A 57,671-nucleotide genomic window follows, 5' to 3' on the forward strand; every position below is an offset into this window, starting at 1 on the left:
CCACCGGGGCGAAGTCGTCGGGGCGGATGAACAGATCAGCAAGCCTGAAATCAGCGAGCTCATTAAAAAAGTGGATACGTACGTGATTGAATAGAAAAAAGCCGATGCATGACGCATCGGCTTTTTTGCGGCGGAATTAAAAATAACTCTCACCAAGTTTTTTAAATACGGGTTTATGATAAGCGGGCTGCTGCCTGTTGGCGGCAAGCGGTTTTTCCTTTAAGCCCACATATTTTTGCAATACGTTTTTCGCTTTTGTCAAAGACATTTGTGCTTTAGGATTGCGGTACGATTGATTTAACGTACCTAAATGCGGAAGATACTGGAAGTCTTCTTTTGTTGGAGGCATGTGAAAATAGTAGTCTCCGATAGAGATAAGTACGTCTGACTGCTGTTGGCTAAACCTGGGATTATTTGAAAAGTGAAGCCCTATTTTTTTCCCTTTGCCTTCTTTCACAAGCTTTTGTAATGCCCGTTTTTTCAGCAGATAAAGGTATTTAGGGTTGGGGGCGGTTTTTGCATGGCGGTTCACAGTATAAACAGCTTTTGAAAGATTCTCGATGGTTGGCTGCAGCTCTTTCGAATAAGCGTGGTCGTCCATTATTTCTCTCCTTTGCATTGATCAAGTTCATATATAGATTATACTTTTTTAGCGTTGAAATGCAAATATTGATTATAAAAATACGCCTTTTTCTGATGAAAAGGGCGCATCTTTTTCCTTTATTAGACAGGATTTGCATGTTTTTCGGAATCAGCCTTTAATGATTGCTGCACATCGACCTCTGCTGCCTCGGCGCTGTATTTCGGAAGAGCGATAAAATAGAACACAAATACCGCCAAAATCACGATTCCCATGCCGTAATAAAGGTAATCAATATTGGAAACGAATTTCGGAAATAACAGGGCGACAAGTCCGAGTGTAATCGATTGGGCAAACATCATAAAGGGATCCTGCCAGCCGCTGACCCGGCCCATTATTTTCGGATGAACGATTTTCGGCATCCAGCCGCCGATGGCGATATTGACAGGGCCGATGCACATGCCGAGGACAAAAGCCGCCGCATAATAAATCCACAGCTGATTCGTATAGCCGAGGACAAAAATGAGCAGTCCGGCAGCCAAAATCGGAAGCGACATCAAATGATGCGGTTTGACTTTTTTTGCGATCATCGTGCCGATCACACTTCCGGCAAGCAGGCCGAAGCCGAGTGCGACGGTGAAGATGGAAGTGTGTGATTCGTAATGATCGGGCGCAAGTCCGTATTTCATCGTAAACATCGGAAGTACGGCAAAGCCGCCGTTGACAAATCCAAAAATAAAAAATCCAAAAATAAGAGAAGCAAGCAATTTGTTTTTAATAATATATACGATCCCTTCTTTAAAATCAGCGACCGAGTCTTTCAGAAACGAATCTCCCCATTTAAAAGGGCCGTTCGGCTGACGGGCTTCTATCGGAATGCGGCAGGCGCGGATCAGAAAGCCTGACACAATAAAGCTGATAAAATCAAGGATAATGGCTCCGTGCACACCGATCGTTTTATACATAAACGCACCCATACCGACTCCGAATACCATAAAGATGCTGAACAGGATCTGGTTAAGTCCCGCTGCTTTCGCATAATGCTCCTTAGGCAGAATAGCTTGTACAAGGCTGGCTTCCGCCGGGAAAAAGAACTTGGTCACGGCGCTTCTGATGAACAAAATACAGAACACGAGAGGAATATTCCCGCTGTATAATGCCGCAAACAATACGATCGTCAGTCCCGCCCTGATCCAGTCACAATTTTCTGCGACCTTTTTCCTGTCGAGCCGGTCAGCTGCGACACCGACAATCAGAAATACGAAAACTGTCGGCAGCGAATACATCAGCTCTGCCAAAGTCGTATATGCCGGCTGGTTGGCAAAGCGATCCAGCAAGTAAAAAGCGAAAGCCATATTACCTACAGTCGTTCCCATTTGAGAAGCGAGTGCTGCGAAAAATAAACGGACAAAATTGCGATTTTTAAATATATCCATAAACACGCTCCTTACCCTAAAGGTCCCACTGTAATATATTATCATCAGCTCGTTCCATAAACAAATGAGATCTTTCTATCTTATAATCGTCACCCTTGTTCCATTAGGGACGGTAGCGGCAAGTTCAGTGACGTCCTGATTATACATGCGGATGCATCCTTTTGATACCGCTTTGCCGATGGAGGAAGGATTATTTGTCCCGTGAATGCCGTAATGGAGCTTAGAGAGGCTGAGCCAATAAGCGCCGAACGGACCTCCGGGCTTAGGCTGGCGATTCACGATGTAAAATTCCCCGGTCGGCGTGGTCGTCAATATTTTTCCGACTGCGATCGGATACGTACGGATGAGCCTGCCAAGGCGGTATAACTCCAGTTTCTTCGCTCCGATATACACGACAATGGAGTAGGGAATAGTGGATGGGTCGGGAAGATTCGGTATGATAATATGCTGTCCCGCATAAATGACCGATTGGATTGAGGGATTTGCCTGAAGGAGAGCGGCCGTGCTTATTCTGAAGTCTTGCGCAATGCTTGAGATGGTTTCTCCTTGTTTCACTTGATAGGTCAGCAGTTTCATCACCCTCCTTTTTGTTCTTTTCCATATACATATTAAGGAGGGGCTGTTTGCGCATCGGGATAAAAGTCTTATTTTTGTACAGTTTTTAATGTGAACAGCGTGATTTCCGGTCTTGCTAAAAATCGATACGGCAGTCTTGTCGTACCGAGCCCGCGATTGACATAAACGGTTGTGTCATGCAGCGTATACATGCCGTCGGTATATGTTTTTCCGTAAGGGGGCGTAATGAGAGGCCCGAAAAACGGAAGCTGCACCTGACCGCCGTGAGTATGTCCCGACAGCTGCAGGTTTACGGGATGTCCGCCGATTTTGAGTGCGGCGTCCGGCTCGTGAACGAGTAAAATGGAAAACGCATCTTCGGAAAGACGGGATAGAGTGCCTTCATAATCAGGCTTTCCGAGCATTAAATCATCCAAAGACGCAAGTTCAATCCGGCTCCCATTTGCCAGCTGCACCTGACGAAAGCCGTTTCGAAGCACTTGAAAATCAGCCGCTTCCATCAGGGTCTTGTACGTGTTCGTGCCGTAGCCTCCGTGGTCATGGTTTCCGTATACACAAAGTTTGCCGAAAGGAGCTTCAAGCCTTTCCAGCACGGCGAGCGCATGCTGATGATCATGATATAAATGCGGCTTATCAATTAAATCTCCCGTAAAGATAAGCAGATCAGGCTTCAGCTGATTGATCTTTTCAGCTGTTTTATTCAAGTCTTCGGCTGTAAACACGTCACTGAGATGCGTATCGCTGAATTGAACGATTTTAAAATTGTCAAAGCCGCGTGGAATCAGGCGGCTGGTGATTGTATGCCGGGTGATTTCAATCATGCGCGGTTCAATATACCGGGCATAGCCGTAGCCTCCGCAAGCCGTCGCAAGAGCCGCGCCAAAAATGCCGAATCCTCTTTTTAAAAATGTTCTTCTCGTCATTTTCTCCATATGTAAAACCAACCTTTGTCAGAGTTTTTCTATTATATCATCAGCTTGGCCGGAAAATCCCTTCTCAGCATGTAATGACGGGCAGAGACATCTGTGATAGAATTATGAATGATTATTCATTCAATAAAAGGGGTGGGGTTATTATGGATAAGAAAGCGGTAATCATTACAGGCGGTTCAAGCGGCATGGGAAAAGCAATGGCGAAAAAACAGGCTGAACTGGGATGGCACGTCATGGTGACGGGGAGGAACCATGAAGCACTTGAGGAAACAAGAAAAGAAATTGAGACCTTTGAGGGACAGGTCGCCTGTTTTCAAATGGATGTCCGTTCTGAATCCGCCGCTTCAGACATGATGACAGAAGCGGTAAAAGTCTTTGGCCGGCTTGATGCGCTGATTAACAATGCGGCCGGTAACTTTATTTGCCCGGCAGAAAAGCTGACGCCTAACGGATGGAAAGCGGTTATTGAGATTGTTTTAAACGGCACTTTTTTTTGCAGCCAAGCCGCGGCAAGGCATTGGATCGAGCAAAAGCAGAAGGGTGTCATATTGAATATGGCCGCCACATACGCATGGGGAGCGGGAGCAGGGGTCGTTCATTCCGCTGCAGCCAAAGCGGGGGTATTGTCACTGACAAGAACGCTGGCCGTTGAATGGGGGGGCAAATACGGCATCCGCACAAACGCGATAGCCCCAGGCCCGATTGAACGAACAGGCGGTGCGGAGAAGCTGTTCGAATCGGAAAAAGCGGTGTCCCGCACTATGAACAGTGTCCCGCTTGGTCGGCTTGGCACACCGGAAGAAATCGCCGCGTTGGCAGCGTTTTTACTTTCTGATGAAGCATCCTACATAAACGGGGATTGTATCACAATGGACGGCGGGCAGTGGCTGAATCCTTATCCGTTTTAATTTTTCGTATATTGACTATTTTGCAGAACAAGCGAACGTCAAAGCCTGCCGTTCGCTTGTTTTATTTTCTATTCGAAATTATGATATAATTTTGAAAGATTAAGGGGCGATTAATTGAAGAAATTATTTAAATGGTTCGTTGTACTATTTGTAAGCAGTTTAGTTATCATCTTTAATATTTGGTACTTTATGATTTGTGCTTTTACTCCACAGTATTATCAAAATACCAATCTTACATCTGATGAAATAATCAGATTTGAAAAACTATATCACATCGATTTTCCTGATGAAACGAAATTTATTAAAGTCAGGGAGTATTTGTCTGGGCTCGGAGGCGATACATCGGCTGTATGTTATGTGTCTCTGCCAACTAAGCTCGCGGAAACAATTTTATCTGATTATACGTATATGCCAATAAATCATACTGATCATGCCGGTTCAATGTATGGAGTTGACGTTTCCAAGAGTGTTGGCGTGTTAACAACTCTTACATTTGGCACTTTAGATAAAAAAGGAACTTTTTTTCAGTTGGAACATGAGGATGATTGGATATATAACAGAACTGATTGGAGCCATTATTTTTGGACAGCTGCCGGTTATAATGCTCTTATATTTATACTTTTATTTGTGATTGTGAAACAAATGAACAACGTCCTTAATGACCCGGTCTAAAGAGTGATCTTAAAAATGTCCCCCTTTTATTTTAAGCTGCTGCCATACTGCCTCCTTTTCCCCTAATCTAAACATTTGTGGTGCTGATATAATTGTGTATAATCAGACAAAGATAGAGAAGCAGGTGATAACATGTTGGACCCACTTGATATACTGACGAATATTGATGATGTCATTCCGTATTACCAAGCGATTTTTAACGCTGAGGAACAAAGAGTCGTAGGTTACGAAGTGCTTGGCAGGATTTTGGCAGATACGGAGATTGAGAGCCTTGGGCCGTTTTTCTTAGATTCCGGCATTCCGGAAGAATATAAGCTTGAGGTCGATGACAGAGTCATCAGGCAGGCGCTGGAGAGGTTTAAAGAAGCTGATCGTGATCTGTTGATTTTTATCAATCAGGATGCGAATGTATTAATGCTTGACCACGGCGAAAGCTTTCTTGAGCTTTTGAAAGAATACGAAGAGCAGGGCATTGAATTGAACCGTATTGTGCTTGAGATCACCGAGCACAATTTCGAAGGCGACATTGAACAGCTGTACCATATGCTTGCCTACTATCGTACATACGGCATTAAAATCGCGGTGGACAATATAGGTAAGGAGAGCAGCAACCTGGACAGAATCGCGCTCCTTTCACCAGACCTTCTGAAAATAGATTTGCAGGCGCTGAAGGTATCTCAGCCGTCACCATCCTATGAGCATGTGCTGTACAGCATTTCATTGCTGGCGAGAAAAATCGGCGCCGCGCTGCTGTATGAAGATATAGAAGCTGATTTCCAGCTCCAGTACGCATGGAGAAACGGAGGCCGATTTTTTCAAGGCTATTATCTGCAGGCGCCGAGCGGCGATTTTATAGACCGCAGCCTGTTAAAAGCACGCTTGAAAACGGAGTTTCAGCAATTTATCACGAGAGAAAAAAAGAAGCTGGAGACAGTATACGAACACTCTGAGAATTTTTATAAGCGGGTCAATCAGGCAGTTTCCGAGCTGAAGAAAACCCATCAGGCGGATGATGAGTTTATTAAGAAACTGGCGGAAAACCTGACGGACTGCTGTTTCAGAATTTATATGTGTGATGAAGAAGGCTATCAGCTGACGGGAAATGTGTTCAAGCAATCCGGCGAATGGCTTTATCAGCCTGAATACATGGAGAAAAACTGGAGCTGGCGTCCGTACTTTTTAGAAAACATCATGAAGATGCGTAATTCAAGAAAAGGCTTTTTCAGTGACCTGTACAGTGATATTGAAACGGGTGAGATGATCAGAACCTTTTCATACCCGATGGATGACAATATGTATTTATTTATCGATCTGCCTTACTCTTATTTATATGAACAGGACGGATTACTATAAAGCGGCTGCTGTAAGCCGCTTTTTTTTATAAATGTGAAAAAGTTTAAAAAAACGATTGACAATGATACTGATAATCATTATCATTTAGTTATAGAGAGAAGTTACTCTCTGTTCCCCAACCCCTCTATCAGATCAAGATCCGAAAAAGCTTGGCGCTACCCCCGCCAAGTTTTTTTATGCCTTCCTGCGCATAAAAAGGCTTCTTCTCACATACATCTGACAATGGCGGCTCAAAAAGCGAAAAATCATTTATAAAAGGTGTATGACATTCCGAAAAAAGCTTCAAACTATTCGAAAACACGGTTTTCCCGTTTATTTTCTTATTGAAAATCCAGCGGGAAAATGCCATCCCGGTCTACTTTATGGTATGATGCTCTGTAGAACTTGTATTATAATAAATACTTGTTGATTTGAAGTTGTTTTTTGAAAGGAGTCTTTTTTTAGAATGTCACAATTAATGGGTATCATCACACGGCTGCAAAGTCTGCAAGAAACAGCCGAAGCGGCTAATGAGCCGATGCAGCGTTACTTCGAAGTAAATGGTGAGAAAATATGCAGTGTTAAATATTTTGAAAAGAATCAAACGTTTGAGCTGACGGTTTTCCAAAAAGGTGAAAAACCTAACACATATCCGTTTGATAACATTGACATGATTTCTATTGAAATTTTTGAGCTCCTTCAGTAATTTGGTTTGATTTTTCAGGCTGACCAAGCTTCCCGTCTTCCGCAAGCGGAGCTTTATTAAATCATGCAAAGGAACCGTGCTCGTTCGTTTGGTTGTAGATTTTGGAAAGAGGAGTGTCCGTACATGGCTGATTCTTTTCTGTTTTATAATCTTTCTGAGGCACAGATGACCTTTCAAGACGTGATGGAGCGGCTGAAACGCTTTGTCAATAAAGACCCCCGATCAGCATACGTGCTGTCTGTGGGGACTGATTCACAAGTTTACCGCGACTTCACGAAGTTTATTACGGCTATACACTTGCACCGTACAGGCAAGGGAGCTTGGGGCTGTTTGAAAAATCACGATCTCGCCAGACCGATACATAGCCTTCGCGAAAAAATTTCGCTGGAAACCGCATTCAGCCAGGAGATGGCTGCGCATATCCTCGACGGACGTTTCATGGAAATTACCGATTTGCTCCTGCCTTTCGCTGATGAAGGAGCGGATCTTACATTTGAAGTGCACTTGGATATCGGCCAAAAAGGGCTGACAAAAGAATTGATACAAGAAATGACCGGCCGTATTACCTCGATGGGCATTGAAGCGAAAATCAAGCCCGATTCCTGCACAGCATTCAGTTATGCCAATCGTTACACAAAATAATATGTCATACAGAATCCGCAAAATGTCGAATTATGCGGTTGACGATTTTTTTCTGTTTACTTATCCTAGCGGTAGAGCTGAAAGCAAATATCATCTTGCTTTCAGAGGTATTCAGTTAAAAATAGGGGGCCTGATTACGTATGAGTCTTATCGGTGAACGATTTACGGAAGAAGAACAAAAACTTCTGCTGAATATCCTGATCAATCATGAATATGCCATTGAGCTTTTGACCAGCGAAATCAACGATATAGAAGCAGGGTCAAAAAGCGTTGATGGAACCACTTATAAAAAACTCGTAACGCTTTATGACCGTTTCCGGAACGAAAATTAATCAGCGGCTTATAAATTGATACTCGATTGCAAAGAGTATCTTTTTTATTGACGGAAACTTTTCGACAAAAAATGATAATGTTTATATTATTGCGATATAGGGAATACATGGTTTGATGAAAAATGTAAAGGGGTCGAAGTGACATGATTAGCTTACAATCAGATCAGCTTCTTGATGCAACAGTCGGACAATTTATGATCGAGGCGGATAAAGTGGCGCACGTACAAGTCGGAAACAACCTTGAGCATGCTCTTTTAGTGCTGACGAAAACCGGCTATACCGCTATTCCAGTCCTTGACGCTTCGTACCGTCTGCACGGTTTGATCGGCACAAATATGATTATGAACAGCATTTTCGGACTTGAGCGGATTGAGTTTGAGAAGCTGGATCAAATTACGGTTGAGGAGGTCATGCTGAAAGACATTCCCCGTCTTCACATCAATGATCCGATTATCAAAGGGTTCAGCATGGTCATTAACAACGGCTTTGTCTGCGTTGAAAATGATGAAGGCGTCTTTGAAGGCATCTTTACGAGAAGAGTCGTATTAAAGCAGCTGAGCAGTCATATCAGGTCATTGAATAAGTAGGCTCGCACGATCAGCCTATTTGTTCTTTGTATGTCAGAAAAAGAAAACGTATACATATTGGTCGCACTTGCTTCGGCAGCCTTTATTTTATTAGAATGGTAGATAAGAAATACGAAAAGGCATTGAAAAGGAGGACGACATGCAGCTTCAAGAGCTTCATATGCTCGTAATTTTAGCTGAGGAATTAAACATGAGGAAGGCTGCCGAACGGTTATTCGTGTCACAGCCGGCTCTGTCCCAGCGATTGCAGACCATTGAAAAAGCCTGGGGAACAAAGATCTTTCTAAGATCTCAAAAAGGACTCACGGTAACGCCGGCAGGAGAAAAAATCATACAATTTGCAAATGATGTCACGGACCGGCAAGAGAGAATAAGAGAAAATATTGATGAACTTGAAGGGGAAATTCACGGCACATTGAAGCTTGCCGTCGCCTCCATTATCGGGCAGCACTGGCTTCCGAAAGTGTTAAAAACATATGTGGAGCGTTATCCGAATGCAAAGGTTTCCCTTATTACAGGATGGAGCAGCGAAATGCTGAAAAGTCTGTATGAAGATCAGGTACATATCGGCATTATCCGGGGAAACCCGGAATGGAAAGGCCGAAAAGAATATCTAATGACCGATCATTTATATTTGGTCGATACGGAAATTTCCTGCATTGATGATATAGCCCATACCGATCGGCCGTTTATCCAGTTCAAAAGTGACAGTACATATTTTCAGGAAATTCAGCATTGGTGGCATCAAAAATTCAAAACCTCGCCGAAACAGACGATCCTCGTCGATCAGATTGAAACGTGCAAGCAGATGGCGCTGCACGGAATCGGTTATGCCATTTTGCCGTCAGTCACCTTAGATGAGGAAGACAAAGTAAATAAAATGCCCCTGCTTGATGCAAAGGATCATCCGATCGGCCGCGACACATGGCTGCTCGGTTATGAGCCGGCATTTGAATTAAAACAGGTGCAGGCTTTCGTTTCTGTCATCAAAGATATGCTGAAGCAGGAGAGCCCTTTTTAGAAAGACAGCAATTAAGCTGTCTTTTTTTATTTTTTATTGACAATGAAAATCATTATCATTTAAAGTAATGTATATGTTATTGAAAATCATTATCAATTACGAGGTGATCATATGCAGAAAGCATTAATGATATACGCAAGCATGTCGGGGAATACGGAGGATATTGCCGGCATTATAAAAGAAACACTGAGCGAGCATCAGATTGCAATTGACTGTCTTGACATGGATGAGGCAGATGCAGATTGTCTCGAAGCATATGATTATGTTTTTGTCGGCACATACACATGGGGAGATGGTGATCTTCCTTATGAAGCGGAAGATTTTTATGAAGATATTCTGCGCCGCCAGCTGAACGGACTGAAAACGGCTTGTTTCGGTTCAGGTGATCACGCCTATCCGAAGTTTTGTGAAGCGGTTACGCTGTTTTGCGATGCGTTTGAACAGGCCGGAGCCAATTTATATCCGGAAACGCTGAAAATCGAATTGGCGCCTGAGACGGCTGAGGATCAGGAATGCTGCAAAGAATTTGTCCGCGGTTTTCTTGCATGGGCCGCTCACCAAGGAGACCGGTGCCATGTTTCATAAAGGCGCGACGGCTGTCATGGCATCAGTGTCTTCAGGCTTTTTTGTCGCAGTAAAAGGCGAAGGCATTTTTCATTTTTCCGCAGAAGAAGGCTGGAAAAGGCTGTACCGGATGAAAAGCAAGATTCATGTGCTGACCTACATCGGGCCTTACATATTCGCGGCGGGGGAAAAAGGCGCCGTCCTCAGATCGGCCGATCAGGGAAAGACCTGGACGGCATCCCGATTTCCGACCAGCGCCTCCGTATGGGCCGTTGCCGGGCGGAATGACGGGTTCGTCTGTGCGCACGGCACGCACTGCCTCTACTTATCTGATGATTTCGGCGTCACTTGGCATGTGGCTAAGCCCTTTGCACATTTAAAGGAACCGCCTGTCATCCGCTCGCTTTGTTTGCACGGTCAGGCGATTTATATCGGCACCCGGATTCATATGAATTATGGCGGCATTTGGGCGTACGATCTGACAGAAGGCCGCATCCGGCGTATAAGCCGTGAAAGACAGCGCATGACGGCTTCCATGCTTATGTACAAGAAGGACTGGCTCATTGCCGCAAAGGGTGCGGCAAAGGGAGAACGGGGCGAGGTTGCCGTCCGAAACGTGCGGACGGACGAGGCGTTTGCCATTTCAGCCGCGCCTGCCGTACGGGAAAAATCATTTCTCGACGTTTCTGAGGATGCCGGTATTATTTATGTCACTTCGTCACAGGACGAAAACGGATTTTCGCGCATTTACCAAGCTGATTTCGCCGCCGGAGAATTAAAATGGTTTGATACGATCCGCGGTCACGGATGGCGGGTGGCCAATCAGAAAGAAAGCTTTTTTTGCGCGGGCCTTTACGAATGTAAGTTTGTCAGACCGTATGAGGCGGCCCGGCTCGCACATTAGTTTCTATACATAAAGGAGAGACGGAGATGGGGAAAGTATTGCTTGTTTATGCGACAATGTCAGGAAACACCGAGGCAATGGCGGATTTGATTGAAAAAGGGCTGATCGAAGCACAAGCATCTGTAGACAGATATGAAGCGATGGATATCGATGCCGAACTTTTTAATGACTATGAGTATATTTTATTAGGCACATATACGTGGGGAGACGGGGATCTTCCTGATGAAATGCTCGATATCGCTGAAGATATGGAAAACCTGGAGTTTGCAGGGAAGACATTTGCTCTGTTCGGTTCCGGAGATACGTCCTACGCGTTTTTTTGCGGAGCGGTTGACGAATTGGAAAAAGTGATCACGGCCCGGGGAGGACGGGTGGTGCTGCCACCGGTCAAAATTGAAAACAACCCTGAAGGCGGCGAGGAAGAAGAGCTCAGGGAATTCGGAAGACAGTTTGCCGCACTGTGCAGACAGCCGGCAGAATAAAGGCTTGTTCCTTTTTTTCTTGTTTTTGCATCCTTCCTTTGTTACAGTAATGAGGTAGAAAATCAGAGGAGGACAATACATATGAAAATGATGGATGCAAATGAAATTATTTCATTTATTCAAAATAGTACAAAATCAACGCCTGTAAAAGTGTATGTAAAAGGCGATCTTGAGGGAATCAGCTTTGGCGATTCCGCTAAAACATTCCTGAACGGCCAATCCGGCGTTGTTTTTGGCGAATGGGCTGACATTAAAGCGGCAATTGAAGAAAACAAAGACAAAATTGAGGATTACGTCATTGAAAATGACCGCCGCAACTCTGCGATTCCGATGCTTGACTTGAAAGATGTAAAAGCGCGCATCGAGCCTGGCGCTATTATCCGCGACCAAGTCGAAATCGGCGACAATGCCGTTATCATGATGGGGGCGTCCATTAATATCGGTTCAGTCATCGGCGAAGGCACAATGATTGATATGAACGTTGTGCTCGGAGGACGCGCGACTGTCGGAAAAAACTGTCACATCGGAGCGGGTTCTGTATTAGCGGGCGTTATTGAGCCGCCAAGCGCTAAGCCTGTTGTCGTGGAAGATGACGTTGTGATCGGAGCAAATGCGGTTGTGCTTGAAGGCGTAACAATCGGAAAAGGCGCGGTTGTCGCTGCGGGAGCTATCGTAGTAAATGACGTTGAGCCATATACCGTTGTAGCAGGAACACCAGCGAAAAAAATCAAAGATATCGATGAAAAAACAAAAGGCAAAACAGAAATCAAACAGGAATTACGCCAGCTGTAAGGAATGGTTTGATAGAATGGGCGTGGATGATAAAATCCACGCCTTATTCTTATCTTAAGGAGGAATACATATGGAAAAAGAGCGGCTCATAGCGATCCGGAGAGATCTGCACCGCATCCCGGAAATCGGCTTTCAGGAATATAAAACACAGCAGTACCTGCTGAATATATTGAAACAATATCCGGAAGAACGAATTGAAATCGAAACGTGGAGAACCGGCATCTTTGTCAAAGTCAACGGCACGGCTCCGGAAAAAATGCTCGCCTACAGAGCGGATATAGACGCTTTGTCGATTGAAGAACAGACGGGGCTTCCGTTTGCATCTGAACATCCCGGTTTTATGCACGCATGCGGCCACGATATGCACATGACCATCGCGCTCGGCATTATTGATCACTTTGTCCATCACCCGGTCAAGCATGATCTGCTCTTTTTATTCCAGCCGGCTGAAGAAGGACCGGGCGGAGCAGAACCGATGCTTGAAAGCGATGTGCTGAAAAAATGGACGCCGGATTTGATCACGGCTCTCCATATAGCACCTGAGCTGCCGGTTGGCACAATCTCTACCAAAAGCGGATTGCTGTTTGCCAATACGAGCGAGCTTGTCATCGAGCTTGAGGGGAAAGGCGGACATGCGGCATATCCGCATACAGCAGACGACATGGTCGTCGCCGCAAGCACGCTTGTCACGCAGCTGCAGACGGTCATATCCAGAAATACGGACCCGCTTGACAGCGCGGTAATTACTGTCGGAACGATTACCGGAGGCACGGCGCAAAATATCATCGCAGAGCGTGCTCATCTGGAAGGAACGATCCGGACGCTTTCTGAAGAATCAATGCGTATGGTGAAAAAGCGGATTGAAGAACTCGTCAAAGGAATTGAAATCGGCTTCCGCTGCAAAGGGAAGGTCACGTACCCGTCCGTTTATCATCAGGTTTATAATACAAGCGGCCTGACCGAAGAATTTATGCAATTTGTCAGTGAGCATCATCTTGCAGAAGTGAAAACGGCGAAAGAAGCGATGACCGGAGAAGATTTCGGGTATATGCTGAAAAAATACCCCGGCTTCATGTTCTGGCTCGGTGCCGATTCTTCCCACGGGCTTCATCACGCAAAGCTGAATCCGGATGAAGATGCGATGGAAACCGCAGTAAATGTCATGGTCGGATATTTTTCGGAGTATGCCAATTAAATCCGAAAAGAAGAATAATCTAACAAAACTTGAGCATTCTACGTAACGGAGGTGTTCAATATGACGAAAAAAATTGGAATTGAACAATCTTTATCGGATGTAGAACAGGCGTTAAAACAAAAGGGATATGACGTAGTGATGATGAAGACTCCTGAGGATGCGAAGGATTGTGACTGCTGTGTCGTAACCGGACTTGACAGCAATGTCCAAGGCATTGCCGATACGTCAACTCAGGCTCCCGTCATTACGGCTTCCGGAATGACAGCTGACGAAATCTGCAGCGAAGTAGAAAAAAAATTTCATTAAAAAGAAAAGGGGCTGGGACAAAACCCACCTCTAAGACGAAAAAAACGGTGAAATTTTACGACGAGTAAACTTTCACCGTTTTTGATTATTTTACAATAAAAAATAAGGACAACTTCTGATAAAATTAAGTTACCATACAAAATCTAATCAGAAAGAAGTGTCCTTATGTTTAAAGATTATACCATGAATCAAATCGTTTTGCCTTTAGATTTAGAAGTAAAGTTACAAAATAATGATATTGCCTACCATGTCCATCATTTAGTGGAAAGTATCCCTCAAGAAGCGTTTGAACCATTTCTTCGAAATGAAGGTTGTCCTGCCTATCATCCACGCATGATGCTTAAAATTATTCTATGTGCCTACACTCAATCTGTCTTTTCAGGGCGTAAAATAGAGGCCCTATTAAAAGACAGTATCCGTATGATGTGGTTAGCTCAAGGGTATGAACCAAGCTACCGTACAATTAACCGATTTCGTGTTCAACCAGTAGTGAAAGATTTAATCCGTCAATGTTTCATCCAATTTCGCTGCCAATTGATTGAAGAAAAACTGATCGATCAAGAAGCGATATTTATCGATGGTACAAAGATTGAAGCGAATGCGAATAAATTTACGTTTGTCTGGAAGAAAGCGATTGAGAAATTTCATCAGCGTTTAATTGATAAGTCAAACCAGTTGTACAATGAGTTGCTTGAGAACGAAATCATACCCCAAATGGAACGGGAAAGTGATGAACAGCTATCATTTGGAGAGCTCACTCAAATGGTTCAAAAAGTAGACGAAGTAGTGACCGAATATGATAAACAAATAGAAGCATCTTCAGACGTTACGGAACGAAAAGCCTTACGAAGGGAACGAAAATACCCGAAACAAGTGCGTAAACAGTTGATTGATTTTATCCTAAGAAAACGGAAGTACCAACAGGATCTTAAAATCTTTGGACCACGTAATAGCTATTCTAAAACAGATCTAGATGCGACATTTATGCGAATGAAAGATGATTATATGAAAAACGGGCAATTGAAAGCTGGTTACAATGTACAAATCGCAACGGAAGGTCAATATGCGCTTGCTTATAGTCTATTTCCAAACCCAACAGATACACGTACGTTAATTCCATTTTTAGATGAGATCGAGCAACATTATTTCGAGTTACCGAAACATATAGTTGCAGATGCAGGTTATGGTAGTGAACAAAACTTTAGTGATATTCTCTCAAACAGAAACCGAGAAGCACTGATAACATATAACATGTTTTTGAAGGAACAAAAGAAAAAGTACAAACAAAATACATTTAATCCTGATAACTGGGTATATGATCAAGAAACCGATACATATACGTGCCCTAATCAGAAACGTTTAGAATTTCAATATCATTCTGTCCGAACGGACGCTACAGGTTTCCAAAGGAGTTTCAAAGTCTACGAGTGCGAAGACTGTTCAGGATGCCCATTCCGTTCATCATGTACCAAGGCAAAAGAAGGAAACAATCGAAAACTAATGGTGAACAAAAAATGGGAACAGCAAAAAGAATATGTGAGAGCGAAGCTTTCAGAAGAGAAAACGAGTGCCATCTATCGAAAACGTAAAACCGATGTGGAACCAGTTTTTGGATTCTTGAAGGCTAATTTGCGTTTCACTCGATTTTCTGTACGAGGAAAATCGAAGGTAGCAAACGAAATGGGTCTCGCATTAATGGCAGTGAATTTAAGAAAATTCACTGCCAACTTCTAAGGTAATAGAAGAATTTATACATAAAAATAAAGAAAGATGAATTTGAGTACCCCCAAATTCACCTTTCTCATTATTTGAAGCTAGTTTTGTCCCAGCCACTTTCTATTCGGCAGAAGCGGCGTTTTTCAAACGGTCGAGCGCGATTTTCATTTCTCTCCGCAGCACGCGTTCAACCCGCCATTGCTCCATATTTTCTGTTTTGGCGATGATTCTGATGACCATTTCTGATGTGCTTAAATCCTGAACCCCGATGACGTCCGGTCCTTCCTTAATCTGCGGAAGCTCAAGGGCTGCTTTGTCACAGGCGTTTTGCAGGACTTGAATGGTTTCATCAAGATTTTTTTCAAGCGGCACCTTAATATCGACAAGCGCCTGCATCGTTCCGCGGGAATGGTTGCTCACATTCGTGATCCCCCGGTTGGGAAGGTAGTGAAGCGTGCCGTCAAAGCTCCGGATTTGCGTCGTACGGAGACCGACCTGCTCGACAATGCCGCTGTAGCCGGCAACCGTAATATAATCACCGACGTCGATCTGTTTTTCCAAAAGGATAAAAAATCCGGTGACGATGTCACTGACAAGCCCCTGAGCCCCGAAGCCGACTGCGAGACCGACCACGCCGGCGCCGGCAATGAGAGCGCTCGGATTGTAGTGAAATAAATCCAAAATCATTACGATAAAAACGAAAATCAGGATGTATCCATATACATTAAGCGCCAGGCTTCGCAAAGTATAAGCGCGGCCTGTAGAGAGGTTGTTTTGTTGCTCGAATTTCTGAAACAGATGCTTGATCAGCTTTTTTCCTGCCGTCCGGAAAATAAAATACGCTAAAATAATGAGAGCCAGCTTTATGATGAAAATCCCGGCAGATGTGAGAAGCCCGGCCCAATCAAAGTGTTTTAGATCAATCATAGTGATGTCTTCCTTTCAAGTCTATTGCGGAAAAAGCTAAAAGTGATATACCCGTTTTTAAAATAAAATAAACCTTTTAATAGAAATCAGTTATTTCATTTATGATTTGTTCATATTGCCCGGTTTCAATATCATCATTTTTGTGAAGATATGAACTAAGGAATCGCCACACTCATTTTAACATGGTGATTCAGCCAAATCATATCCTTTGGAGGGAAAACAGGAGAACGTTGCCCGGCGGACTGAAAGCCCCGGCAAAAAACCTTTTTCGTAAGGAGGGAAATAAGATGAAATTACGTCAGCAAATGCCTGAATTGACAGGCGCTAAAGCATGGATTAACAGAGAAGTCTCGAAGGAACAGCTGGTCGGCGGAAAGCCGGCACTGATTCACTTCTGGTCCGCCAGCTGCCGCATGTGTAAAGAAGCGATGCCTGAGGTGAACGGGTTTCGTGATAAATATAAAGATCAGCTGAATGTGGTGGCCGTTCACATGCCCCGTTCCGAAGACGATCTTGATCTTGAGAAAATCAAGAAAACAGCGGCTGAACATGATATCTCTCAGCCGATTTACGTCGACAGCGATCATACGCTGACTGAAGCATTTGAAAATGAATATGTGCCGGCTTATTACGTTTTTGATAAAAGCGGACAGCTCCGCCATTTTCAAGCGGGAGGAAGCGGGATGAAAATGCTTGAAAAACGCGTCAGCCGAGTACTTTCAGAAACGGAGCAGGCTTCTGAGTAATCGGGACAATCTCCGTCGGACTATTGTCTCGGTTCCGCAAACCCTTTGCCGTTTAGGTAACAGGGTTTTTTTGTGCCTATTGGATAAAAAATTCCAATATGACATGTGTGGCTTAAAAAATAAGAGAAACAGCCGTAAACACGCTGTACCGCTTGTTTTATCCGTATCATTATCTTTTACATATTATAGTCGAAAATTGTAGATATCACGCTAATTTTCATTAAACAAGTAATTTCAAGTTATATTTTGAAATGGTTGAATAAATTGGAACTTTGTCCAGAATCCCCTATATGATAAGGATTTTTGTATATAAAGTACCATTTTCAGAAAATAAGCAATTTTTCATAGAGTAAATAAAATAGTAAAATGATAAAATAATAGTTGATAAAATTACTTTTGTAATCTAATATCTTAATAAAAGCGTTTAAATTTTTGACAGGGGGTTTTACACATGTTTAATGAAAGAGAAGCGCTGCGCTTACGTTTAGAACAATTGAACGAAGCAGAGGTAAAAGTCATTCGTGAATATCAAATAGAACGTGATAAAATATATGCAAAACTGAGAGAATTAGACAATACAGGCAGCCTGTCCGATACAAAAAAAGAGTTTCGTCCGGAGAAAAAAAGTGACTCTCTCCCGGTGCTTGCAGAGCTTGCAGCACAGGAAATGAGAAGCTATCAAAAGCCGCAGACACAGCCTCAATCCTCCCAGCCGCAGATGCAGTCTATTACGTCTCTTCCCGCCGGCATTCCGGACGGTTCTACAAGAAGAAGAAGAGGGACGGCGAGACCGGGATCAAAAGCGGCAAAACTGCGCGAAGCAGCGATTAAAACGTTGAAACGCCACAATGCAGCGATCAAAAGTTCCGAACTGCAAAAGGAAATTGAAAAGGAAAGCGGCCTTGAAATTCCTAATATGACAACATTTATGCAAAGCTTAATTAAAATGTATCCGGAAGTGAAAAAACCATACCGCGGCCAATATATTCTTGAGGGAGAAATTTCTCAGGAAACAGCAGAAACGGCAAATGATACGGCTGCTGAATAAAACAGTAAAAACTGCTTGCGTTACTCAAGCAGTTTTTTTGCGTTTTCCCGCTTATTCTGCGGAAGTGACGCATCTTTTCCAGGCTTTTTTTCAAGCTTGACGACATATTTTTGGAAAGGCTTTTCGCCGTCAGCACGTTCTTTCAACGCATCCAGTTTTTCATCAAACGACTGATCGCGGGACTCTGATTGTACAAATTGTTTTTGCAGGGAGATGACTTGTTCGGTAACGGCTTTAAGCAAGTCTTCTGCCTGAACAGTCTCTTTGGAAACAGAAGGGATTTCCAGAGCTTGTTCCGCCGGTTCCGCCGTGCGGCTGTCAATATCAGCAAAATGGCCGGCAATCCAAGCATCACTTTCGTCCAGCTGCCGTTTATACGAAAGAATGGTTTCTTGAAATAACTTTTCTTTCGTTTTTTCTATTTCTACAAGCCGTTCTTTTGTTTCTAGTATTCGATCTCTCATATGATTAATTTCTATTTTAATATGTTTGAGCTGGTATTCTTTTTCTATCATTTGTGTTTGGAGCCGGGTATTTTCGTCTGCAGCGGCATGATAACGCTGTTTCATATCTTCGTGAGAAGTCCGTTCAGTTTGAATGGCGGTCTCAAGTGAGCGGATGCGGGTATGTAAGTTTTTATTTTCTTCTTCAAATTTTACATTTGTAAGATGCAGACGGTGCTTTTCTTCCATCTCATTTTTCCGCCGAAACGTTTCCTGCTGAAGCAGTTCTTGCAGAATGACGATTTTATCGAGCAGGCCGGCTCTGATTTCATGCAAAGAACGTTCCGTGTCACTTGTCTGTTTGTGTTTTTGAGCCATGGCTTCCAATTCGTCAGAAAGCTTGTGAAGCCGCTCTTTAATATTGGCGTTTTCCTCCTGAAGCTTATTATTTTTCTGATGGAAGTAGCTTGCTTCAAATTCTGAAATTAATTTTCTGCATCTGGAAAGTTCGGATTTCAAGTAAAGGTTCTCTTGAGAAGTGTCGTGGAAAAACGGACCGGATATTTTCATAAGAACCATCTCCCTCATGATGTTAACACTACAATATGGGAAAGGATCAACGGCTATTCCTCTTAATTAAACAGACAAGCACCGTAATATTGTATTTCGGCTGAGGCGTTTGCTATGCTTTTATATAGAATGGGAGAGAGATGACATGAAATGGGTGAATGTAATATTAGCGGGGGGAGCTTCCCGAAGATTCGGAGAACCGAAAGCTTTTGCAAAGTGGAAGGGCGGCATGTTTTATGAACAGGCGAAAAAAGCCTTCGGCGGCGGAGAAACGGTAATTATCAGCCGCCCTGAGCATATAAAAAAGTTCTTATCAAACAGGGAGCGGCATGTTTTTGCCGATGAGCCGCGGTTTCGGGGAATGGGCCCGCTGGCCGGCATATATACGGCAATGAAACAAACGGAAGGCGAAACATACACGGTCATATCCTGTGACACGCCGCTCGTGACAAGAAAGACGATGGCTGCACTAGAAATGAAGCTGACCGGAAACCTGGACGCTGTCATACCGGTTTGTGAAAACAGAGAGCAGCCCCTCTTGGCGGTTTACCATAAACGGGTGCAGGATGTGCTTTTTGATCAGCTGACACAAAACAAACTGAAAATGACAGACACGCTGAAACGGCTGTCTGTCTGTTATGTGCAGGCTGAAGACATCGGCGCCGGGCCGGAGGAGTTCGCTAATATCAACACACCGGACGATTACACCAGACTTTTGGCGCATGTCGAGTCTTCAAATTCAAGACTGATCGGGAAGAAACATGGTATGATGGAAATAAAAATGCAAGGGGACAACACAGATGGAAGAGCGCTATTCGCGGCAGACAAGATTTAAGCCGATAGGGGAAAAAGGGCAGCAGGCGCTGGCTGACAGCAGCGTCCTGATTGTCGGAGCCGGAGCCCTCGGAACAGCCGCGGCAGAGGGCCTGGCAAGAGCCGGAGCGGGCCGTATGACGATTATTGACCGGGATTATGTGGAATGGAGCAATTTACAAAGACAGCAGCTGTATACAGAAGAAGACGCGAGACAGCGCCTGCCGAAAGCAATGGCGGCCAAGGCGCGTCTTTTGGCGGTAAACAGTGATATACATATCGATGCTTACGCGGCGGAAGGTACGGCGGAAACGCTCGAACCGCTGATCGAACAAGCGGATTGCATCGTGGATGCGACAGATAATTTTGAAACGAGAATGGTCATCAATGATCTGGCGCTGAAAACGGAAACACCTTGGATTTATGGGGCCTGTGTCAGCAGTCAGGGAATGTGCATGACGATTATTCCGGGGGTTACGCCGTGTTTATCCTGCCTGTTTGAGCAAATGCCCGTGGGCGGAGCGACATGTGATACAGCAGGCATCATACCTCCGGCGGTTCATATCGTTTCCGCTTATCAGCAGGCTGAGGCGCTGAAATTGCTGACAGGAAATCATGCGGCGGTAAATCGGCGCTTTTTCACGTTTGACGTGTGGAATAACACCAATATGAGCATAAATGTGGATCAGATCAAACGGGATCATTGCCCTTCCTGCGGCGCGGAGCCCGTATATCCGTATCTGCAGCCTGAAAACAGGCCGAAAGCAAGCGTGCTGTGCGGAAGAGACACCGTTCAAATCAGATCGGAAGCCTTAAAGAGGCTGGATAAAGAAGAGCTTGTCAAACGTCTGAAGCAGATCGGTAAAGTGGAAGCAAATGAATTTCTGCTGCACATGGCGTATGAGCGCTTCAGAATCGTTATTTTTCAGGATGGACGGGCTCTGATTCACGGTACAAACGATATAAAAGAAGCAAATTCAGTTCTGGCCAGGGTGATCGGACTGTAGGAAGGGGAGATATTGCTATGCTTGAAAAAAGAACGCCGATTCAGGTGGACGAAGCAGTCCGCCGGGTGACCCGGTATAAAAAACAGGGGGATACTGAATGGGTGGCGCTTGAGGACAGTCTCCACCGCTATTTGGCGGAGGATGTTAAGGCGGATCATGATGTGCCGGCCTTTAACCGTTCCCCGTATGACGGGTTTGCCATCAGGGCGAGCGATTCAACAACGGCTTCCCGTGACAATGCCGTCCCCTTTGAAGTCATTGACCATATCGGAGCCGGCGCCGTGTCAGAAAAAGAACTCGGGCCTTATGAAGCGGTCCGCATTATGACGGGGGCGCAGATTCCAAAAGGCGCGGATGCCGTAGTGATGCTTGAGCTGACAAAAACGTTTTCTGAAAACGGGACGAATTACATGTCAGTGAAACGCCCTTTTCATGCGGGCGATAATATTTCATATCAAGGAGAAGATGCGAAAAAGGGCAGCTCGCTATTAAAAAAAGGGACGAAAATCACGCCGGGCGTAACCGCTCTTTTAGCAACCTTCGGCTATGCTTCCGTTCCCGTGGTCAGAAAGCCGGTTGTCGGCATTATCGCAACGGGAACCGAGCTTCTTCATGTCAGCGATCCGCTTGAGCCGGGGAAAATCCGCAACAGCAACGCTGCCATGGTGTATGCCCAGGTCATTGAAGCGGGCGCGGTACCGCTGAACTTAGGGAAAATTTCCGATGATTTTGATGACAGCTACGCTGCGGTGAAGGAAGCTATGAAAAAAGTTGATTTTCTGATCACGACCGGCGGCGTGTCAGTCGGCGATTTTGATTTTCTTCCAGACATTTATAATAAGCTCGGAGCGGAAGTTCTTTTTAACAAAGTGGCAATGCGTCCGGGAAGCGTGACAACTGTCGCCCGGGCCGATGACATGCTGCTGTTCGGCCTTTCAGGCAATCCGTCCGCATGTTATGTCGGATTCACCCTGTTTGTCAAACCGATGATTCAGACGTGGCTTCTGAATGAAAAACCTCATTCCGGATGGGCGGAAGCCGTGTTAACAAACGACTTTCCGAAGCCGAATCCGTTTACGAGATTTGTGAGGGCATTTGTTTATCATAAGGACGGAAAGATGATGGCGTCACCGGTCGGTCTCGACAAATCAAGCTCAGTCACATCTCTAGCCGAAGCAAACGCGTTTATCCTTCTGCCGGGAGGAACGAGGGGGTATGAAGCGGGACGGACGGTTCACGTGCTCCTCATCCGTGATGAGAATGGAAGTGAATGGCCGTGGTCAATTCTTTCCCGATCGTCCAGATCGTAGGTTTTCAAAACAGCGGTAAAACAACGTTTATTGAACGTGTGCTGAAAGCGGCGCCGAAAGAGTGCGATATTGGATGTTTAAAACATCACGGACATGGCGGAGAACCGGAACCTTTTTCTGACGGAAAAGACTCGGAGCGTTTTTCAAAAGCCGGAGCCGCGGTTACGGCAGTAGAAGGGGACGGCGTCCTGCAGCTTACGGCGCGAAAAAAATGGGATCTGGCGGGTTTGATCAGTCTGTATGAATGTCTGGGAATTGACGGTCTTCTCATAGAGGGATTTAAACATGCGCCGCATCCGAAAATCATTATGATCAAAGACAGCGAAGATTGGCAAAAGCTCAAACATTTGGAGCGCGTGATCGCGGTTATCAGCAGAAATACGGAGCATATGCCGGCAGATGCAGGCATGCCCGTATTCCATGCGGATGATCCGGCTGCCATTATGTTTGTGCTTTCGCAGCTGAAAGGGGAATCTGCATAAATGGAACGTTTTCAAATTACAAGGGAACCTATCATTGCGGAAAATATCGTAAAAAAAGTTGAAAAGCGTGAAGCCGGCGCCATCACAACGTTTATCGGCACGGTCAGAGAGTGGACTGCAGGACGGCGGACGGTACGGCTCGAATATGAAGCGTATGAACCGATGGCTGTTCAAATGCTTTCTCAAATCGGCGATGAAATCAGTGCGAAATGGGAAGGAGCCGAAGCTGCAATCACACACCGTGTCGGCGTCCTTGATATCGGAGAAGCAGCGGTCGTAATCGCCGTGTCTTCACCGCACAGAAAGGCGGCATATGAGGCGAATGAATATGCAATTGAACGGATAAAACAGATTGTGCCGATATGGAAAAAAGAAATCTGGGAAGACGGAGAAGAATGGATAGGCGATCAGCTGGAAACAACGCCCTATCCGAACGGAGAACCGGATTTGGATAAAGGGGAATCGCGATGATTAAAGTACTATTGTTTGCCGGGCTTGCGGAGCAGGCGGGAACACCGGTCATTGAACTTGACGAAAAAGAGACGGCGGCGTCTGCTGTAAAAACGCTGTTAAAGGAACGGTACGGCCTTCAGACGATTGACAATGCCATGATCGCAATCAATGAAACATATGTAAAAGACAACAGCAGCATCGTAACAGAAGGTGATACTATTGCCTTTATCCCTCCTGTAAGCGGAGGGTGAAAAAAGAGCCGGATGTGCATCATTGCCATCCGGCTTTTTTGTATATAGGAGCTGAATTACAGAGAATATCTAAATGGGATTTAAAGGGATTTGTGATTGAGACGGTTTTGATTACATGAATAGGCTGAAGACAGTGCCTTCACAAGGCTTTGAGCCTCCCGTCATACCGGTCTGACAATACTTTTTTTACATAATTATGGAACGTAAAGCTGAGAATTTGTGTTACAATTTAGCATAAATACGCAAACGGCAAAAAAATTGAAACTTCTCTCAGCCTAAAGCGTACGTATAAACAGAATAATACATAGGAGGCATCAGCAATATGGAACCAAACCTGGAAAAAAGCAATACGGCAGTAACGGAAAAGCCGTCAATTTTCGGCGTCATTACAAGTCCTGTTGTGCAGTTTAAAAGATTAAAAGAAAAGCCGGTCATCGGCATTCCTCTCCTGATTGTCATCATTCTCATCGCGGCCGGCAGTATTTTGCGCGGACTGGGGATGAATTATGAAGAAGTGCTGAACAGCCCATCTCTTGACGGTTTGACGGATGATCAGATTGAAATGACCAAAACCTTCGCTAAATTCGGCACGATGTTCGGAGGAATCTTCGGGGGCATTATCGCTCTGTTTATCGTTCCGCTCATTTACTGGCTGTGCGTCAAAATTTCAGGCGGCGTGACAACTTACAAAAAAATGCTCTCACTCAGCCTGTTTACGGCATTTATTACCAATATAGGCTTAGCTATTAACGGTCTTGTTACTTATTTTACCGGTGCGGGCTCACTGTACGCCGTTACATCTTTGGCGAGTGTCATACCGGCCGGAGACGGCGTCGCGGTCTTTTTAAGCGCGTTCGACATTTTCAGCATCTGGAGCTATATTCTGCTCGCTTTGGGACTTCGCTATACAGGCGGCATTTCAAAAAAAGCGGCCTGGACTTCCGCGATTGTCCTGTTTGTTATTATGCTTTTGGTTTCGGCAGTCGGAGGACTGTTAAGTTCAGTGATAGCAGGTGTATAACATGAAAAAAATTTGGATCGGAATCGGCATCGCCGTAATTGTTGCAGTATTCATCGGTATCAATATTTATAAGTCTGCCGCTCCCGCGGGCGGCAGCGCCGGGAAAAAAATCGAAACCGGAACCATGGAAAACAGAGAAATCTCCTCTACGGTTATGGTTCCGGGAACACTTAAATTCTCTAAAGAACAGTATGTTTTTTATGAAGCGGATAAAGGAACTCTTGATAAAGTGAAAGTAAAAGAAGGCGACAAAGTAAAAAAAGGGTTGTCGTTAGTCACGTATACAAATGAGCAGCTCAATCTTGATAAAGAACAAAATGAGTTGACAGAACAATCAAAACGGATGCAAATCGAACAAGTTGAAGAAAAACTCAGAGCATTAAACAGCAAGGAACAAGATCTGGCAAAACAAGTGGGAGAAGCTGAAGCCAAAAAACAAATTGAATCCGAACGGACTGATCTGCAGCTTCAGCAAAAAACGGCGGAAATCGAATTAAAGCAATCTGATTTGCAAAAGCAGTCTCTTGAAAATCAAGTGGCGAATCTCAATGTTAAGAGTGAGATGGACGGGACGGTTATCTCGGTAAATCAAGAAGCGGCTTCTAAAAAATCGGATATTCAAGAACCGGTTTTACATATAGGAGACCCGGAACACCTGATCGTTGCCGGCAATTTGTCCGAATACGACACGCTGAAAGTGAAAAAGGGCCAAAGCGTTACGATTACCTCAGACGCCATTCCCGGTAAAACGTGGAAAGGGAGAGTGGCGGCTGTCGGCCTCGTTCCTGATCAAAAGTCAAGCGCTGCTTCGGGGGAAAGCACGGAACAGGCTGTGCAGTATCCGTTTCAGGTTAAGCTGATCGGAAACCTTCCGGAGGGCAAGCCGGGGTTTAAATTAATTATGAACATTGAAACCGACAAACGGAAAGCCGATACGCTGCCGTCCTCCGCGGTCAAAAAAGACGGAGATGAGCACTGGGTCTTTACGGTAAAAGACGGGAAGGCCAAACGCGTGAAAGTTAAAGTCGGCGATACCGCAAATCAGCTTACGGAGATAAAAGAGGGGCTTTCAAAGGATGATAAAGTCATTCTGAATCCGGCTGACGATTTGACTGACGGAACGGATGTGAAAGCATAGATGATTCAGCTTTCAAAGGTGAAAAAAAGTTATCAGATCGGCAAGGAGACGTTTGATGTTCTTCGTTCAATCGACCTGACGATTGAAGAAGGAGAATATGTGTCAATTATGGGACCGTCGGGATCGGGAAAATCTACGATCATGAATATCATCGGCTGTCTGGACAGACCGACGTCCGGCAGTTACAGGCTTGCGGGCGAAGATGTTTCTTCATGTACCGAAAAAGAGCTTGCGGCGGTCCGGAACAAATCAATCGGATTTGTCTTTCAGCAATTTCAGCTGCTGCCGCGATTGAATGCAAGAAAAAATGTCGAACTCCCCATGATCTACGCCGGTATCGGCAAAAAAGAGCGTGAGGAACGGGCTGAGCATGCGCTGGAAAAAGTCGGTTTGGCGGATCGGATGCGTCACATGCCGAATGAGCTGTCAGGCGGCCAGAAGCAGCGTGTCGCGATTGCAAGAGCCATCGTGAACGAACCGAAGCTCATTTTAGCTGATGAACCGACCGGCGCGCTGGATACGAAAACAAGCATTTCTATTATGGAGCAGTTCACAGAGCTTAATGCAGAGGGCGTGACCGTGGTGCTTGTCACTCATGAGCCTGAAGTGGCGGACTGTACAAACAGAGTGATTTTCGTCCGTGACGGCATGATCGTTTCCCGCGATGCTGAGCAGAGGAGAGTGGGAGAATGAGCCTGTTAGAAAATCTCCGGATGGCCCTCAGTTCCGTAAGAGCTCACAAGCTGAGATCGATTCTGACGATGCTCGGAATCATTATCGGCGTCGGTTCAGTAATTGTTGTTGTGGCTGTCGGCCAGGGCGGAGAGCAAATGCTGAAGCAATCCATCAGCGGGCCGGGCAATACGATTGAATTGTTTTACCTTCCGAGTGATGAAGAATTAACAGCCAATCCGAACGCCTTACAGGAAGCGAGTTTTACAGAAGAAGATATTAATGGATTAAAAGGAGTGGACGGCGTAAAGCAGGTTGTCGCTTCCGCGGTAAAATCCATGACGGCCCGTTACCATGAAGAAGACACGGATATTACGCTGAACGGCATTAACAGCGGCTACATGGACGTAAAAAAGCTGGACGTTCAAGATGGACGGACATTTACGGACAATGATTTTCTTTCCGGGAAAAGAGCGGGAATCATCTCGAAAAAAATGGCTGAAAAGCTGTTCGGGAAAACGTCTCCGCTCGGAAAAATCGTCTGGGCCGGCGGACAGCCCGTTGAAGTAATCGGCGTACTGAAAGAAGAGAGCGGTTTTTTATCGTTAGGACTCAGTGAAATGTATGTGCCGTTCAACATGCTGAAAACGTCTTTCGGTACTAACGACTACAGCAACGTTTCCGTTCAGACGGAGTCCGCTGATCAAATCAAAACAACAGGAAAAGAAGCGGCCCGTCTCTTAAATGACAATCACGGTACAAAAGAGGCCTATCAAGTCATGAATATGGAAGAAATCGCGGCGGGAATCGGTCAGGTCACGACCGTCATGACGACGATCATCGGTTCGATCGCCGGTATTTCTCTCATTGTCGGCGGGATCGGGGTCATGAATATCATGCTCGTATCAGTGACGGAACGGACAAGAGAAATCGGCATCCGCAAATCGCTCGGTGCCACGAGAGGACAGATTCTGACACAATTCTTAATTGAATCTGTTGTGCTTACATTAATCGGCGGCTTAATCGGAATCGGTCTCGGCTACGGGGGAGCATCACTCGTTTCACTTATCGCAGGCTGGCCGTCGCTCGTTTCTTGGCAGGTGGTTTGTATCGGTGTGCTGTTCAGTATGCTGATCGGTGTCATTTTCGGCATGCTGCCCGCCAACAAAGCATCACGCTTAGATCCGATTGAAGCGTTACGGTATGAATAACCGGCGCCCCATGCAGTCTGCATGGGGTTTTTTGTGTTTTAATGATTGAATGAATATAATAGACTTTTTTCATTTATGATAAAAAGAAAATGTCATACAATTGTCCCCCTTTTTGTCGAATTTACAGTTTACAAACCCTATGTACATACGTTAATATGAACAAATGTGAAAGATTTTGATAGTTATTGAATGAATTTGAGTGATTTTAGTTGCTAGAAGTAAAAAAAGCGTTTACAATTATCTTGCAGCCGAAATGAATACGTTTCCAAAGGAGGCGGAATATGCTTACTCCTGAAAGGTATCAGCTGATTATGGATCAGATTGAAAAGCGAGATGTGGTGAAGATTCAAGAGCTGATAAGCATGACAAACGCTTCTGAATCAACGATCAGAAGAGATTTATCAACACTTGAAGAGCGCGGGTTTTTAAAGCGCGTTCACGGCGGGGCGTCTAAACTTTCCAACAGCAGGCAAGAACCCGATATGCTTGAAAAATCCTCCAAAAACCTTCAAGATAAACTGAAGATCGCAGAAGAAGCGGCATCTTTATTAGAAGAAGGTGACTGTATTTACCTCGATGCGGGAACAACTACATTGCACATGATTGATTTTATAGATCATACAAAGGACATTGTGGTTGTCACAAACGGAGTTATGCATATCGATGCCTTAATAAGGAAAGGGATTCCTTTTTATCTTCTCGGAGGATATGTGAAGCATAGAACAGGTGCGATGATCGGCGGCGCCTCATTAACGGCGGTCAGCCAGTACCGTTTTGACAAAAGCTTTCTCGGGGTGAACGGCGTGCACATTGAAGCCGGCTTTACAACACCCGATCCGGATGAGGCTCTTCTGAAGACAAAGGCTGTGAGACAGGCGAAAAATGCGTATGTTTTAGCCGATCCTTCTAAATTCGGCGAGATTTCTTTCGCAGCGTTCGCCGCCTTGGGCGATGCCGCTATCATTACCACTGAAGCTGAAGAACTTGCATTCGATAATTACCAAGAAAAAACTGTCGTAAAGGTAGTGAAACCATGATTTACACTGTAACCCTCAATCCGTCTGTTGACTATATCGTTCACGTTGAAGATTTTGCCGTAGGCGGTTTAAACCGTTCCAGCTATGACACGAAGTATCCCGGCGGAAAAGGCATCAACGTTTCGAGATTACTGAAAAGACACCATGTGCCGTCAAAAGCATTGGGGTTTGTCGGCGGATTTACCGGAAATTATATCACGTCATTTTTGCAGCAGGAAGGTCTGGAAACGGCTTTTTCTGAGGTAGATGAAGACACGCGTATAAATGTAAAACTGAAAACGGGCGATGAAACGGAAATTAACGGACAGGGCCCGACGATTTCAGACGAAGTGTTCAATGCCTTTTTAGAACAGTTCTCCGCTCTGGAAGAGGGAGACATCGTCGTTTTAGCGGGAAGCATTCCTTCTTCCCTGCCGCATAACACGTATGAAAAAATTGCTGAGGCATGCAGAAAGCAGAATGCCCGGGTAGTGGTGGACATCTCCGGTGAAGCGCTGATGAAAGCGACAGAAATGAAACCGTTTTTGATGAAGCCGAATCATCATGAGCTTGGGGAAATGTTTAATACGGTCATTGATTCAGCCGAAGCTGCCGTTCCTTACGGTAAAAAATTAATTGAACAAGGCGCTGAACACGCGATTGTTTCGATGGCTGGCGACGGTGCGCTTTTATTTACGAAAGAGGCGGTTTTCCTCGCCAATGTTCCTAAAGGAAAGCTTGTCAATTCCGTAGGCGCGGGTGATTCCGTCGTCGCGGGATTCCTTGCGGGAATTTCAAAACAGCTGCCTTTGGAAGATGCGTTCCGTTTAGGAGTTGCTTCCGGAAGCGCGACGGCATTTTCTGAAGAACTCGGAACTGAAGAGTTTGTACAGCAGCTTCTTCCTGAAGTTAAAGTCACACGTCTATAGAGGAGGAAAGAAAAGTGAAGATAACTGAGCTGTTAACAAGAGATACAATTCATCTCAATATAGAAAGCAAAGAGAAAGAAAACGTTATCGATGAAATGGTGACAGTGCTTGACAAAGCCGGCAGATTAAATGACAGAGAGGCTTACAAAGCAGCCATTTTAAATCGTGAAAGCCAAAGCTCAACGGGAATCGGCGAAGGCATTGCCATCCCTCATGCGAAGACGGCGAGCGTCATTAACCCGGCCATCGCATTCGGCCGTTCAAAAGATGGTGTGGATTATGAATCATTAGACGGTCAGCCGGCACACCTGGTCTTTATGATTGCGGCAACCGAAGGAGCGAATAATACGCACCTTGAGGCATTATCAAGACTTTCAACGCTTCTTATGCGTGAGGAAATCCGCAAACAGCTTCTTGAAGCTGAATCAGAAGATGCGATCATTGACATCATCAATCAGCATGACAAAGATGACGATGAGGAAGAAGAAGAGCAGGAAGAACAGGCAGCGCCGTCAGGAAAAGGCAAAATCCTTGCCGTTACGGCATGTCCGACAGGTATCGCCCATACGTTCATGGCAGCTGACGCACTGAAGGAAAAAGCGAAAGAGCTCGGCGTTGACATTAAAGTCGAGACAAACGGCTCAAGCGGTATCAAACATAAGCTGACGGCTCAAGAAATTGAAGACGCGCCTGCGATCATCGTGGCGGCTGATAAACAGGTTGAAATGGAGCGCTTTAAAGGCAAACATGTTCTTCAAGTACCTGTAACAGCTGGTATCAGACGTCCTCAGGAACTGATTGAAAAAGCCGTTAACCAAGATGCGCCGATTTACGAGGGCAGCGGCGGCGGATCTTCCGCTTCAAATGAAGACGGCCCGAAACAGAAATCAGGCACAAGTATCGGAAGCACTTTCTATAAACACTTAATGAGCGGTGTCAGCAACATGCTGCCTTTTGTCGTCGGCGGCGGAATTCTCGTTGCGATTTCATTCTTCTGGGGCATTCATTCAGCTGATCCGAAAGACCCGACATACAACACGTTTGCTGCAGCACTGAACTTTATCGGCAGCGATAATGCGTTAAAGCTGATTGTTGCAGTTCTTGCCGGATTCATCGCAATGAGTATTGCGGACCGTCCGGGATTTGCGCCGGGTATGGTCGGCGGATTTATGGCCACGCAGGCGAATGCCGGATTCTTGGGCGGACTGATTGCCGGATTCTTAGCCGGTTATGTCGTAATCCTGCTGAAAAAGCTGTTTGTCTTTATTCCTCAGACTCTTGACGGATTAAAACCTGTATTGATTTATCCGCTGCTCGGTATTTTTATCACAGGAGTTCTGATGGAATTTGTCATTAACACACCTGTAGCAGCGTTCATGAATTTCTTAACAAATTGGCTTGAAAGCCTTGGAACTGGAAACCTTGTTTTAATGGGTATTATTTTAGGCGGTATGATGGCTATCGACATGGGCGGCCCGCTCAATAAAGCGGCGTTCACATTCGGAATTGCGATGATCGATGCCGGAAACTATGCGCCGCATGCGGCCATCATGGCGGGCGGAATGGCTCCGCCGCTTGGAATCGCACTGGCGACAACATTCTTTAAACACAAATTCTCTAAACGTGACCGTGAAGCCGGTATTACGTGCTACTTTATGGGAGCAGCTTTCGTTACAGAAGGCGCCATCCCGTTTGCAGCGGCTGATCCGCTTCGCGTCATCCCTGCAGCCGTTGTCGGTTCTGCGGTAGCGGGCGGGTTGACAGAGTTTTTCCGGGTAACGCTTCCTGCACCGCACGGAGGAATATTCGTTGCATTCATTACGAACCATCCGCTGCTTTACTTAATGAGCATCGTGATCGGAGCGATTGTAACGGCGGTTATCTTGGGAATCGTCAAAAAACCGGTTGTAGAGAAATAAGCAAAAAGCGTCCTTTACGGGCGCTTTTTTCAATCATGTACGCATAGAAGCGTTATGTATTTTGTGATGAGTTATGATAAAGTAAAGATGGTACATGAACTGAAACAGTGATCGTCTAGGAGGAACCACGTTGACTGAAGAACAAAAACCTACTTCTGAAAAATCGGTAAAAAGAAAATCCAACACATATTGGGAATGGGGAAAGGCTATCATTATAGCGGTCGCACTTGCGCTGTTAATCCGCCATTTCCTGTTCGAACCGTACTTAGTGGAAGGATCATCAATGTACCCGACATTACATGACGGTGAAAGGCTGTTTGTCAACAAAAGCGTCAATTATATCGGAGAAATCGAGCGGGGGGACATCGTCATTATTAACGGCGATACATCGAAAGTCCATTATGTAAAGCGTCTCATCGGAAAACCGGGAGAAACGGTGGAAATGAAAAATGACACGCTTTATATAAACGGCAAAAAAATCGCAGAACCGTACCTCGCGAGCAATAAAAAAGAAGCGAAAAAACTGGGAGTCAACCTGACGGGAGATTTCGGCCCCGTAAAGGTTCCGAAAGGCAAATACTTCGTCATGGGCGACAATCGGCTGAACTCAATGGACAGCCGGAACGGACTCGGTTTAATTGCCGAAAACCGGATCGTCGGCACCTCGAAGTTTGTGTTCTTCCCGTTTCATGATATGCGTCAGACAAAATAAAAACGCCGCGCTGCCCGATTTGGACAGCAGGCGTTTTTTATTTGGCAAACGAGGCGGCGACGGCGATGAACAATACCGTGGCCAGCACTGATCCGACAATGGCCAGAACGCTGAAAAAAAGGTTCACCTGCTTCTTCTCTTTGCCGCGTTTTTCAAGCATCCGTTTTGAAAAGAGATGCGAAAACGTATAAATAAGGGCGATTCCGACGTACAAGCCGATGTCACGGGCCGTAAAGCCTGTGACGGCCAGAAAAACCCCGGTGAAGAAAATCATAAAACAGTATTCTGTGAGTGTTAAAAGCTTCAACTTGTTCCTCCGTGATGAATATGTATATATATCTATTGTATCACAGCGCTCCGGGTTTGACGCCTGCATCTTTCAAACCCGTATATTCGCAGGGAAACATTTCTCTTCCCCTTTATTCATGGTATACTTTTAATGATGATAGACACGATGGAGGATTCTAAATGATTGCTGTAAATAATGTGAGCTTGCGTTTTGCGGATCGCAAGTTATTTGAAGATGTCAATATTAAATTTACGCCGGGCAACTGCTACGGATTAATAGGCGCAAACGGTGCCGGAAAATCAACATTTTTGAAAATTTTATCCGGTGAGCTGGAGCCGCAGACCGGCGATGTCCATATGAGCCCGGGTGAACGTCTTGCCATTCTGAAGCAGAACCACTTTGAATATGAAGACTTCGAAGTGCTGAAAGTCGTCATTATGGGACATAAACGTTTATACGAAGTCATGCAGGAAAAAGACGCGATTTATATGAAGCCTGATTTTTCAGATGAAGACGGCATCCGCGCCGCTGAGCTTGAAGGAGAGTTTGCGGAATTAAACGGATGGGAAGCTGAAAGTGAAGCCGCTATTTTGTTAAAGGGCCTGGGCATCTCTGAAGACCTGCATACGAAGAAAATGGCGGACTTAGGCGGTTCAGAAAAGGTGAAAGTGCTTTTGGCACAGGCGCTGTTCGGCAAGCCGGACGTTCTGCTGCTTGATGAACCGACCAACCACTTGGATCTGAAAGCGATTCAGTGGCTGGAAGAGTTTTTAATCAACTTTGAGAACACAGTCATCGTCGTATCCCATGACCGTCACTTTTTAAATAAAGTGTGCACGCACATCGCCGATCTTGATTTTAATAAAATTCAAGTGTACGTCGGCAACTATGATTTCTGGTATGAATCCAGCCAGCTTGCTTTAAAGCTTTCTCAGGAAGCCAACAAGAAAAAAGAAGAGCAGATTAAACAGCTTCAGGAGTTCGTGGCCAGATTCAGCGCCAACGCTTCTAAATCAAAGCAGGCGACATCAAGAAAGAAACTCCTTGATAAAATCACGCTTGATGATATCAAACCGTCATCACGCCGTTATCCTTATGTCAATTTCACGCCGGAACGCGAGATCGGAAATGACGTGCTGCGGGTTGAAGGCTTAACAAAAACGATTGACGGGGTAAAAGTGCTTGATAACGTCAGCTTTATTATGAACAGAGAAGATAAAATCGCTTTTACGGGCCGCAACGAACTTGCCGTTACGACATTGTTTAAAATCATTTCCGGGGAAATGGAAGCAGACAGCGGCACATTTAAATGGGGCGTGACCACTTCTCAGGCGTACTTCCCTAAAGACAACAGCGAGTATTTTGACGGCAGCGATGCGAACCTTGTTGACTGGCTCCGCCAATACTCGCCGCATGACCAAAGCGAAAGCTTTCTGCGCGGTTTCTTAGGACGCATGCTGTTCTCAGGAGAAGAAGTCAACAAAAAATCAAACGTCCTTTCCGGAGGAGAGAAAGTGCGCTGCATGCTTTCAAAAGCGATGCTTTCCGGCGCGAATATTTTAATTCTGGATGAACCGACCAACCACTTAGATTTGGAATCCATTACGGCGCTTAACAACGGCTTAATCAGCTTTAAAGGCGCTATGCTGTTTTCATCTCATGACCATCAGTTTGTACAGACAATTGCCAACCGTATCATTGAATTAACGCCTAAAGGCATTGTTGACAAACAAATGTCTTATGACGAATTTCTTGAAAACGCGGATGTACAGAAAAAGCTTGAAGAGCTATACGCGTAATAAAGAAGCAGGGGAGACTCTGCTTTTTTATTTATGAAAAAAGTTTTCAATCTTCTGACTTCCCGTTACAATAAATGAATACATAACTTGAAAAGATACGGAGGAATGCATCATGAAGTTTTTAATTGTCGGAGCTGGAGGAGTGGGCGGATATATCGGCGCGCGTCTTGCAGAAAAGGGAAATGACGTTACGTTTCTCGTCCGCAAGAAACGGGCGGAACAATTACAAGAAACGGGTTTGACCGTCAAAAGTGCAAAAGGTGATGTTTCAATCAAGCCGAAATTAATGATGGCGGGCGAAGAAGGAGCATTTGACGCCGTTATTATCGCTTCAAAAGCGTATTCTTTGCAGGACGTCATGCGGGATGTCAAACCGTTTGTCAAACCTTCGTCGGTCATTATTCCTTTTTTAAACGGATACAGGCACTATAACCAGCTGTTTGAAGCTTTTTCAAAACGGCAGGTGCTGGGCGGCCTCTGCTTTATTGAGAGCGCCCTTAACGACAAAGGGGAAATTCTTCATACGAGCGCTGCCCACCGCTTTGTTTTCGGTGAATGGAACGGGGAACGCACAGAACGTATGAACGAGCTGGAAAACGCATTTGCAGGTGTGAAAGCGGATGTCATCATCAGCCGGGATATTGAAAAGGACATTTGGAAAAAATATGTGTTTATTGCCGCGCAGGCGGGAGTGACCACTCTGTTTCAACAGCCGGTCGGACCGATTTTAGAAACAGAAGGCGGCCGCAACACGGCAAAGCGCCTCTTTGCTGAAATCGGAGCCATTTTCAAGGCTGCCGGCATCCCGAAAGATCCTGGTCTGGAAGAAGAGAGTTATCGCACATTGACAAGCATGTCTTACCATATGAAATCGTCGATGCTGAGAGATATGGAAAAGGGCAGGGTGACGGAAGGTGATCATTTACACGGATTTTTGCTTGAGAAAGCGAAAGGCTTGTCAGTTGATACACCTGTTTTGGAAACCGTCTGCGCCAACTTGCAAATGTATGAAGCGAAATAAAAAGGAGGCCTGATCGCCTCCTTTTTTATTAAAATGCCCAGTTTCCGTTTCTGAAGATCGGTTCTCTTTTGCCGTCCGCCGTAATGCCGTCGATATTCATATCTTTGGAACCGACCATAAAATCTACGTGTGTAATGCTTTCATTTAAGCCCTCTTTGACAAGCTCTTCCCGTGTCATTTGTTTACCGCCCTCAATATTAAAGGCATACGCACTGCCGATCGCCAAGTGGTTAGAGGCGTTTTCATCGTACAGTGTGTTGTAAAATAAAATATTTGATTGTGAAATCGGTGAATCGTACGGCACTAAGGCCACTTCTCCGAGATAGTGTGAGCCTTCATCGGTTTCGACGATGCCTTTTAAAATCTCCTCGCCTTTTTCAGCTTTCACATCGACAATGCGGCCGTTTTCAAAGGTAAGAGTGAAGTTATCAATAATGTTGCCGCCGTAGCTCAGCGGTTTCGTGCTGGAAACCGTGCCGTTCACCCCGTCACGCTGCGGAAGGGTGAAAACCTCTTCTGTCGGCATGTTGGCCATGAATTCGTGCCCGCTCTCATTCACGCTTCCCGCGCCTGCCCATACATGTTTTTTCGGCAGTTCAATGGTTAAGTCTGTTCCTTCAGCCTGATAATGCAGGGCGCTGTAATGTTTTTTGTTTAAGTGTTCCACTTTTTCATGAAGATTTTGATCATGTTTTTTCCATGCTTCCACAGGGTTTTCTTCATTTACGCGGGTCGTTTTGAAAATTTCTTCCCATAAAAGCTGAACGGCTGTTTCTTCCGGCTGATCCGGGAACACTTTTTTCGCCCAGCCTGTTGAAGCCGCTCCGATCACCGTCCAGCTGACCTTATCTGATTGAATATATTGTCTGTATGTATGCAATGCTTTTCCGGCGGCTTTTTGGAACGCTGCAATCCGTTTGCCGTCAGTGCCTTTTAACAGGTCGGGGTCGGATGAGACGACAGAAATAAACGCAGCCCCTTTTTTCGCGAGCTCTTCTTTGCCTTTTGCTTCCCATTCAGGATACTCTTCAAACGCTTCAAAAGGTGCCATCTCGTATTTTAATCTGGACAGTTCATCGTCCTGCCAATTTACGGTGACGTTTTTTGCGCCTTTTTCATAAGAATGTTTGGCAAGCAGTCTGACAAGTTCCCTAACATCAGTTGAGGCATTGATTACGACATGCTGTCCTTTTTGGACATTGACGCCGACTTCTACCGCCAGCTGAGCATATGTATGTAACTTTTCAGTAAACGAACTCATCGTTCATTCCTCCTCATCGGTTTTTCTCATCATATCAAATATCGCCTCATAAAGGAAAGAAAGGAGCACAAACGAAAAAGACACAGCTTTTGCTGCGTCTTTACGGGTGATTCAGTTTTACGGCGCCGCCGGCCGGAGAATGGGGCATATTGGCCAGTGAAATGCTCATACCCCCCAAAATAATTCCGCTTAAAATGACGGCTACTGCTACGCGTCTTCCCACATCTCTAAGCATATGCTTCCTCCTTAATGTTTCTCCAGTTCTCACAATATGAGCCGGCCGGAGAAAAAAGAAGCACAATCTTATTATTTAATCGCTTTTTGCAGCTTGTCGATGACGTCTAATGAACGCCCCGTGCCGATAGCCACTGATTCAAGCGGATTTGCCGCCAAATGAACGGGAACGACGATTTCTTCTGTCAGCCATTCTTTCATCCCGTTTAAAAGGGAGCCTCCGCCTGTTAACACGACGCCGCGGTCAACAATATCACCGCTGAGCTCCGGCGGGCAATCTTCAAGTGTCGCTCTGATCGCTTCAAGAATATGCAGGAGCGACTCACGCATCGCGTGCTGAATTTCATTAGACTGCAGTCTGATTGTCTTCGGCAGACCGGTTACAAGGTCACGGCCGCGGATTTCCATCGTTTCCGGCACATGTTCAATCAATGCAAAACCGATTTCCATTTTCACTTGTTCTGCCGTACGTTCCCCGATCAGCAGGTTGTATTTTTTTCTGACGAACGAGGCGATATCTTCATCAAGCTGGTCGCCGCCGATTCTGATTGAATGGCAGGATACGACGCCCCCGAATGAGATGATGGCGACTTCAGTCGTACCGCCGCCGATATCTACGACGACGTTTGCGACCGGCTCGTCAACAGGGAGGTCGGCCCCGATTGCAGCGGCTACGGGTTCTTCAATCAAGTGAACGTTTTTCGCTCCGCAGTTTTTGACAGCGTCACTGATGGCGCGGCGTTCAACGGCTGTTGAGCCTGAAGGCGTGCAGACGACGACATTCGGTTTGCGGAAAGTCATTCCGATTTTTTTTCCGGCTTTTTTCATAATGTGTTTTAATAAGTCAGTTGTCATATCATAATCAGCAATGACACCGTCTTTCATCGGCCGTACGGCGACGATTTTCCCCGGCGTCTTTCCGATCATGCTTTTGGCATCCGTTCCGATGGCAAGCACCGCTTTCGTTGTTGTATCTACAGCGACAACGGAAGGTTCGTTTAAAATAATTCCTTTATTTTTACTGTAAACAAGTATATTAGCGGTTCCTAAGTCGATTCCGATCTCAGTTGATTGAAACATGTTTTCACCCAATCCCTATCCTGATTTAATTGATTCTACATTTAAAGTTTCTGAGAAAAACCACGATTTTTGGGGGTTTCCGCCGGGAATGAAATGTTTTTGTAAAAAAGGAGGGAAAGTCTGTATCCCATATTTCAAAAGGATTTTCTTCTGTAAAAAAACATTCAGTTCCGGATGCTGAGAAACTTTTGCTCCGTTCCTTTCGTCTACGTTTATGAAGGATTTTCCTTGGACATAAAGAAGAGACATTAAAGGAAGTAGGGGATTTCTATGAAATCAATTGGTGTAGTAAGAAAAGTAGACGAACTCGGGCGTATTGTCATGCCGATTGAATTGAGAAGAGCATTGGATATCGCTATTAAAGATAGTATTGAATTTTTCGTTGACGGAGACAAAATTGTCTTAAAAAAATACAAGCCGCACGGCATTTGCTTAATGACGGGGGAAATTACCTCCGAAAATCAGGAGTACGGCAACGGCAAAATTATTTTAAGTCCTGAAGGAGCGAAAATGCTGCTTGAGGAAATCGAGGAAGCGTTAAAAGATAGATCATAATCAGCAAAAAGGGCGGAGCATCATTCCGTCCTTTTATTATGAACTTGTGCAAAAACTCACGGGAAAAGTAAGTGAACCTGCTCAATTAATTGGGAATAGTTATCATTTTTTAGTCAATAATGCAGTCAACAATGTTACAATATATGTAGAAATGCTAGCGGCAGGTGGGACTATGGGAAAATATCAAGCGCGTATCATTTCCTTAATCTTGGCAATGATTTTTATTATGTTTTGGGATTATTTATTTTATATGATTGAACGGAATCCGATTAACTGGCCAGTTGACATCACCTTTACCGCCGTCACATTAATCGGCGTCTGGCTGCTGGCTTATTATGTGGACAATAAAAAGCAGCTGCTGGCGGAGCTGAAGGACAGCGAGCAGAAAGCAAAGGCGCTTTCAGATGAGAAAAACCGGATCATGGACAATCTGCAGGAAATCGTTTTTCAGACGGATGCACAAGGGAATATTACATATTTGAATCAAGCCTGGACGGCGATTACGGGCCACTCCATCAGCGAATGTATGGGCACGATGTATAATGATTATTTTATAAAAGAAAAACATATCATTGATTATATTATCTCCCAAATCAAGCAGCAGTCCCCGTCAGGAATGTTTACGGCCAAATATATTAAAAGAGACGGCTCGATCTTTTGGGGAGAAGTCCATTATAAGCTGTATTATGACCGCAGACAGAAATTTGTCGGAAGTCTGGGGACGATGTCTGATATCAGTGAACGGAAAAAAGCGGTCGACGAGCTTCTGGAAACGAACGAACGCCTTGCCATGCAATCTCAAAAGCTGGCCATTGCCGGGGAGCTTGCGGCAGGAATCGCCCATGAAGTAAGAAATCCTTTAACGTCAGTCAGCGGCTTTCTCCAGCTGATGAAAGCCCAGTATCCGGAAAGAACGGATTATTTTGATATTATTTTTTCGGAGATTAAAAGGATTGATCTCGTGCTGGGGGAGCTGCTTCTGCTCGCCAAGCCGCAGACCGTGACGTTTACCGCTCATCATCTCAACCATATTTTAAGGCAGGTGGCGACGCTTCTTGACACGAACGCGGTGCTGTCGAACACTGTGATTGAGAAGGATTTCAGGCAGACTGAGTCCTGTATGGTCAACGGTGACGAAAACCAGCTGAAACAGGTATTTATCAATATTATTAAAAATGCGATTGAAGCGATGCCTGACGGCGGGAATATTCATATTTATACAAAACGGGATGAAGAATACGCGGTGATCAGCATACAGGATGAAGGGAACGGCATGTCGAAAGAAAAGCTTGAAAACATCGGGAAACCGTTTTTCTCAACAAAAGATCAGGGAACGGGTCTCGGTCTTCCGATTTGTTTACGAATTCTGAAGGAGCATAATGGTAAACTTAACATTAAGAGCAAAAATGGAGAAGGCAGTACGTTTCAGGTGATTCTGCCGTTAGAAGCGGCTGCTGTCCAAAAGGAGGAAAAATAACTTGCTTCTTTTTGTATACGGTTTGTTACGGAAGCGTGAAGAAAACCATGAACTGCTGAAAGGCGCTCCGTGTGTGTGCGAGCAGGCCGCGATAAACGGCGTGCTGTACGAAACGGATAAAGGTCAGCCTGCGGCGTCTTTAGCAGAAACAGCTTTTGTGTACGGGGAATTGTATGAAACAGATCATCAGATGATCCGTAAGCTGGATGCGTATTATGCTGATTTTGATCGGAAAGAGGTTGCCGTGACGACGGATGCCGGGAATAAAACCGCCTTCGCATATGTCGTAAAGCCCGGCCAGTGTGCCTCATTCAGCCGTATCAAAAGCGGAGACTGGAAAGAATACCGTTTTATGAAACGGGAGGATGACAGTCCGGTTTATTATTTCGCTTACGGCTCCTGTATGGACAATGCCCGGTTTAAACAGGCGGGGGTCGACCACTTTTTTGCCGAGCCGGTCGGAGGGGCGGTTGTTGAAGGGTATTCGACGAGATTCACGTTAAGGCGTCCTGACGGTTCCAGAGCCGATCTTGTTGAAGACGGGGGACGAACTGAAGGCGTGCTGTACAAGCTCCCGTTTGAAGCGGCAACCTATCTGTACAAAAGAGAAGGTGTTGATAACCACACATACCGTCCAGCATTCATAGAAGTGTGTGCCGGCGGCCGTGTATACAGAGGCGTCCTGACGTTTCTCGTTCTTGATAAAGCTGAGGAAATTGCGCCTCCGGGTCACTATCAGGAAGAAATCGAACGCGGAGCGGACCTGTATTTATCGCCCGCCTTTTCAGAAAAGCTTAAACGCTATATGAACTCATTGCCGAAAATGTGATACTATTCCTATTAGAGATATTGTTTAAAGGAGTACTGTTATGAGAAAAGAGTTTGCCGTTATCGGTCTCGGACGCTTCGGCGGAAGTATTTGCAAAGCATTAAGTGAAGAAGGCCTTGAGGTCATGGCGATGGATATTGATGAAGATAAAGTAAATGAATACGCCAAAATCGCATCACACGCGGTCATCGGCGATTCAACCGATGAATCGGTGCTGAAAAACTTAGGGCTGCGCAACTTTGACCACGTCATTGTGGCAATCGGCGAAAATATACAGGCGAGCATTTTAACGACGCTGATCTTAAAGGAACTCGGCGTGAACACGATCACGGTTAAAGCGCAGAACGATTATCATGAGAAAGTGCTTGCGAAAATCGGGGCCGACCACATCGTCCACCCTGAACGTGACATGGCAAAACGCATCGCCCACAACATCGTATCAAATAATGTGCTTGATTATTTGGAGCTGTCCGACGAACACAGCATTGTGGAGATCGTGGCCAACAGCAGGCTTGCGGGCAACACACTGCTTGACCTGGACATCCGGGCGAAGTACGGCATTAATATCGTGGCCATCAAGAGAGAAAAAGAAGTGATCGTATCTCCGCTGGCGACTGAAATGATCCAAAAAGAAGATATTCTCATCGTTATCGGCTCTCTTACGGACATTTCCCGATTTGAAAAAAGAGTGCTTCATACAAAGTGAAAAGCCGTCCGTAAAAGGGCGGTCTTTTATTATGTCAGAATAGTAAGACATTTATCGTGTAAGCGGTATTTTCTGCGATTTTTATTGACTATGATCAAGCGATCCGATAGCATATTGTACCATATAAAGAAAAAGAGGAGGCCTCATTTTGAACAAAGAAACACTGGCTGAACGGCTGAATGCATCAGCCGGCAGACAAAAAGCCGATACCGTCATTAAAAACGGAAACATCATGGATGTATTTAACCAGGAATGGATTTCTGCAGATATCGCCATTACGGGCGGAATGATCGTCGGGCTGGGCGAATATGAAGGGGAAGAAGTCATTGATGCAGAAGGTCAAATGATCGTTCCGGGCTTTATTGACGGACATGTTCATATCGAGTCCTCTATGGTTACTCCGATTGAATTTGCTAAAGCCGTCCTCCCACACGGAGTGACTACGGTCATTACTGATCCTCACGAAATTGCGAACGTTTCCGGAGCAAAAGGCATTTCATTTATGATAGAGCAGGCGAAAAAGGCGCCGCTGAACATCCGTTTCATGCTTCCTTCCTGTGTTCCCGCCGCTAGCTTTGAACGCTCAGGAGCCGTATTAAAAGCCGAGGATTTAAAGCCTTTTTATCAGGAGAAAGAGGTGCTCGGACTTGCGGAAGTAATGGATTATGTGTCTGTTGCGGAAGGTCAAGAGGATATGCTTCAGAAACTGCTTGATGCCAAGCGTCACGGAAAACGGATCGACGGGCATTTAGCCGGACTCTCTTCAGATATCATCAATATATATAGAACCGCAATGGTGTCAAATGATCATGAAGTGACGACAAAAGAAGAAGCGCTGGACAGAATCAGACGGGGAATGTATGTCATGCTGCGCGAAGGATCGGTGGCAAAAAATACGCTCAATGTGCTGCCGGCGGTGAATGAAAAAAACGCGCGGCGCTTTTTCTTTTGCACGGATGATAAGCATGTAGATGATCTGCTTTCAGAAGGAAGTGTGAACCACCAAGTCAAAATGGCGATAAAGGCGGGACTTGATCCATTCCTTGCGTATCAGCTCGCCAGCTTAAATGCGGCTGAGTGCTACGGTCTTGAAACAAAAGGGGCGGTAGCGCCGGGTTTTGACGCAGATCTGCTGTTCATTTCAGATGTACGGGAGGCTGCCGTCACGAAGACCATGGTCGCCGGCCGGACCGTTGCCGAGAACGGACGCACGGTTTATGAACAGTCTGCCGGTTCCTATTCGCCGGACCAGGCGCTGTTGGATACAGTGCGGCTGAAAGCGCCGCTGACTGAATCGGATTTTCATATACCGATTCAAGAGGGCAAGAAAATGAACGTAATCGAAATGATACCGAATCATTTGGAGACGAGAAAAAAAGAAGTGCCTGCACCGTCTGCTGACGCGTTTCGTCCTGATACAGAAAATGATTTATTAAAAATCGCCGTCGCAGAGCGGCACAGCGGCGAAAAAATGATAGGACTCGGGATTGTACAAGGGTTCGGGTTAAAAGAAGGCGCCATCGCCACAACCATTTCTCACGATTCCCATAATATCATCGCCGTCGGTACAAACGATGCCGATTTGGCAAAAGCAATCAACAGGCTCCGTGACACCGGAGGAGGATTAACAGCCGTGAAAAACGGAGAATTGCTTCATTCCGTTCCGCTTCCGATCGCCGGGCTTTTGTCTGATAAGTCGGCGGAATGGGTCAATGACAGCTTGGGCGTGCTTCATGAAAAGCTTTCTCTGCTCGGATTCACCGGTGATTTCAATCCGTTTCTCACATTATCGTTTTTAGCGCTTCCGGTGATTCCGGATATTAAAATGACGGCGGCCGGTCTGTTTGATGTCAAAGCCTTTCAGCATATTCCGCTGCAATAAAAAAACTGCACTCGTAATGAGTGCAGTTTTTTTTAGACCTCCATAATGATCGGAAGGATCATCGGGCGGCGTTTTGTTTTTTCGTATAGGAACGGAGCAAGCGTATCGGTAATTTCGTTTTTAATTTCGGACCACTGCGTTGTTTTCCGATCCATTACTTTCTCCAGATGGTTCGAAATGAGCTGCTGCGCGTCATTGATCAAATCACCGGATTCTCTCATGTAAACAAAACCTCTTGAGATTAAATCAGGTCCCGCCGAAACCTTAAAGTCGTCCATATTGATGCTGACAACAACGATAACAAGGCCTTCTTCTGAAAGAATGCGGCGGTCGCGGAGCACGATATTGCCGATATCACCGATTCCGCTTCCGTCAATGTAAACGGAGCCGGACGGAATTTTGCCTGCCACAGCGGCTTCTTCGCCTTTGAGGGCCAGCACTTCGCCATTATCCATGATAAAGCAGTTTTCTTCAGGTATGCCGCAATCAGTCGCGAGTTTGACGTGCATTTTCTGCATTCTGTACTCACCGTGAATCGGCATAAAGAACTTCGGTTTGATCAGGCGGAGCATTAATTTCTGCTCTTCCTGTCCGCCGTGTCCGGATGTATGAATGTCATTCAATGAACCGTGAATGACTTCTGCGCCCGCACGGTACAGCTGGTTGATGGTGCGGCTTACGCTGATTGTGTTTCCGGGAATCGGAGAGGAAGAAAAGACGACCGTATCTCCGGGATTAATGGAAATCTGCCGGTGCGTCCCGTTAGCGATGCGTGATAACGCCGCCATCGGTTCACCTTGGCTTCCCGTACATAAAATCGTTACCTTATTGGCAGGCAAACGATTGATTTCGTTATGCTCAATAAACGTATTTTTAGGACAGGTAATGTAACCGAGATTTTGTCCGATTTCAATAGCCGATTCCATACTGCGTCCGAATACGGCAACTTTTCTGCCGTTTAAAACGGCTGCTTCAATCACCTGCTGAAGACGGTGTATATTCGAAGCGAATGTCGCAAATATAATTCTGCCGTCCACTTTTCGGAAAATATCGTGAATGCTTTCGCCTACGCGGCGTTCTGACATGGTGAAATCAGGAACCTCACTGTTTGTACTGTCAGAAAGCAGGCACAGAACGCCTTCTTTCCCGATTTCAGCCATCTTTGTCAAGTTTGCCGGTTCGCCTACCGGTGTGAAATCGAACTTAAAGTCCCCGGTATGTACGATATTGCCCGGCGGTGTTTTGACGACGATTCCGTATGAATCCGGAATGCTGTGTGTCGTTCTGAAGAAGGATACAGACGTCTTGCGGAACTTCACGATGTCGTCTTCACCGATGATGTTTAATTTGGTCTGTCTTAACAGCCCGTGCTCTTCAAGTTTATTCCGAAGTAAGCCGATCGCGAGTTTACCGCCGTAAACGGGAATATTTACTTGTCTGAGCAGGTACGGAATACCGCCGATATGGTCTTCGTGACCGTGGGTGATAAACAGACCTTTAATTTTATCTTCATTTTTTACTAAATACGTGTAATCGGGGATTACGTAATCAATGCCGAGAAGTTCATCTTCCGGGAACTTGATTCCCGCATCAATCAGTACAATTTCATCCTGAAACTGCACCCCGTACGTATTTTTTCCGATCTCGCCCAATCCGCCGAGGGCGAAAACGGCAGTCTGGTCATTTTTTACAAATTTCATTCCGCTCATAACTCCAATACTTTAAAATTTTCGCTCTGCTTCTCATATTCTAAAAAAGCACCGTCCACAGGCTGAACAAATTCAATGTTGTATTTCTGATCTTTCAGTTTCGTTCTGACGTCCCGTTCTGAAACGCCCTCAATGTAAAGTGAATCTGTTTTTTCCCGAACAGGTACTTCGTCAGCCTTCTCTTGATAAAATACCTTATAAATCATCCAAATCTCTCCTTAAATGCCGTATGTTAGACTCGCTTATTCTATTATATTCGAAAACGGATTATAAGGAAAGTCTCGAGCAAAAAAGGGACTTTCAAAAACCGAAAGATCCCTTCTACGCGATGACTTTTTTTCGGAGCATTCCGCCCCACTGTCTTCTGAGTTTCTTCCGTAATCGGCGCAGCATCGTATACCTCCTTTAAAGCCCTTTATAGCAGTAGTATGCGGAAAAAATGAATTTGTTTTCGTGGGTAAAACTGGAATTTCATCAAGGCGGTTTTCCGGAAGAAAAACTTTCTGTATGATGATATTGAAAAAGACACGACTGATAAACGGGAAAAAGGAGAAATTGACATGAAACCAAAATTGATCTTTTTTGATATTGACGGCACGATCTATGACCATGATAAACATATTCCCGATAGCGCAAGAAACGCCGTGAAGGCGCTTAAAGAGGCTGGCCATCACGTTTTTATCGCCAGCGGAAGGTCCCCGTTTATGGTAAAACCGATTCTGGAAGAGCTTGAGATTGAATCATTTATTTCATACAACGGCCAGTATGTCGTATTTGAAGGTGAGGTCATTTATAAAAATCCGCTTCCTGAAGATGCGGTTGCGCGTTTATTAAAGCAGGCGGCAGAAGGGGAGCACCCCGTCGTATTTATGGCGGAAGATACGATGAAAACGACCGTCCCCGGACATCCGCACGTCTCGGAAGGAATCGGCAGTCTGAAAGCGCCTTATCCCGAAGTTGATGAAACATTTTATAAAGGAAAAGAAATTTATCAGCTGCTTTTATTCTGCCGCGGACATGAAGAAAAAGCATATGCCGCTTTTCCGGAGTTTGATTACGTCCGCTGGCATGAATTGTCAACGGATGTGCTCCCGAAAGGCGGTTCAAAAGCGGAAGGCATTAAAAGAGTGCTTGAGCGGCTTCCGTACGGCGTAAGTGACACTTATGCATTCGGCGACGGACTAAATGATCTTGAGATGATCCGTTTTGTCGGCACCGGGGTGGCGATGGGAAATGCGGTTCCGGAATTAAAAGCTGCCGCTGATTTCGTCACAAAGCCGGTGGATGAGGAAGGAATCAGCTGGGCCGTCAAAGAACTGGGCCTTTTGAAATAAAGAAAACCGGCACTTTGGGAAGTGCCGGTTATTTTTAACGGTCAATGGCAATGGCGTTTTCAGGTTCTTTGAACGGATTTTCTTTATCGATATGGTCGTAAAACATCACGCCGTTCAGATGATCGATTTCGTGCTGAAACACGATGGCCGGAAAACCTTTGAGGCGGATGTCAATCTGTTCTCCTTCAAGCGTCACCGCCTTTACGCGGATGCGGGCGTAGCGCGGCACATAGCCGGGAATGGGTTCGTTTACCGACAGGCAGCCTTCTCCGCTCGTCAAGTAGCTTTTTTCCACTGAGTGGCTGACGATCTTAGGGTTAAAAAGAGCATAGCTGTATAAAGTGCCTTTCGCATCTTCTGCATGGACGGCGATCATCCGTTTTTTTACGTCTGTTTGCGGAGCGGCAAGACCGACGCCCGGACGAAGCTTGTATTTCTCGGCTAATTCAGGATTTTGGCTGTTTTTCACAAACTCAATCATATCAGCAAGATGCTGTTTTTCTTCGTCAGAAGCGGGAAGCTGAACCTCTTCAGCGATCTCTCTGAGCGCGGGATGTCCGTCGCGTACAATATTTTCCATAGTAATCAAGAAACTTCACTCCTAAAGCTTAATATGTAAATTATAGCGAATTTCTTTATCGCGGCGCAACGAAACAATTGGCCGGCCATAGCAGGCCGGCCGATGTTCATGGTGTTTAAGGTCAGCAGCCGCAGCCTAAATAAGCGGCACCGACGATGATTAATAAGATAAACAATACGACGATTAATGCGAATGTGCGGCCGTATCCGCCGCCGCCGCCGTAACCGTAACCGCCGCCATAACCATATCCGCCGCCGCAACAACCGCCGCCAAATCCGCCGCCAAATCCGCCGCCAAATCCATATCCGTACATAAAAAAACCTCCTCTTTTAATTACGCTGACCCTCTGTCAGCAGGGCCGGCGTCTACTATAAACTATGTAAAAGCCAAAAAGATGTATGGTCATCCGCCCTGTTTTCTCAATTTTTTACGCAAGTATTCTTTGAAAGCACCGTAAGCGTCTTTACCCGGTCATGCCAATTACAGCTCAGCTATTGTCAAAAAGCGTTCGGGCTTCTATAGTGGAAATTGTCAAGATTGGGGGATTTTAAGTGAATATGATTCAAAAAAAGGTATTAGCAGGAATCGGAGCGCTCGGCGCCGCAAGTATGCTGCTTGCCGGCTGCGGGGGAAAAGATCCGGTTGAATCGCTTCATGACTCGATGGAAAAAGCCGTTCAAGCGGAAAAACCGTTTCAAAAAGAGCAGAAAACATTAGAAAAATTGGAGAAAAAAGAGCATAAGCTATACGACAGCGCGGTTAAACTGAATATGGATGATTACCAGAAAATTGTCACACTGTCTGATCAGGCTCTGAGCAATGCAAATCAGCGAAAAAAACATCTGAAAGCAGAAAAAGACAGTATTGATGATTCAAAAAAAGCGTTTGAATCCGCAAAAAAAACTTCTCAAGAAATAAAGGATAAGAAAGTAAAAGAAAAAGCCGGGCATGCTGTCGCTTTAATGGAGAAAAGGTATGCATCTTATGATCTTTTGTACAAAAAGTACGAAAAAGCCATTTCACTTGATAAGGACCTTTATAAACTGATTAAAGATAAAAAGCTCACATTAGCGCAGCTGGAAGAGCAAATCAGCAAAGTAAACTCAGTTTACGAAAAGGTGCATAAACAAGCAGATGAGTTCAATCAATTTACTAAAGACTACAACAAAGAGAAAGAACTATTATTCCGCAAATAGTATAGTGAAGGCATATCGGCATGGGCTGATGAACTGATAACAACCGAGTTCAGCCGCCTGTAAAAAGGCGGCTGAAGAATTGGTATATACGTGTGTTTCCCATTGACAACAAGTAAATCATGGTATAGTATTTATTTAGGGAAATATTCACATAAAACCAATCGTTGTTTCGGCACGTTGGAATGTTTTTATTATATTGATATATATAAAACAGAATGAAAATGTGATTTTAATTATCAGAAAATTCTATCTATTTATATTTACGGCGATATGATATTTGTACATGCTTTTTGCTTTTAAACCTTTATCCGGCATAAAGGTTTTTTTATTTTGCTTAGTAATGCTTATTAAGTAAGGGTGCTGAAAGTAAACGACAATTTTAAAATTGAAGTGAAAAACGTTTATCAAAATCGTAACGAAAAGAAACGGCAGAAATACGGAACAGGAGGAAAACAAATGCTTGCTTACGTCTTTCCCGGACAGGGAGCGCAGTTTAAAGGAATGGGCAGAGACTTATTCGATGAATTCGGTGAGCTCATTAAAAAGGCAGATCATATTTTAGGATACTCCATAAAGGATTTATGCCTTTCAGACGAAAAAGAGAGGCTGACTGATACGAAGTATACACAACCTGCAATTTATACAGTGAGCGCACTGCAATATTTAAAGGGTTTAAAAGAAGGTCATACACGTCCTGATGCTGTTGCAGGACATAGTCTGGGTGAATATACTGCGCTTTTTGCGGCCGGTGTTTTTAATTTTGAAACAGGTCTCCGGCTGGTTGCTAAAAGAGGCGAGTTAATGAGTGAGGCTTCCGAGGGCGGAATGGCTGCCGTGATCGGACTGGATGAGCATCACATAAAAAAAATACTTCAAAAGTATGAACTCGGCCAAATAGATATCGCCAATTACAATACATCTTCACAAATTGTGATAGCAGGGGCTGCAGAAGAGATAAAGCGGGCAGCCTCTTTTTTTGAAAAAGAAGGGGCGAAAGCTTATATCGTATTGCAAGTCGGCGGAGCTTTTCATTCTCGTTTCATGGAAAGTGCACAGCGCGAATTTGCGGAATTTATCGAGGAGTTTCATTTTTCTGAATTGAATTTCCCGGTCATTTCTAACTATACGGCAAGACCTTATAAACAAGAAGATATCAAACGGAATTTAATTGAACAAATAACAAACTCGGTAAAATGGACTGAAAGCATCAGGTATTTAATGGGACAAGGCATCACTCTGTTTGAAGAGATCGGTCCCGGAAACATTCTGACTAAATTAATTCAAACCATACAAAGAGATGAAGAACCGCTTACTATCAGCGCGCCGGAAGACAGTCTCTTTTTTTCTGAAGGGAACACGGACAATTCGGAAAGCGGGAAAGAGCATAGCCTCTTGGCCGAAAATATAGAGAGCGGTGCAGCTTCACCGGTGTCCCGATTGGGTGATCAATCTTTCAAAGAAGATTACGGTTTGACATACGCGTATTTGGCAGGTGCGATGCATAGGGGGATCTCTTCCGCTGAAATGCTGATCCGCCTCGGGAAGAAAGGAATGCTGGGGTTCTTTGGCACAGCGGGTTTACCTATAAGGGAAATTGAACAGGCCCTTATTTCTATTAAGAAGACACTCAAAAATGGCCAGCCCTACGGAATGAATCTGCGATTTGAGCCGGATCATCAAGATAGAGAAAAGGAATTGATAGATTTATATATCAAGCATGACGTACGAGTAATAGAAGCGTCTTCGTATCTTTCTGTCAGCGCACCATTAATTTATTACAAAGCGCATCAGTTGAAGATAGACAAAAGCGGCAGGGTCATACCTCATAATCGGATCATTGCCAAAGTTTCACGGCCGGAAGTTGCGGCCGCATTTCTGAGTCCGCCTCCTCAAAGTATCGTAAAGAGAATGTGTCAGCACGGTATGCTGACGGAAGAGCAGGCGGAGTGGCTCAGCCGTATTCCGGCAGCAGACGATATCATTATTGAAGCAGATTGCGGAAGTAATACTGAGCAGGGCTCATTGACAGCGATGCTGCCGTTTTTTGTTAACCTGCGGGATGAAATGATGGAAACACACAAATACGCAAGGAAGATAAGGATCGGGGCTGCGGGAGGAATCGGGACTCCCGAGTCTGCCGCGTCTGCTTTTTTAATGGGCGCTGATTTTATTATGACGGGATCCATTAATCAATGTACAGTTGAAGCCGAAACAAGCGGTTTTGTTAAAGAAATGCTGAGTGAGACAGGAATATGCGATACTGCTTATGCGCCTTCGGAGACTCTGTTTGAGTTCGGAACAAAGGTTCAGGTGCTGAAAAAGGGCACGCTGTTTCCGGTCAGGGCAAATAAATTATTTCAAATCTACCAACAATATGAGTCTTTGAGTGAGATAGATGAAAAGACAAAAATTCAGCTCGAAAATGATTATTTTAACAAGACTTTTGATGAAATCTACGAAAGCATAATAGAAAAACAGCCGAACCTCGCCCAAAAAGCTGAGCGCAATCAAAAATATAAGATGCTGTTACTATTTAAGTGGTATTTGCAGAGAGGATGTCTGCTTGCTTTGGAAGGGCAGGAAGAACAAAAGGTGAATTTCCAAGTTCATTGCGGCCCGTCTTTAGGCGCTTTTAATCATTGGGTAAAGGGCACGGATTTGGAATCATGGAGAAACAGACATGTCGATGACATTGGTGAAAAATTGATGAATGAGACCGAAAGTCTGCTGAGGCGCAGATTGGATACGTTATTTCTACACTAAAGAAGGAGCGGGTGGAGGCCAATGGTTCATTTGAATAAACAGAATGCGGATATCGCGATAATCGGGGTTGCTTGCAGATTCCCCGATGCAGATCATTATCATGAATTCTGGGAAAACATAAATAGCGGCAAAGATTCCATCCGGGAAGTGCCGATTGAACGGTGGGATCCCGAACTTTATTATTCAGCTGATATCAGTATACCGAACAAAACAATCAGCAAGTGGGGAGGTTTTATTCATAAAGCAGACCATTTCGACCATAAGTTTTTTAATATCTCTCCCCGGGAAGCGAAAAACATGGATCCTGAGCAAAGAATCCTTTTAGAAGAAACCTGGCGGTGCATCGAAGATTCCGGGGTTTCTTTGCAGGATCTCCAGCGTAAAACCACTTCTGTTTTTGCGGGTATTATGAATTCTGACTACCGGCAGACAGGTCATGCTGAATCGGAAATCGACAGTTACGCCTGTTTAGGAAGTTTCGAAGCTATGCTTTCCAACCGGCTTTCATACACATTCGGTTTGACCGGAAAAAGCATGTCTGTAAATGCCGCTTGTGCATCATCGCTTGTTGCTTTACATGAAGCGGTTAAGTCATTGCGGACAAAAGAAAGCGATTATGCAATCGCATCGGGAGTAAACTTGAATTTCCAACCCGGAAAATATATTTCTTTTTCTAAAGCCAGAATGCTGAGTCCTGACGGCAAATGTAAAACCTTTGACGCAGCGGCGAACGGGTACGTTCCCGGAGAAGGGGCAGGCGTTGTATTGCTGCAGCGCCTTGGTGATGCAGTAAAAGCCGGTCACCATATATACGGGATCATAAAAGGGACAGCTGTTAATCATGGCGGTAAATCCCGTTCCATAACCGCTCCCAGAGCAGAAGCGCAGAGCCGGGTCATCTCAGAAGCTTTACACAACGCTGCTGTCGATGCTGCGACGGTTTCTTATGTAGAAGCACATGGCACAGGTACATCTCTGGGCGATCCGATAGAAATAGAAGCATTGACAAAAGCGTATCGGCAATATACTGAGGATACTCAATATTGCAGGATCGGAAGTGTGAAAACAAATATCGGTCATACAGAAGCAGCGGCGGGAATGGCCGGAATGATAAAAGTTCTAATGATGATGAAACACCGGAGGGTGCCGAAAAGCCTGAATGTACATACGGTAAATCCAATTATACAGTTTGAAAAAACACCGTTTAGGCCGGCACTTGATTCAAGTGATTGGAAGGCGGCAGACGGGGCTCCGCTCAGGGCGGGAATCAGCTCCTTCGGTTTTGGGGGTGTCAACTCTCACGTCATCATCGAAGAATTTATACATACAAAAGACGAATCTGACAGAAAAGGAAGGGTACCCTTCCTTTTTTCCGCTAAAAGTGAAGAAAGCATGAAACAAATGATACATCATTGGAGAACCTTTGCTGACGATTCAGAGGAATTTTGCAAAATATCAAATGAAGTGATCAGCAGCACCCTTTTAACAGGGAGGACATCGTTTGATTACAGGGCTGGTTTATTGGCAGGCAGCAAGGAGGAATTTAAAAATCAGCTTAAAGAGGGATTGAGTTTTCGGAGGAAACAAGATTCTGAATGGGCGCTTGCCATCGGTGACTTCAAATGGGAAAGTTATAAACAATTTGCCGTTTTGAAACGGGTGTTCCCTGATTTAGAAAAGAACGTAAGGCCGGTGCTGAAGGGTATACCAACATTGCACAGTTCATTTAAAAGAAAATGGACGCCTGAGAAAATCCGCTTGTATTCTTTAGTTATCAATACGGAAATCATAAAAAGTATCCTGGCATCCGGTTTTAAGCCAAGCCTCATTACAGGCGCCGGAGACGGATATTACGTTGCTCTTGCAGCAGCGGGTATCATCAAAATTGAAAAGGCCATTTCTGTCATCACAGGCGCTGAAAAACCTTCGCACTTATCCTGTGAGCCGCCGTCCATTCCATTTGTCAATCCGTACACTTCAAAAACGTACCCGCCGGTTCGATTAAATGAAGAATATGTAAGGATGCTGCTGAACGGTCTGAGCTTCCCGGCTGATTTTGCAGACCGCCTGTACGGGAAAACACGGCTGCTTCTTGAGCACCAATATACGTTTAAAGGGTTTTTAGAAGAGTGGGATAAAGCGGGAAAGACTCAGGAAATCGAGATTTTATCTTATATTGTGAATCGCACGGCGGATAAAAGAAACGCATTGCCGGCTGATGAGGAAGCGGCGATCATGGCTATCCTTGCCTCTATGAGGAGACTGTATAAGAGATGGGATTTAACAGATTATGATGGATTCTTTAATAATGATTATGTTCTGGAAATATTAAATTTACTAGACGAAGGAATTTTGTCTAAAGAACTTTTTCTGAGCATGTTATTGAAAAAGCAAGACGGAATTAAACAGGCTGTTGCTTGTATGAATGAGCAGCCGGCAGATTTTTATGATAAGGCTCGTTTTCCGTTGATGACAGAATACAATCAAATGGATGCCGTGTCTCAGGAGATAGCTGACCATATGCCGCATCACACGGAAGAAAAGGGAACGGAGACGGATATGGATATTTCTGAGTTTTCAGTTTTCCAATTCGGATCGCTCCCTCCATCAGCAAAACTAAACAAAGCGGCTGCTTTTGAAGCGGACAAAGCAGCTGATGACGCTCTTTATCATTCATTTATGCAAATGTGGCTTTCAGGAGAAGAGATTGAATGGGCGAAACTAGGTGACTATCATAAAAGAAAAGCCCCGCTTCCGCCTTATCCGTTTGAGCGCTGTCAATTTTCTTTAAACCCTCAGCAGGTAAAATCAGACGCGGCTTTTTCAGCAAAGAAGAATCAGGCACTTTATACGCCGATATGGAAAGAAACCGCACTTGAGAATGAAGCGGACAGCGGACAAGCCTGTACTATTTTGCTGTTCTCCGAGAATAAAGACTATTTTGAAGAGATGAAAAAAAGAGAGAATACGTCCGCATATCTTATTATGCCCGGTGACCGTTTAGAGCAGATAAGCGATAGTGTTTTCACGATCAACAGGCAGCGTCCCGATGATTATCAAAGTGTCATTCGTCTGTTAAAAGAAAAAGGCGCAGCGCCTGATGCAATTTTGCATACGTGGTCTGAAAAACAGCCTGAACTGGAAGAAACACTCGAATCAGGAATTTATTCCGTGTTTTATCTGACTAAGGCTTTAATCAGCGAGAACCTTATAAACAAAGTAACGTTCATTTATACATTCAGCGCAGATCAAAAAGAAAAATTGCCGTATTTTGAAGGTGTGAACGGTTTTTTTAAATCGGTAAAACAAGAATATCCGCAGCTGCATTGTAAGACGGTTTGCTTTGAACATGATTCTGCAGCCGTTTCATTTTCAGAGAAGGCTGCCATTCTTTATAAAGAAATAAACACAGCACCTGATCGGCATATTCATATCACTTACAGAGGCTGCGTAAGATATGCACGGATGTTAGAAAAGCAGGGAGAAACAAACAGAAAGGCCATTCAATACCCTGAAAAAGATAAAGTATATTTAATTACAGGGGGATTTGGGGGGATTGGCAGTAAAGTCGCTGAATATTGCGCGAAAACTGAAAGATGCACCATTATTCTATCGGGGCGATCTGCTTTAACCGGAGATAAGCAGAAACATTTAGAATACCTGAACAGCTTTAAAGCAAAGGTTTATTATATACAGGCGAATATATCCGATAAAGAAGCGGTAAAAACAATGATTGACGGTATTACCGATCAGCATGCAGGTCTTCATGGCGTCATTCATTGCGCAGGAGTTATCAGAGACTCGCTGCTTTTTCAAAAAACAAAGCAGGAACTTTCAGAGGTGATTGCTCCGAAAGTTCATGGTGCATTGAATCTTGATCATGCAACGAAGTCGCTGGAATTGGATTTTTTCGCCGTTTTTTCTTCAGTCGTCTCTATTGCAGGGAACGAAGGCCAGTGTGATTATGCATATGCAAACGGCTTTTTAGATCATTTTGCAGAATATCGGGAATGGAAACGGCAAAATTCTCTGCGCAGCGGCCGCACGCTGACAATCAATTGGCCTTTATGGAAAGACATCGGAATGGGAGCGAACCTGTCAGGTCAAGGGCGGACGTCTCTTTTTCATGGTTCCGGGCTCGAAGAACTTCCTGCTGAAGACGGAACGCAATGGTTTTCGCGGATTGTAACTTCGGGTCAGCTGCATAATATTGCAGTCTGCGGTGATCATGAGCGCTTTGAACAATTTATGCGGCAGAGATTTTTGACGGACGAAACAGAGACAGGCAGTGCCATTCCTTTGGCCCAAGGCGATATTTTGGATCAGACAGTTTTGTTTTTAACCAATATCATCTCCTCTGAGATCGGTGCAGAACGGGAAGAGATCGATCAAGATGTGCATCTGGCTGAATATGGAATGGATTCGGTTATGATTCATCAATGCAACACAAAGCTGGAGCAGTCACTGGGAGCAATTTCGAAAACGCTTTTATTTGAATTTCATACAATCAGAGATTTAGCAGATCATCTTGTAAAGGAATATCCGGATCGGCTGGGGCGTTTATTTTCACGGGAGGAAAAAGGAAAACAGATTCAGAGCATTACCCCCGCCAGGCCGGAACAAAACATCACTGCACCTGCGGCGGAGGAAAAAGAACATCTTGACGGGGTAGCGGTAATCGGTATCAGCGGCCGTTATCCCGGGGCTGAAAATATCGAAGAATTGTGGGAGCTTCTATCAAAAGAGAGAACCGCAATCACAGAAATTCCGAAAGAACGATGGAATTATGAGACCTACTATGACCCAGACCCCGCTAAAGCGCATGAGGGGAAAATTTATTGCAAATGGGGCGGATTTTTAAAGAATGCTGAATCATTTGATTCTTTGTTTTTCCAAATATCGCCGAGAGAAGCAGAAGCGATGGATCCTCAGGAACGAATATTTCTCGAAACCGTATGGAAAGCATTTGAAGATTCGGGATATACCATTGAAGGGTTGAGAAAGCAGACCGAAAAACATGTCGGTGTATTTGCGGGAGTGACGACCAATTCTTACAAGCTGCTCGGCGAAAGAATACCGACGGACAAAAACGATGTACTTCCAAATTCGTTCCCATGGTCTCTCGCGAACAGAGTGTCTTACACATTTGACTTTACAGGTCCCAGTGTCCCTGTAGATACGGCTTGTTCTTCATCCTTAACGGCAATTCACATGGCTTGCCAAAGTTTAACAAAGGGTGAGTGCTCGGTTGCGGTTGCGGGAGGAGTAAATTTGTATCTTCATCCTTCTGACTATTTATACCGATGTCAGATGGGAATGCTTTCAAAATCGGGAAAATGCAGAAGTTTTGGAGAAGGCGGCGACGGTTTCGTGCCCGGGGAAGGTGTCGGGGCCGTTATTCTTAAACCTCTTAAAGATGCCATACGTGATAATGATACTGTGTACGCCGTCATTAAAGGAACGGCAATTAACCACGGCGGAAAGACGAATGGCTATACGGTGCCTAATCCTGCCGCACAGGCGGATTTAATCCAAGGAGCTCTTAAAGCGGCCGGTTGGAGCGCCAGAAGTGTCAGCTTTATTGAAGCCCACGGCACGGGAACGCCGCTGGGTGACCCGATTGAAGTCCGAGGCCTGACCAAGGCGTTTAGAGCTTATACCGAAGATGTTTCATATTGCTCTCTCGGATCGATTAAATCTAACATCGGTCATCTCGAAGCGGCTGCGGGTATTGCCGGCCTGACAAAGATTATCTTACAAATGAAGTATAAAAAAATAGCCGCAACACTGCATGCTGAACGGGTGCATCCGGATCTTTATCTGGAAGAGACACCTTTTTGCCTTCAGCAGGAAACCGCCGACTGGATAAAACCCGCGAATGAAAAACATTCTGACAGCAAATATCCGCGGCGCGCGGGATTAAGTTCTTTCGGAGCGGGCGGGGCAAATGCTCATATCCTTGTGGAAGAGTATGAGTCTGCTGCTGACTGTCATACGAGGCGTGAGGAAAGTGAGGAACTTATCGTACTCTCAGCCAAGCATTCACTGAGTTTACGGGAATCAGCAAAACAGCTGGAGGAATATCTTCAAAAGGCCCGTCATAAGCAGGGCGAGTTTTTACAGCAAGCGGGAACAAACAAGCCGCTTCACCTTTCTGATATTGCGTATACCCTTCTTGAAGGGCGTGAAGCCATGCCGGAAAGGCTTGCTGTCATTTCAAATAATATCGATGATCTGATGTTGAAATTAAATCACTTTTATAATGGAATTGATGATCACGAAATATTTAGAGGGAAAAAACTGAATCATAAACGCAGACAGCAGCAATCGGATCTTCAGCTCAAATCCGGCAGCACCACATTAGCCGAAATGGCTGAATTCTGGGTATCAGGAGGCAATTTAAGCTGGGATGACTTCCGCACCGGCAGAAAACCGAGAAAAATTGCCCTGCCGACTTACCCTTTCTTAAAAAACAGACTGTGGGTGTCAAATAAGGCGCAAACAACATCAGCAGCCGGTACAGCTCCTTTATTTGATTTTTCAGCAGGTGAGTGCCGATTTTATAAAACGCTTTCAGATTCTGAATATTATGTAAAAGACCATGT

56 protein-coding genes and 1 pseudogene (2 of these 57 cut by a window edge) are annotated in these 57,671 nt (G+C 45.0%); 43 read left to right on the forward strand and 14 right to left on the reverse strand.

What is annotated here, in order from left to right:
* Positions 1-94: the final stretch of a chemotaxis protein CheV gene (cheV, locus tag NYE50_RS07905; protein ID WP_159354089.1), read on the forward strand. The gene continues 818 nt to the left of window position 1, outside the view; only the last 94 of its 912 coding nucleotides appear in the window; its start codon lies beyond the left edge, outside the window; its stop codon occupies positions 92-94.
* A gap of 42 nt (positions 95-136) precedes the next feature.
* On the opposite strand, the gene NYE50_RS07910 is transcribed toward cheV, so the two are convergent.
* The 4 genes from NYE50_RS07910 to NYE50_RS07925 form a co-directional block, all read right to left on the reverse strand.
* Positions 137-601, reverse strand: coding sequence for a YkyB family protein (locus NYE50_RS07910; RefSeq protein ID WP_159354090.1), 465 nt, complete (start codon positions 599-601; stop codon positions 137-139).
* Positions 602-723: 122 nt separating this feature from the next.
* Positions 724-2,016: an MFS transporter gene (locus tag NYE50_RS07915; RefSeq protein WP_159354091.1), complete on the reverse strand. Its 1,293-nt coding sequence runs from the start codon at positions 2,014-2,016 to the stop codon at positions 724-726.
* A gap of 75 nt (positions 2,017-2,091) precedes the next feature.
* Positions 2,092-2,586 carry a L,D-transpeptidase family protein gene (locus tag NYE50_RS07920; RefSeq protein WP_095240832.1) on the reverse strand — a complete coding sequence of 165 codons (495 nt, stop codon included), beginning with the start codon at positions 2,584-2,586 and terminating at the stop codon, positions 2,092-2,094.
* Positions 2,587-2,660: 74 nt separating this feature from the next.
* Positions 2,661-3,524 (reverse strand): metallophosphoesterase, encoded by an 864-nt coding sequence (locus NYE50_RS07925; RefSeq protein ID WP_159354092.1) that lies wholly within the window; start codon positions 3,522-3,524, stop codon positions 2,661-2,663.
* Positions 3,525-3,667: 143 nt separating this feature from the next.
* Between NYE50_RS07925 and fadH the strand changes: the two genes are divergently transcribed.
* The 15 genes from fadH to NYE50_RS08000 all read left to right on the forward strand — a co-directional run bounded on the left by fadH (position 3,668) and on the right by NYE50_RS08000 (position 15,701).
* The gene (gene fadH, locus NYE50_RS07930) at positions 3,668-4,432 is read left to right on the forward strand and encodes a 2,4-dienoyl-CoA reductase (RefSeq protein WP_159354093.1); all 765 of its coding nucleotides are present in this window, start codon (positions 3,668-3,670) and stop codon (positions 4,430-4,432) included.
* 114 nt (positions 4,433-4,546) lie between these two features.
* On the forward strand, positions 4,547-5,104 hold the full coding sequence (locus NYE50_RS07935) for a hypothetical protein (protein ID WP_159354094.1): 558 nt from the start codon (positions 4,547-4,549) through the stop codon (positions 5,102-5,104).
* A 132-nt stretch (positions 5,105-5,236) separates the two neighbouring features.
* Positions 5,237-6,457: an EAL domain-containing protein gene (locus NYE50_RS07940; protein WP_045926906.1), complete on the forward strand. Its 1,221-nt coding sequence runs from the start codon at positions 5,237-5,239 to the stop codon at positions 6,455-6,457.
* A gap of 445 nt (positions 6,458-6,902) precedes the next feature.
* Entirely contained in the window at positions 6,903-7,142 is a 240-nt protein-coding gene (locus tag NYE50_RS07945; RefSeq protein ID WP_003154613.1) for a YkuJ family protein, read from the forward strand.
* Between the two features lie 123 nt (positions 7,143-7,265).
* Entirely contained in the window at positions 7,266-7,784 is a 519-nt protein-coding gene (locus NYE50_RS07950; protein ID WP_016936302.1) for a ribonuclease H-like YkuK family protein, read from the forward strand.
* A 140-nt stretch (positions 7,785-7,924) separates the two neighbouring features.
* Positions 7,925-8,116 carry an antirepressor AbbA gene (gene abbA / locus NYE50_RS07955; RefSeq protein ID WP_013352076.1) on the forward strand — a complete coding sequence of 64 codons (192 nt, stop codon included), beginning with the start codon at positions 7,925-7,927 and terminating at the stop codon, positions 8,114-8,116.
* A 143-nt stretch (positions 8,117-8,259) separates the two neighbouring features.
* Positions 8,260-8,703: a cyclic-di-AMP-binding protein CbpB gene (gene cbpB / locus NYE50_RS07960; RefSeq protein WP_003154608.1), complete on the forward strand. Its 444-nt coding sequence runs from the start codon at positions 8,260-8,262 to the stop codon at positions 8,701-8,703.
* Between the two features lie 139 nt (positions 8,704-8,842).
* A complete protein-coding gene (gene ccpC, locus NYE50_RS07965) occupies positions 8,843-9,724 on the forward strand; it encodes a transcriptional regulator CcpC (RefSeq protein ID WP_045926908.1) in 882 nt (293 codons plus the stop codon).
* Between the two features lie 111 nt (positions 9,725-9,835).
* Positions 9,836-10,309 (forward strand): flavodoxin, encoded by a 474-nt coding sequence (locus tag NYE50_RS07970; protein ID WP_159354095.1) that lies wholly within the window; start codon positions 9,836-9,838, stop codon positions 10,307-10,309.
* Positions 10,299-11,192: a WD40/YVTN/BNR-like repeat-containing protein gene (locus NYE50_RS07975; protein WP_159354096.1), complete on the forward strand. Its 894-nt coding sequence runs from the start codon at positions 10,299-10,301 to the stop codon at positions 11,190-11,192. The genes NYE50_RS07970 and NYE50_RS07975 overlap by 11 nt, the downstream gene beginning before the upstream one ends.
* Before the next feature lie 26 nt (positions 11,193-11,218).
* Entirely contained in the window at positions 11,219-11,674 is a 456-nt protein-coding gene (locus NYE50_RS07980; protein ID WP_159354097.1) for a flavodoxin, read from the forward strand.
* Positions 11,675-11,755: 81 nt separating this feature from the next.
* Positions 11,756-12,466 (forward strand): 2,3,4,5-tetrahydropyridine-2,6-dicarboxylate N-acetyltransferase, encoded by a 711-nt coding sequence (gene dapD / locus NYE50_RS07985; RefSeq protein WP_016936297.1) that lies wholly within the window; start codon positions 11,756-11,758, stop codon positions 12,464-12,466.
* A gap of 70 nt (positions 12,467-12,536) precedes the next feature.
* Positions 12,537-13,661: an N-acetyldiaminopimelate deacetylase gene (locus NYE50_RS07990; protein ID WP_159354098.1), complete on the forward strand. Its 1,125-nt coding sequence runs from the start codon at positions 12,537-12,539 to the stop codon at positions 13,659-13,661.
* A gap of 60 nt (positions 13,662-13,721) precedes the next feature.
* Positions 13,722-13,967 (forward strand): YkuS family protein, encoded by a 246-nt coding sequence (locus NYE50_RS07995; RefSeq protein WP_013352084.1) that lies wholly within the window; start codon positions 13,722-13,724, stop codon positions 13,965-13,967.
* Between the two features lie 165 nt (positions 13,968-14,132).
* Entirely contained in the window at positions 14,133-15,701 is a 1,569-nt protein-coding gene (locus tag NYE50_RS08000; RefSeq protein WP_340762868.1) for an IS1182 family transposase, read from the forward strand.
* A gap of 102 nt (positions 15,702-15,803) precedes the next feature.
* Here the strand turns inward: NYE50_RS08000 and NYE50_RS08005 are convergent, their stop codons facing one another.
* Positions 15,804-16,610 carry a mechanosensitive ion channel family protein gene (locus NYE50_RS08005; RefSeq protein WP_159354099.1) on the reverse strand — a complete coding sequence of 269 codons (807 nt, stop codon included), beginning with the start codon at positions 16,608-16,610 and terminating at the stop codon, positions 15,804-15,806.
* Positions 16,611-16,897: 287 nt separating this feature from the next.
* On the opposite strand from NYE50_RS08005, the gene NYE50_RS08010 reads away from it, so the two are divergent.
* Together NYE50_RS08010 and rok are read left to right on the forward strand one after the other, a co-directional pair.
* On the forward strand, positions 16,898-17,356 hold the full coding sequence (locus NYE50_RS08010; RefSeq protein ID WP_014417617.1) for a TlpA disulfide reductase family protein: 459 nt from the start codon (positions 16,898-16,900) through the stop codon (positions 17,354-17,356).
* Positions 17,357-17,807: 451 nt separating this feature from the next.
* A complete protein-coding gene (gene rok, locus NYE50_RS08015) occupies positions 17,808-18,404 on the forward strand; it encodes a transcriptional regulator Rok (RefSeq protein WP_003154591.1) in 597 nt (198 codons plus the stop codon).
* Positions 18,405-18,424: 20 nt separating this feature from the next.
* Here the strand turns inward: rok and NYE50_RS08020 are convergent, their stop codons facing one another.
* Positions 18,425-19,417, reverse strand: coding sequence for a hypothetical protein (locus NYE50_RS08020; RefSeq protein ID WP_021493753.1), 993 nt, complete (start codon positions 19,415-19,417; stop codon positions 18,425-18,427).
* Positions 19,418-19,562: 145 nt separating this feature from the next.
* Between NYE50_RS08020 and NYE50_RS08025 the strand changes: the two are divergent.
* From NYE50_RS08025 to sipT, 14 genes and pseudogenes are all read left to right on the forward strand, one after another.
* Positions 19,563-20,156, forward strand: a pseudogene (locus tag NYE50_RS08025) (molybdenum cofactor guanylyltransferase); the annotation flags it as partial.
* 61 nt (positions 20,157-20,217) lie between these two features.
* The gene (locus NYE50_RS08030) at positions 20,218-21,237 is read left to right on the forward strand and encodes a molybdopterin-synthase adenylyltransferase MoeB (protein WP_110085530.1); all 1,020 of its coding nucleotides are present in this window, start codon (positions 20,218-20,220) and stop codon (positions 21,235-21,237) included.
* A gap of 17 nt (positions 21,238-21,254) precedes the next feature.
* Positions 21,255-22,547, forward strand: a complete 1,293-nt coding sequence (locus tag NYE50_RS08035) for a molybdopterin molybdotransferase MoeA (protein ID WP_159354101.1) — start codon at positions 21,255-21,257, stop codon at positions 22,545-22,547.
* Positions 22,508-23,029, forward strand: coding sequence for a molybdopterin-guanine dinucleotide biosynthesis protein B (gene mobB / locus NYE50_RS08040; RefSeq protein ID WP_032863763.1), 522 nt, complete (start codon positions 22,508-22,510; stop codon positions 23,027-23,029). The genes NYE50_RS08035 and mobB overlap by 40 nt, the downstream gene beginning before the upstream one ends.
* Positions 23,030-23,500, forward strand: coding sequence for a molybdenum cofactor biosynthesis protein MoaE (locus NYE50_RS08045; RefSeq protein WP_021493751.1), 471 nt, complete (start codon positions 23,030-23,032; stop codon positions 23,498-23,500). It abuts the gene before it with no gap.
* Positions 23,497-23,733, forward strand: coding sequence for a molybdopterin converting factor subunit 1 (gene moaD / locus NYE50_RS08050; RefSeq protein WP_159354102.1), 237 nt, complete (start codon positions 23,497-23,499; stop codon positions 23,731-23,733). The genes NYE50_RS08045 and moaD overlap by 4 nt, the downstream gene beginning before the upstream one ends.
* A gap of 322 nt (positions 23,734-24,055) precedes the next feature.
* Positions 24,056-24,754, forward strand: a complete 699-nt coding sequence (locus tag NYE50_RS08055) for a Yip1 family protein (protein WP_159354103.1) — start codon at positions 24,056-24,058, stop codon at positions 24,752-24,754.
* Between the two features lies 1 nt (position 24,755).
* A complete protein-coding gene (locus NYE50_RS08060) occupies positions 24,756-25,892 on the forward strand; it encodes an efflux RND transporter periplasmic adaptor subunit (RefSeq protein WP_159354104.1) in 1,137 nt (378 codons plus the stop codon).
* Positions 25,893-26,585 carry an ABC transporter ATP-binding protein gene (locus tag NYE50_RS08065; protein WP_007409637.1) on the forward strand — a complete coding sequence of 231 codons (693 nt, stop codon included), beginning with the start codon at positions 25,893-25,895 and terminating at the stop codon, positions 26,583-26,585.
* On the forward strand, positions 26,582-27,775 hold the full coding sequence (locus tag NYE50_RS08070) for an ABC transporter permease (protein WP_014417626.1): 1,194 nt from the start codon (positions 26,582-26,584) through the stop codon (positions 27,773-27,775). Before NYE50_RS08065 ends, NYE50_RS08070 begins: the two co-directional genes overlap by 4 nt.
* Positions 27,776-28,056: 281 nt before the next feature.
* Positions 28,057-28,812, forward strand: a complete 756-nt coding sequence (locus NYE50_RS08075) for a DeoR/GlpR family DNA-binding transcription regulator (protein WP_014417627.1) — start codon at positions 28,057-28,059, stop codon at positions 28,810-28,812.
* The gene (gene pfkB / locus NYE50_RS08080; protein WP_003154572.1) at positions 28,809-29,720 is read left to right on the forward strand and encodes a 1-phosphofructokinase; all 912 of its coding nucleotides are present in this window, start codon (positions 28,809-28,811) and stop codon (positions 29,718-29,720) included. Before NYE50_RS08075 ends, pfkB begins: the two co-directional genes overlap by 4 nt.
* 14 nt (positions 29,721-29,734) lie before the next feature.
* A complete protein-coding gene (locus tag NYE50_RS08085) occupies positions 29,735-31,639 on the forward strand; it encodes a PTS fructose transporter subunit IIABC (RefSeq protein WP_159354105.1) in 1,905 nt (634 codons plus the stop codon).
* A 130-nt stretch (positions 31,640-31,769) separates the two neighbouring features.
* Positions 31,770-32,351, forward strand: a complete 582-nt coding sequence (gene sipT / locus NYE50_RS08090) for a signal peptidase I sipT (protein WP_003154568.1) — start codon at positions 31,770-31,772, stop codon at positions 32,349-32,351.
* A gap of 37 nt (positions 32,352-32,388) precedes the next feature.
* Here sipT and NYE50_RS08095 read toward each other — a convergent pair whose 3' ends face one another.
* Positions 32,389-32,658 carry a hypothetical protein gene (locus NYE50_RS08095; RefSeq protein ID WP_159354106.1) on the reverse strand — a complete coding sequence of 90 codons (270 nt, stop codon included), beginning with the start codon at positions 32,656-32,658 and terminating at the stop codon, positions 32,389-32,391.
* Between the two features lie 161 nt (positions 32,659-32,819).
* Between NYE50_RS08095 and NYE50_RS08100 the strand changes: the two genes are divergently transcribed.
* Together NYE50_RS08100 and NYE50_RS08105 are read left to right on the forward strand one after the other, a co-directional pair.
* The gene (locus tag NYE50_RS08100) at positions 32,820-34,439 is read left to right on the forward strand and encodes an ABC-F family ATP-binding cassette domain-containing protein (RefSeq protein ID WP_007409642.1); all 1,620 of its coding nucleotides are present in this window, start codon (positions 32,820-32,822) and stop codon (positions 34,437-34,439) included.
* A gap of 112 nt (positions 34,440-34,551) precedes the next feature.
* Positions 34,552-35,460 (forward strand): ketopantoate reductase family protein, encoded by a 909-nt coding sequence (locus NYE50_RS08105; RefSeq protein ID WP_172869213.1) that lies wholly within the window; start codon positions 34,552-34,554, stop codon positions 35,458-35,460.
* A 28-nt stretch (positions 35,461-35,488) separates the two neighbouring features.
* Here NYE50_RS08105 and NYE50_RS08110 read toward each other — a convergent pair whose 3' ends face one another.
* From NYE50_RS08110 to mreBH, 3 genes are all read right to left on the reverse strand, one after another.
* Positions 35,489-36,721, reverse strand: coding sequence for an aminopeptidase (locus NYE50_RS08110; protein ID WP_007409644.1), 1,233 nt, complete (start codon positions 36,719-36,721; stop codon positions 35,489-35,491).
* Between the two features lie 100 nt (positions 36,722-36,821).
* Entirely contained in the window at positions 36,822-36,956 is a 135-nt protein-coding gene (locus NYE50_RS08115; RefSeq protein WP_003154559.1) for a protein YkpC, read from the reverse strand.
* A 71-nt stretch (positions 36,957-37,027) separates the two neighbouring features.
* The gene (mreBH, locus tag NYE50_RS08120) at positions 37,028-38,035 is read right to left on the reverse strand and encodes a cell shape-determining protein MreBH (RefSeq protein WP_014417632.1); all 1,008 of its coding nucleotides are present in this window, start codon (positions 38,033-38,035) and stop codon (positions 37,028-37,030) included.
* Positions 38,036-38,305: 270 nt separating this feature from the next.
* Here mreBH and NYE50_RS08125 point away from each other — a divergent pair, with 270 nt between their 5' ends.
* From NYE50_RS08125 to ade, 5 genes are all read left to right on the forward strand, one after another.
* On the forward strand, positions 38,306-38,590 hold the full coding sequence (locus tag NYE50_RS08125; protein WP_024085249.1) for an AbrB/MazE/SpoVT family DNA-binding domain-containing protein: 285 nt from the start codon (positions 38,306-38,308) through the stop codon (positions 38,588-38,590).
* Positions 38,591-38,762: 172 nt separating this feature from the next.
* Complete coding sequence (locus NYE50_RS08130; protein ID WP_014417634.1) at positions 38,763-40,067, forward strand: ATP-binding protein; 1,305 nt, start codon at positions 38,763-38,765, stop codon at positions 40,065-40,067.
* A 1-nt stretch (position 40,068) separates the two neighbouring features.
* Entirely contained in the window at positions 40,069-40,896 is an 828-nt protein-coding gene (locus NYE50_RS08135) for a gamma-glutamylcyclotransferase (protein ID WP_014417635.1), read from the forward strand.
* A 40-nt stretch (positions 40,897-40,936) separates the two neighbouring features.
* Positions 40,937-41,602: a Ktr system potassium transporter KtrC gene (ktrC, locus tag NYE50_RS08140; RefSeq protein ID WP_003154554.1), complete on the forward strand. Its 666-nt coding sequence runs from the start codon at positions 40,937-40,939 to the stop codon at positions 41,600-41,602.
* Between the two features lie 148 nt (positions 41,603-41,750).
* Positions 41,751-43,484 (forward strand): adenine deaminase, encoded by a 1,734-nt coding sequence (ade, locus tag NYE50_RS08145; RefSeq protein ID WP_159354107.1) that lies wholly within the window; start codon positions 41,751-41,753, stop codon positions 43,482-43,484.
* 32 nt (positions 43,485-43,516) lie between these two features.
* Here the strand turns inward: ade and rnjA are convergent, their stop codons facing one another.
* Together rnjA and NYE50_RS08155 are read right to left on the reverse strand one after the other, a co-directional pair.
* Entirely contained in the window at positions 43,517-45,184 is a 1,668-nt protein-coding gene (rnjA, locus tag NYE50_RS08150) for a ribonuclease J1 (protein WP_007409649.1), read from the reverse strand.
* Positions 45,185-45,189: 5 nt separating this feature from the next.
* A complete protein-coding gene (locus NYE50_RS08155; protein ID WP_003154548.1) occupies positions 45,190-45,399 on the reverse strand; it encodes a DNA-dependent RNA polymerase subunit epsilon in 210 nt (69 codons plus the stop codon).
* Positions 45,400-45,753: 354 nt separating this feature from the next.
* Here NYE50_RS08155 and NYE50_RS08160 point away from each other — a divergent pair, with 354 nt between their 5' ends.
* Entirely contained in the window at positions 45,754-46,527 is a 774-nt protein-coding gene (locus NYE50_RS08160; RefSeq protein ID WP_015239775.1) for a Cof-type HAD-IIB family hydrolase, read from the forward strand.
* Positions 46,528-46,561: 34 nt separating this feature from the next.
* Here the strand turns inward: NYE50_RS08160 and def are convergent, their stop codons facing one another.
* Positions 46,562-47,116, reverse strand: coding sequence for a peptide deformylase (gene def / locus NYE50_RS08165; protein WP_159354108.1), 555 nt, complete (start codon positions 47,114-47,116; stop codon positions 46,562-46,564).
* 112 nt (positions 47,117-47,228) lie between these two features.
* Positions 47,229-47,420: a YjcZ family sporulation protein gene (locus tag NYE50_RS08170; protein WP_159354109.1), complete on the reverse strand. Its 192-nt coding sequence runs from the start codon at positions 47,418-47,420 to the stop codon at positions 47,229-47,231.
* 244 nt (positions 47,421-47,664) lie between these two features.
* Here NYE50_RS08170 and NYE50_RS08175 point away from each other — a divergent pair, with 244 nt between their 5' ends.
* The 3 genes from NYE50_RS08175 to NYE50_RS08185 all read left to right on the forward strand — a co-directional run.
* Positions 47,665-48,303: a YkyA family protein gene (locus tag NYE50_RS08175; protein WP_032865273.1), complete on the forward strand. Its 639-nt coding sequence runs from the start codon at positions 47,665-47,667 to the stop codon at positions 48,301-48,303.
* 456 nt (positions 48,304-48,759) lie between these two features.
* Positions 48,760-51,066 (forward strand): ACP S-malonyltransferase, encoded by a 2,307-nt coding sequence (fabD, locus tag NYE50_RS08180; protein ID WP_159354110.1) that lies wholly within the window; start codon positions 48,760-48,762, stop codon positions 51,064-51,066.
* 21 nt (positions 51,067-51,087) lie between these two features.
* On the forward strand, positions 51,088-57,671 hold the 5' portion of the coding sequence (locus tag NYE50_RS08185; RefSeq protein ID WP_340764009.1) for an SDR family NAD(P)-dependent oxidoreductase. It continues 5,674 nt past the right edge of the window; only the first 6,584 of its 12,258 coding nucleotides appear in the window; its start codon is at positions 51,088-51,090; its stop codon lies beyond the right edge, outside the window.

It is taken from the genome of Bacillus sp. EU55 (assembly GCF_038005925.1).
GTDB lineage: Bacteria > Bacillota > Bacilli > Bacillales > Bacillaceae > Bacillus > Bacillus velezensis.

Excerpts from the sequence above, each read along its gene's own strand:
- NYE50_RS07910 (WP_159354090.1), bottom strand. The coding sequence starts at position 601 with ATGGACGACCACGCTTATTCGAAAGAGCTGCAGCCAACCATCGAGAAT.
- NYE50_RS07915 (WP_159354091.1), bottom strand. The coding sequence starts at position 2,016 with ATGGATATATTTAAAAATCGCAATTTTGTCCGTTTATTTTTCGCAGCA.
- NYE50_RS07925 (WP_159354092.1), bottom strand. The coding sequence starts at position 3,524 with ATGGAGAAAATGACGAGAAGAACATTTTTAAAAAGAGGATTCGGCATT.
- fadH (WP_159354093.1), top strand. The coding sequence starts at position 3,668 with ATGGATAAGAAAGCGGTAATCATTACAGGCGGTTCAAGCGGCATGGGA.
- NYE50_RS07940 (WP_045926906.1), top strand. The coding sequence starts at position 5,237 with ATGTTGGACCCACTTGATATACTGACGAATATTGATGATGTCATTCCG.
- NYE50_RS07945 (WP_003154613.1), top strand. The coding sequence starts at position 6,903 with ATGTCACAATTAATGGGTATCATCACACGGCTGCAAAGTCTGCAAGAA.
- NYE50_RS07950 (WP_016936302.1), top strand. The coding sequence starts at position 7,266 with ATGGCTGATTCTTTTCTGTTTTATAATCTTTCTGAGGCACAGATGACC.
- abbA (WP_013352076.1), top strand. The coding sequence starts at position 7,925 with ATGAGTCTTATCGGTGAACGATTTACGGAAGAAGAACAAAAACTTCTG.
- cbpB (WP_003154608.1), top strand. The coding sequence starts at position 8,260 with ATGATTAGCTTACAATCAGATCAGCTTCTTGATGCAACAGTCGGACAA.
- ccpC (WP_045926908.1), top strand. The coding sequence starts at position 8,843 with ATGCAGCTTCAAGAGCTTCATATGCTCGTAATTTTAGCTGAGGAATTA.
- NYE50_RS07970 (WP_159354095.1), top strand. The coding sequence starts at position 9,836 with ATGCAGAAAGCATTAATGATATACGCAAGCATGTCGGGGAATACGGAG.
- NYE50_RS07975 (WP_159354096.1), top strand. The coding sequence starts at position 10,299 with ATGTTTCATAAAGGCGCGACGGCTGTCATGGCATCAGTGTCTTCAGGC.
- NYE50_RS07980 (WP_159354097.1), top strand. The coding sequence starts at position 11,219 with ATGGGGAAAGTATTGCTTGTTTATGCGACAATGTCAGGAAACACCGAG.
- dapD (WP_016936297.1), top strand. The coding sequence starts at position 11,756 with ATGAAAATGATGGATGCAAATGAAATTATTTCATTTATTCAAAATAGT.
- NYE50_RS07990 (WP_159354098.1), top strand. The coding sequence starts at position 12,537 with ATGGAAAAAGAGCGGCTCATAGCGATCCGGAGAGATCTGCACCGCATC.
- NYE50_RS07995 (WP_013352084.1), top strand. The coding sequence starts at position 13,722 with ATGACGAAAAAAATTGGAATTGAACAATCTTTATCGGATGTAGAACAG.
- NYE50_RS08000 (WP_340762868.1), top strand. The coding sequence starts at position 14,133 with ATGTTTAAAGATTATACCATGAATCAAATCGTTTTGCCTTTAGATTTA.
- NYE50_RS08005 (WP_159354099.1), bottom strand. The coding sequence starts at position 16,610 with ATGATTGATCTAAAACACTTTGATTGGGCCGGGCTTCTCACATCTGCC.
- NYE50_RS08010 (WP_014417617.1), top strand. The coding sequence starts at position 16,898 with ATGAAATTACGTCAGCAAATGCCTGAATTGACAGGCGCTAAAGCATGG.
- rok (WP_003154591.1), top strand. The coding sequence starts at position 17,808 with ATGTTTAATGAAAGAGAAGCGCTGCGCTTACGTTTAGAACAATTGAAC.
- NYE50_RS08020 (WP_021493753.1), bottom strand. The coding sequence starts at position 19,417 with ATGAAAATATCCGGTCCGTTTTTCCACGACACTTCTCAAGAGAACCTT.
- NYE50_RS08030 (WP_110085530.1), top strand. The coding sequence starts at position 20,218 with ATGGAAGAGCGCTATTCGCGGCAGACAAGATTTAAGCCGATAGGGGAA.
- NYE50_RS08035 (WP_159354101.1), top strand. The coding sequence starts at position 21,255 with ATGCTTGAAAAAAGAACGCCGATTCAGGTGGACGAAGCAGTCCGCCGG.
- mobB (WP_032863763.1), top strand. The coding sequence starts at position 22,508 with ATGGCCGTGGTCAATTCTTTCCCGATCGTCCAGATCGTAGGTTTTCAA.
- NYE50_RS08045 (WP_021493751.1), top strand. The coding sequence starts at position 23,030 with ATGGAACGTTTTCAAATTACAAGGGAACCTATCATTGCGGAAAATATC.
- moaD (WP_159354102.1), top strand. The coding sequence starts at position 23,497 with ATGATTAAAGTACTATTGTTTGCCGGGCTTGCGGAGCAGGCGGGAACA.
- NYE50_RS08055 (WP_159354103.1), top strand. The coding sequence starts at position 24,056 with ATGGAACCAAACCTGGAAAAAAGCAATACGGCAGTAACGGAAAAGCCG.
- NYE50_RS08060 (WP_159354104.1), top strand. The coding sequence starts at position 24,756 with ATGAAAAAAATTTGGATCGGAATCGGCATCGCCGTAATTGTTGCAGTA.
- NYE50_RS08065 (WP_007409637.1), top strand. The coding sequence starts at position 25,893 with ATGATTCAGCTTTCAAAGGTGAAAAAAAGTTATCAGATCGGCAAGGAG.
- NYE50_RS08070 (WP_014417626.1), top strand. The coding sequence starts at position 26,582 with ATGAGCCTGTTAGAAAATCTCCGGATGGCCCTCAGTTCCGTAAGAGCT.
- NYE50_RS08075 (WP_014417627.1), top strand. The coding sequence starts at position 28,057 with ATGCTTACTCCTGAAAGGTATCAGCTGATTATGGATCAGATTGAAAAG.
- pfkB (WP_003154572.1), top strand. The coding sequence starts at position 28,809 with ATGATTTACACTGTAACCCTCAATCCGTCTGTTGACTATATCGTTCAC.
- NYE50_RS08100 (WP_007409642.1), top strand. The coding sequence starts at position 32,820 with ATGATTGCTGTAAATAATGTGAGCTTGCGTTTTGCGGATCGCAAGTTA.
- NYE50_RS08105 (WP_172869213.1), top strand. The coding sequence starts at position 34,552 with ATGAAGTTTTTAATTGTCGGAGCTGGAGGAGTGGGCGGATATATCGGC.
- NYE50_RS08110 (WP_007409644.1), bottom strand. The coding sequence starts at position 36,721 with ATGAGTTCGTTTACTGAAAAGTTACATACATATGCTCAGCTGGCGGTA.
- NYE50_RS08115 (WP_003154559.1), bottom strand. The coding sequence starts at position 36,956 with ATGCTTAGAGATGTGGGAAGACGCGTAGCAGTAGCCGTCATTTTAAGC.
- mreBH (WP_014417632.1), bottom strand. The coding sequence starts at position 38,035 with ATGTTTCAATCAACTGAGATCGGAATCGACTTAGGAACCGCTAATATA.
- NYE50_RS08125 (WP_024085249.1), top strand. The coding sequence starts at position 38,306 with ATGAAATCAATTGGTGTAGTAAGAAAAGTAGACGAACTCGGGCGTATT.
- NYE50_RS08130 (WP_014417634.1), top strand. The coding sequence starts at position 38,763 with ATGGGAAAATATCAAGCGCGTATCATTTCCTTAATCTTGGCAATGATT.
- ktrC (WP_003154554.1), top strand. The coding sequence starts at position 40,937 with ATGAGAAAAGAGTTTGCCGTTATCGGTCTCGGACGCTTCGGCGGAAGT.
- rnjA (WP_007409649.1), bottom strand. The coding sequence starts at position 45,184 with ATGAAATTTGTAAAAAATGACCAGACTGCCGTTTTCGCCCTCGGCGGA.
- NYE50_RS08155 (WP_003154548.1), bottom strand. The coding sequence starts at position 45,399 with ATGATTTATAAGGTATTTTATCAAGAGAAGGCTGACGAAGTACCTGTT.
- NYE50_RS08160 (WP_015239775.1), top strand. The coding sequence starts at position 45,754 with ATGAAACCAAAATTGATCTTTTTTGATATTGACGGCACGATCTATGAC.
- NYE50_RS08170 (WP_159354109.1), bottom strand. The coding sequence starts at position 47,420 with ATGTACGGATATGGATTTGGCGGCGGATTTGGCGGCGGATTTGGCGGC.
- NYE50_RS08175 (WP_032865273.1), top strand. The coding sequence starts at position 47,665 with ATGATTCAAAAAAAGGTATTAGCAGGAATCGGAGCGCTCGGCGCCGCA.
- fabD (WP_159354110.1), top strand. The coding sequence starts at position 48,760 with ATGCTTGCTTACGTCTTTCCCGGACAGGGAGCGCAGTTTAAAGGAATG.